The sequence below is a fragment of the Agrobacterium bohemicum genome (assembly GCF_001562555.1).
GTDB classification, from domain to species: Bacteria; Pseudomonadota; Alphaproteobacteria; order Rhizobiales; family Rhizobiaceae; genus Agrobacterium; species Agrobacterium bohemicum.
In genome coordinates this window covers 1-56,828 of sequence record NZ_KQ961030.1, presented here as the reverse complement: position 1 = coordinate 56,828, position 56,828 = coordinate 1, and the positions used below count along the sequence as shown (strand labels likewise).

The 56,828-nt window shown below is 55.4% G+C and carries 53 protein-coding genes and 4 pseudogenes (1 of these 57 running past the window's edge); 27 read left to right on the top strand and 30 right to left on the bottom strand.

What is annotated here, in order from left to right; all coding sequences use genetic code 11:
• Both ATO67_RS13820 and ATO67_RS13815 read left to right on the top strand, forming a co-directional pair.
• Window positions 1-671, top strand: partial view of an SDR family oxidoreductase gene (locus tag ATO67_RS13820; protein ID WP_067650049.1) — the 3' portion only. Its footprint begins 229 nt before the window's first position; the window shows 671 of its 900 coding nt (coding positions 230-900); the start codon falls outside the window, past its left edge; it ends in the stop codon at window positions 669-671.
• Window positions 672-752: 81 nt separating this feature from the next.
• Window positions 753-1,244: an ester cyclase gene (locus ATO67_RS13815; protein ID WP_067650046.1), complete on the top strand. Its 492-nt coding sequence runs from the start codon at window positions 753-755 to the stop codon at window positions 1,242-1,244.
• Window positions 1,245-1,291: 47 nt separating this feature from the next.
• Here ATO67_RS13815 and ATO67_RS13810 read toward each other — a convergent pair whose 3' ends face one another.
• A complete protein-coding gene (locus tag ATO67_RS13810; RefSeq protein WP_067650043.1) occupies window positions 1,292-2,206 on the bottom strand; it encodes a LysR family transcriptional regulator in 915 nt (304 codons plus the stop codon).
• An 88-nt stretch (window positions 2,207-2,294) separates the two neighbouring features.
• On the opposite strand from ATO67_RS13810, the gene ATO67_RS13805 reads away from it, so the two are divergent.
• On the top strand, window positions 2,295-2,738 hold the full coding sequence (locus tag ATO67_RS13805) for an ester cyclase (protein WP_067650040.1): 444 nt from the start codon (window positions 2,295-2,297) through the stop codon (window positions 2,736-2,738).
• A 9-nt stretch (window positions 2,739-2,747) separates the two neighbouring features.
• On the top strand, window positions 2,748-3,668 hold the full coding sequence (locus tag ATO67_RS13800; protein ID WP_067650037.1) for an NADP-dependent oxidoreductase: 921 nt from the start codon (window positions 2,748-2,750) through the stop codon (window positions 3,666-3,668).
• Between the two features lie 719 nt (window positions 3,669-4,387).
• On the opposite strand, the gene ATO67_RS13790 is transcribed toward ATO67_RS13800, so the two are convergent.
• From ATO67_RS13790 to ATO67_RS13780, 3 genes are all read right to left on the bottom strand, one after another.
• Complete coding sequence (locus tag ATO67_RS13790) at window positions 4,388-4,570, bottom strand: hypothetical protein (RefSeq protein ID WP_067650032.1); 183 nt, start codon at window positions 4,568-4,570, stop codon at window positions 4,388-4,390.
• A gap of 152 nt (window positions 4,571-4,722) precedes the next feature.
• A complete protein-coding gene (locus ATO67_RS23520; protein ID WP_067650029.1) occupies window positions 4,723-5,031 on the bottom strand; it encodes a creatininase family protein in 309 nt (102 codons plus the stop codon).
• A gap of 138 nt (window positions 5,032-5,169) precedes the next feature.
• A complete protein-coding gene (locus tag ATO67_RS13780; RefSeq protein WP_067650027.1) occupies window positions 5,170-6,051 on the bottom strand; it encodes an MBL fold metallo-hydrolase in 882 nt (293 codons plus the stop codon).
• Window positions 6,052-6,247: 196 nt separating this feature from the next.
• Between ATO67_RS13780 and ATO67_RS13775 the strand changes: the two genes are divergently transcribed.
• Both ATO67_RS13775 and ATO67_RS13770 read left to right on the top strand, forming a co-directional pair.
• Window positions 6,248-6,940 (top strand): TetR/AcrR family transcriptional regulator, encoded by a 693-nt coding sequence (locus tag ATO67_RS13775; RefSeq protein ID WP_158667360.1) that lies wholly within the window; start codon window positions 6,248-6,250, stop codon window positions 6,938-6,940.
• A gap of 461 nt (window positions 6,941-7,401) precedes the next feature.
• Window positions 7,402-8,799 (top strand): MFS transporter, encoded by a 1,398-nt coding sequence (locus tag ATO67_RS13770; protein WP_067650021.1) that lies wholly within the window; start codon window positions 7,402-7,404, stop codon window positions 8,797-8,799.
• A 45-nt stretch (window positions 8,800-8,844) separates the two neighbouring features.
• Here the strand turns inward: ATO67_RS13770 and ATO67_RS13765 are convergent, their stop codons facing one another.
• The gene (locus ATO67_RS13765) at window positions 8,845-9,534 is read right to left on the bottom strand and encodes a GntR family transcriptional regulator (RefSeq protein WP_067650018.1); all 690 of its coding nucleotides are present in this window, start codon (window positions 9,532-9,534) and stop codon (window positions 8,845-8,847) included.
• 169 nt (window positions 9,535-9,703) lie between these two features.
• On the opposite strand from ATO67_RS13765, the gene ATO67_RS13760 reads away from it, so the two are divergent.
• The 7 genes and pseudogenes from ATO67_RS13760 to ATO67_RS23785 all read left to right on the top strand — a co-directional run bounded on the left by ATO67_RS13760 (window position 9,704) and on the right by ATO67_RS23785 (window position 16,100).
• Window positions 9,704-10,495 (top strand): enoyl-CoA hydratase/isomerase family protein, encoded by a 792-nt coding sequence (locus ATO67_RS13760; protein WP_082760291.1) that lies wholly within the window; start codon window positions 9,704-9,706, stop codon window positions 10,493-10,495.
• Window positions 10,488-12,056, top strand: a complete 1,569-nt coding sequence (locus ATO67_RS13755) for a CoA-transferase (protein WP_067650015.1) — start codon at window positions 10,488-10,490, stop codon at window positions 12,054-12,056. The genes ATO67_RS13760 and ATO67_RS13755 overlap by 8 nt, the downstream gene beginning before the upstream one ends.
• A 2-nt stretch (window positions 12,057-12,058) precedes the next feature.
• Complete coding sequence (locus ATO67_RS13750; protein ID WP_067650012.1) at window positions 12,059-13,204, top strand: acyl-CoA dehydrogenase family protein; 1,146 nt, start codon at window positions 12,059-12,061, stop codon at window positions 13,202-13,204.
• A gap of 11 nt (window positions 13,205-13,215) precedes the next feature.
• Window positions 13,216-13,962, top strand: coding sequence for an electron transfer flavoprotein subunit beta/FixA family protein (locus ATO67_RS13745; protein ID WP_067650009.1), 747 nt, complete (start codon window positions 13,216-13,218; stop codon window positions 13,960-13,962).
• A gap of 23 nt (window positions 13,963-13,985) precedes the next feature.
• Complete coding sequence (locus ATO67_RS13740) at window positions 13,986-14,915, top strand: electron transfer flavoprotein subunit alpha/FixB family protein (RefSeq protein ID WP_067650005.1); 930 nt, start codon at window positions 13,986-13,988, stop codon at window positions 14,913-14,915.
• 28 nt (window positions 14,916-14,943) lie between these two features.
• Window positions 14,944-15,138 (top strand): annotated as a pseudogene (locus ATO67_RS23870) (electron transfer flavoprotein-ubiquinone oxidoreductase); the annotation flags it as partial.
• 309 nt (window positions 15,139-15,447) lie between these two features.
• Window positions 15,448-16,100: pseudogene (locus ATO67_RS23785) on the top strand (SDR family oxidoreductase).
• 157 nt (window positions 16,101-16,257) lie between these two features.
• Here the strand turns inward: ATO67_RS23785 and ATO67_RS13725 are convergent.
• Window positions 16,258-20,241: a hybrid sensor histidine kinase/response regulator gene (locus ATO67_RS13725; RefSeq protein WP_067649999.1), complete on the bottom strand. Its 3,984-nt coding sequence runs from the start codon at window positions 20,239-20,241 to the stop codon at window positions 16,258-16,260.
• A 422-nt stretch (window positions 20,242-20,663) separates the two neighbouring features.
• On the opposite strand from ATO67_RS13725, the gene ATO67_RS13720 reads away from it, so the two are divergent.
• Window positions 20,664-22,922, top strand: coding sequence for a methyl-accepting chemotaxis protein (locus ATO67_RS13720; RefSeq protein WP_067649996.1), 2,259 nt, complete (start codon window positions 20,664-20,666; stop codon window positions 22,920-22,922).
• 439 nt (window positions 22,923-23,361) lie between these two features.
• Here ATO67_RS13720 and ATO67_RS13715 read toward each other — a convergent pair whose 3' ends face one another.
• The 5 genes from ATO67_RS13715 to ATO67_RS13695 all read right to left on the bottom strand — a co-directional run bounded on the left by ATO67_RS13715 (window position 23,362) and on the right by ATO67_RS13695 (window position 29,887).
• Window positions 23,362-24,075, bottom strand: coding sequence for an ABC transporter substrate-binding protein (locus tag ATO67_RS13715; protein ID WP_245303979.1), 714 nt, complete (start codon window positions 24,073-24,075; stop codon window positions 23,362-23,364).
• Window positions 24,076-24,501: 426 nt separating this feature from the next.
• Complete coding sequence (locus ATO67_RS13710) at window positions 24,502-25,698, bottom strand: MFS transporter (RefSeq protein ID WP_067650670.1); 1,197 nt, start codon at window positions 25,696-25,698, stop codon at window positions 24,502-24,504.
• A 54-nt stretch (window positions 25,699-25,752) separates the two neighbouring features.
• On the bottom strand, window positions 25,753-27,228 hold the full coding sequence (locus ATO67_RS13705) for a lyase family protein (protein ID WP_067650668.1): 1,476 nt from the start codon (window positions 27,226-27,228) through the stop codon (window positions 25,753-25,755).
• 7 nt (window positions 27,229-27,235) lie between these two features.
• Window positions 27,236-28,639 carry a M20/M25/M40 family metallo-hydrolase gene (locus ATO67_RS13700; RefSeq protein WP_067649990.1) on the bottom strand — a complete coding sequence of 468 codons (1,404 nt, stop codon included), beginning with the start codon at window positions 28,637-28,639 and terminating at the stop codon, window positions 27,236-27,238.
• A gap of 33 nt (window positions 28,640-28,672) precedes the next feature.
• Complete coding sequence (locus tag ATO67_RS13695) at window positions 28,673-29,887, bottom strand: trans-sulfuration enzyme family protein (protein WP_067649987.1); 1,215 nt, start codon at window positions 29,885-29,887, stop codon at window positions 28,673-28,675.
• A 106-nt stretch (window positions 29,888-29,993) separates the two neighbouring features.
• Here ATO67_RS13695 and ATO67_RS13690 point away from each other — a divergent pair, with 106 nt between their 5' ends.
• Complete coding sequence (locus tag ATO67_RS13690; protein ID WP_067649984.1) at window positions 29,994-30,869, top strand: LysR substrate-binding domain-containing protein; 876 nt, start codon at window positions 29,994-29,996, stop codon at window positions 30,867-30,869.
• 30 nt (window positions 30,870-30,899) lie between these two features.
• On the opposite strand, the gene ATO67_RS13685 is transcribed toward ATO67_RS13690, so the two are convergent.
• From ATO67_RS13685 to ATO67_RS13675, 3 genes are read right to left on the bottom strand one after another with little or no spacing between them, the layout of a single operon-like run.
• Entirely contained in the window at window positions 30,900-31,676 is a 777-nt protein-coding gene (locus tag ATO67_RS13685; RefSeq protein WP_067649981.1) for an amino acid ABC transporter ATP-binding protein, read from the bottom strand.
• Window positions 31,677-31,679: 3 nt separating this feature from the next.
• Entirely contained in the window at window positions 31,680-32,591 is a 912-nt protein-coding gene (locus ATO67_RS13680; RefSeq protein WP_082760268.1) for an amino acid ABC transporter permease, read from the bottom strand.
• A 3-nt stretch (window positions 32,592-32,594) separates the two neighbouring features.
• Window positions 32,595-33,491, bottom strand: coding sequence for an ABC transporter substrate-binding protein (locus ATO67_RS13675; protein ID WP_067649978.1), 897 nt, complete (start codon window positions 33,489-33,491; stop codon window positions 32,595-32,597).
• 302 nt (window positions 33,492-33,793) lie between these two features.
• On the opposite strand from ATO67_RS13675, the gene ATO67_RS13670 reads away from it, so the two are divergent.
• Window positions 33,794-34,774, top strand: a complete 981-nt coding sequence (locus tag ATO67_RS13670) for an asparaginase (RefSeq protein ID WP_067649975.1) — start codon at window positions 33,794-33,796, stop codon at window positions 34,772-34,774.
• Window positions 34,775-35,051: 277 nt separating this feature from the next.
• On the opposite strand, the gene ATO67_RS13665 is transcribed toward ATO67_RS13670, so the two are convergent.
• The gene (locus tag ATO67_RS13665) at window positions 35,052-35,966 is read right to left on the bottom strand and encodes a LysR family transcriptional regulator (protein WP_067649972.1); all 915 of its coding nucleotides are present in this window, start codon (window positions 35,964-35,966) and stop codon (window positions 35,052-35,054) included.
• 137 nt (window positions 35,967-36,103) lie between these two features.
• On the opposite strand from ATO67_RS13665, the gene ATO67_RS13660 reads away from it, so the two are divergent.
• The 4 genes from ATO67_RS13660 to ATO67_RS13645 all read left to right on the top strand — a co-directional run bounded on the left by ATO67_RS13660 (window position 36,104) and on the right by ATO67_RS13645 (window position 38,959).
• Window positions 36,104-36,583 (top strand): carboxymuconolactone decarboxylase family protein, encoded by a 480-nt coding sequence (locus ATO67_RS13660; protein WP_067649969.1) that lies wholly within the window; start codon window positions 36,104-36,106, stop codon window positions 36,581-36,583.
• 66 nt (window positions 36,584-36,649) lie between these two features.
• Window positions 36,650-37,402, top strand: coding sequence for an SDR family oxidoreductase (locus ATO67_RS13655; RefSeq protein ID WP_067649966.1), 753 nt, complete (start codon window positions 36,650-36,652; stop codon window positions 37,400-37,402).
• Window positions 37,403-37,435: 33 nt separating this feature from the next.
• Complete coding sequence (locus ATO67_RS13650) at window positions 37,436-37,861, top strand: cupin domain-containing protein (protein WP_067649963.1); 426 nt, start codon at window positions 37,436-37,438, stop codon at window positions 37,859-37,861.
• Between the two features lie 72 nt (window positions 37,862-37,933).
• Window positions 37,934-38,959: a mechanosensitive ion channel family protein gene (locus tag ATO67_RS13645; protein ID WP_067649960.1), complete on the top strand. Its 1,026-nt coding sequence runs from the start codon at window positions 37,934-37,936 to the stop codon at window positions 38,957-38,959.
• On the opposite strand, the gene ATO67_RS13640 is transcribed toward ATO67_RS13645, so the two are convergent.
• Complete coding sequence (locus tag ATO67_RS13640) at window positions 38,942-39,430, bottom strand: RrF2 family transcriptional regulator (RefSeq protein ID WP_067649957.1); 489 nt, start codon at window positions 39,428-39,430, stop codon at window positions 38,942-38,944. The two genes, ATO67_RS13645 and ATO67_RS13640, sit on opposite strands and share 18 nt — an antisense overlap.
• Before the next feature lie 414 nt (window positions 39,431-39,844).
• Between ATO67_RS13640 and ATO67_RS23490 the strand changes: the two genes are divergently transcribed.
• Both ATO67_RS23490 and ATO67_RS23485 read left to right on the top strand, forming a co-directional pair.
• Entirely contained in the window at window positions 39,845-40,066 is a 222-nt protein-coding gene (locus tag ATO67_RS23490; protein ID WP_245303994.1) for a hypothetical protein, read from the top strand.
• Complete coding sequence (locus ATO67_RS23485; RefSeq protein WP_245303993.1) at window positions 39,963-40,250, top strand: SDR family NAD(P)-dependent oxidoreductase; 288 nt, start codon at window positions 39,963-39,965, stop codon at window positions 40,248-40,250. Before ATO67_RS23490 ends, ATO67_RS23485 begins: the two co-directional genes overlap by 104 nt.
• 188 nt (window positions 40,251-40,438) lie before the next feature.
• Here ATO67_RS23485 and ATO67_RS13630 read toward each other — a convergent pair whose 3' ends face one another.
• Window positions 40,439-41,587 (bottom strand): HPP family protein, encoded by a 1,149-nt coding sequence (locus ATO67_RS13630; RefSeq protein ID WP_067649951.1) that lies wholly within the window; start codon window positions 41,585-41,587, stop codon window positions 40,439-40,441.
• 295 nt (window positions 41,588-41,882) lie between these two features.
• Here ATO67_RS13630 and ATO67_RS22420 point away from each other — a divergent pair.
• Window positions 41,883-42,902 (top strand): annotated as a pseudogene (locus ATO67_RS22420) (transposase).
• 161 nt (window positions 42,903-43,063) lie between these two features.
• Here the strand turns inward: ATO67_RS22420 and ATO67_RS22415 are convergent.
• Together ATO67_RS22415 and ATO67_RS13615 are read right to left on the bottom strand one after the other, a co-directional pair.
• Window positions 43,064-43,329 (bottom strand): annotated as a pseudogene (locus ATO67_RS22415) (DUF4158 domain-containing protein); the annotation flags it as partial.
• A 277-nt stretch (window positions 43,330-43,606) separates the two neighbouring features.
• Entirely contained in the window at window positions 43,607-44,404 is a 798-nt protein-coding gene (locus tag ATO67_RS13615) for an IclR family transcriptional regulator (protein ID WP_067649942.1), read from the bottom strand.
• A 114-nt stretch (window positions 44,405-44,518) separates the two neighbouring features.
• Here ATO67_RS13615 and ATO67_RS13610 point away from each other — a divergent pair, with 114 nt between their 5' ends.
• Window positions 44,519-46,690 (top strand): malate synthase G, encoded by a 2,172-nt coding sequence (locus tag ATO67_RS13610; protein WP_067649939.1) that lies wholly within the window; start codon window positions 44,519-44,521, stop codon window positions 46,688-46,690.
• 269 nt (window positions 46,691-46,959) lie between these two features.
• On the opposite strand, the gene ATO67_RS13605 is transcribed toward ATO67_RS13610, so the two are convergent.
• The 4 genes from ATO67_RS13605 to ATO67_RS13595 all read right to left on the bottom strand — a co-directional run bounded on the left by ATO67_RS13605 (window position 46,960) and on the right by ATO67_RS13595 (window position 48,410).
• The gene (locus tag ATO67_RS13605; RefSeq protein ID WP_158667359.1) at window positions 46,960-47,130 is read right to left on the bottom strand and encodes a hypothetical protein; all 171 of its coding nucleotides are present in this window, start codon (window positions 47,128-47,130) and stop codon (window positions 46,960-46,962) included.
• Window positions 47,131-47,244: 114 nt separating this feature from the next.
• Entirely contained in the window at window positions 47,245-47,586 is a 342-nt protein-coding gene (locus ATO67_RS23125; RefSeq protein WP_158667358.1) for a helix-turn-helix domain-containing protein, read from the bottom strand.
• Window positions 47,587-47,597: 11 nt separating this feature from the next.
• Entirely contained in the window at window positions 47,598-47,723 is a 126-nt protein-coding gene (locus ATO67_RS23865; RefSeq protein WP_425352217.1) for a hypothetical protein, read from the bottom strand.
• A 483-nt stretch (window positions 47,724-48,206) separates the two neighbouring features.
• Entirely contained in the window at window positions 48,207-48,410 is a 204-nt protein-coding gene (locus ATO67_RS13595; protein WP_067649933.1) for a hypothetical protein, read from the bottom strand.
• 341 nt (window positions 48,411-48,751) lie between these two features.
• Between ATO67_RS13595 and ATO67_RS22395 the strand changes: the two genes are divergently transcribed.
• On the top strand, window positions 48,752-48,997 hold the full coding sequence (locus ATO67_RS22395) for a DUF982 domain-containing protein (RefSeq protein WP_082760263.1): 246 nt from the start codon (window positions 48,752-48,754) through the stop codon (window positions 48,995-48,997).
• Window positions 48,998-49,105: 108 nt separating this feature from the next.
• Here ATO67_RS22395 and ATO67_RS13585 read toward each other — a convergent pair whose 3' ends face one another.
• The 3 genes from ATO67_RS13585 to ATO67_RS13575 form a co-directional block, all read right to left on the bottom strand.
• The gene (locus tag ATO67_RS13585; protein WP_067650663.1) at window positions 49,106-49,585 is read right to left on the bottom strand and encodes an MgtC/SapB family protein; all 480 of its coding nucleotides are present in this window, start codon (window positions 49,583-49,585) and stop codon (window positions 49,106-49,108) included.
• Between the two features lie 234 nt (window positions 49,586-49,819).
• A complete protein-coding gene (locus tag ATO67_RS13580) occupies window positions 49,820-50,425 on the bottom strand; it encodes an exopolysaccharide biosynthesis protein (protein WP_067649927.1) in 606 nt (201 codons plus the stop codon).
• Window positions 50,426-50,494: 69 nt separating this feature from the next.
• Complete coding sequence (locus ATO67_RS13575; RefSeq protein ID WP_067649924.1) at window positions 50,495-51,109, bottom strand: flavodoxin family protein; 615 nt, start codon at window positions 51,107-51,109, stop codon at window positions 50,495-50,497.
• A gap of 467 nt (window positions 51,110-51,576) precedes the next feature.
• On the opposite strand from ATO67_RS13575, the gene ATO67_RS23860 reads away from it, so the two are divergent.
• Window positions 51,577-51,768 carry a DUF2934 domain-containing protein gene (locus ATO67_RS23860; protein WP_067649921.1) on the top strand — a complete coding sequence of 64 codons (192 nt, stop codon included), beginning with the start codon at window positions 51,577-51,579 and terminating at the stop codon, window positions 51,766-51,768.
• A gap of 112 nt (window positions 51,769-51,880) precedes the next feature.
• On the top strand, window positions 51,881-52,132 hold the full coding sequence (locus tag ATO67_RS22390; protein ID WP_082760262.1) for a SemiSWEET transporter: 252 nt from the start codon (window positions 51,881-51,883) through the stop codon (window positions 52,130-52,132).
• 78 nt (window positions 52,133-52,210) lie between these two features.
• Here ATO67_RS22390 and ATO67_RS23855 read toward each other — a convergent pair whose 3' ends face one another.
• The 4 genes from ATO67_RS23855 to ATO67_RS13545 all read right to left on the bottom strand — a co-directional run bounded on the left by ATO67_RS23855 (window position 52,211) and on the right by ATO67_RS13545 (window position 56,541).
• Window positions 52,211-52,456 carry a DUF6894 family protein gene (locus ATO67_RS23855; protein ID WP_425352216.1) on the bottom strand — a complete coding sequence of 82 codons (246 nt, stop codon included), beginning with the start codon at window positions 52,454-52,456 and terminating at the stop codon, window positions 52,211-52,213.
• A 1,241-nt stretch (window positions 52,457-53,697) separates the two neighbouring features.
• Entirely contained in the window at window positions 53,698-54,327 is a 630-nt protein-coding gene (locus ATO67_RS23780; protein ID WP_425352215.1) for a ZinT family metal-binding protein, read from the bottom strand.
• Between the two features lie 1,307 nt (window positions 54,328-55,634).
• Window positions 55,635-55,829, bottom strand: a complete 195-nt coding sequence (locus tag ATO67_RS23775; RefSeq protein WP_342585719.1) for an ATP-binding cassette domain-containing protein — start codon at window positions 55,827-55,829, stop codon at window positions 55,635-55,637.
• Between the two features lie 289 nt (window positions 55,830-56,118).
• Window positions 56,119-56,541, bottom strand: coding sequence for a hypothetical protein (locus tag ATO67_RS13545; RefSeq protein WP_067649909.1), 423 nt, complete (start codon window positions 56,539-56,541; stop codon window positions 56,119-56,121).
• Between the last annotated feature and the right edge of the window lie 287 nt (window positions 56,542-56,828).

The following is a 56,828-nucleotide window of genomic DNA, read 5'->3' as shown; positions in this document are numbered from 1 at the left end:
ATCAGGTCCTTCTGGAGACCGGCCGTCTCGACGTGGTCGTCAACAATGCGGGCATGCTGATGGTCGGTGTTGCCGAAGCCTTTACGCCTGCGCAAATGGCAAGGATTCTAGACACCAACGCGATCTCCTGGCTTCGGGTGAACCGGGCAGCGCTGCCAATCATGCGCCGGCAGAAAGAAGGCGTCCTTGTGTATATTGGCAGCACGACTTCGCGCATCCATGAGCCCTTCATCGGACCCTATATCGCCAGCAAGGCGGCGGGCGAGGCTCTGGCTGAAGCGATGAGCTTCGAAGCCGCACCTTTTGGCATCGAGAGTGTCATCGTTGTGCCCGGCGCCTTTACATCCGGCACGGAACATTTCGCGGGCGCCCATGGGCCGGAGACCCTTGCCGTCGTCAGCCAATACGGTGAGCTTCCGGATCGTCTTCGCGGCCTCGGCACAGCCCTTGAGGTACTGGATGCCGAAAAAAACCTCGGTCTGACTGTCGAATCCGTTGGCAAGGCTGTGAAGGATGTCCTCGATCTTCCGTTCGGAGAAAAGCCGTTCAGGATTTCGATCGACCCACAAGGCAAAGGGACGGACGAGATCGAAGCCTTGATCGGTGCCAGGCAGCTTTCGTTCTTCGAGAGACTCGGGATAGCCGACCTGATGAAGCCCAAGCGTCCATAACATGATCATCGCCAAACGCTCGGAAGTGTTCCCGAACACGCAACCGCGAGCAGATCCTACCTTTGCCAAAGGAACATATCCATGAGCGACATCCTGCAAACCGCCGGCCTGGTCATTGCGTTGGCAGCGCCATCTCCAGCTACACAGGGCAGTTTATCTGTCGAACAGGCGATCGAGATCGTGCGGCCTGTCTATAACGCACTCACCGCGGCGTCACCCGCAGATGTGCGCGTTCATCTTGAAAGCGGAACGACAAAGGATTGGCAGAATTGCGGTTCTACCAATGCATGCGATGACCGCGAAGCAACGATCGCGAGGTGGAGCGCCCGGATCGCCAAGGTACCGGATTTCAGCTTCGAGATCCTGGATGTTGTCACGATGGGGAACAAGGTTGTTGTTCGCAGCGAAGCTCAAGGCACACCTGTCGGCGAGTTTCTCGGCGTCGCCCAGTCGGGTCGCGCCTTCCGGATCATGACCATCGATGTCCACGAAGTCCAAGATGGTAGAGTATATCGGACATATCACGTTGAAGACTGGTCGCGCGCGTCCCGGCAACTCCGCGGCCAGGAATGAGGCGAGCTACGCCCGCGAAAGCCGTCTATCCTCCGGTAGTCGCCAGTCTAGGAGGCGGCCTTTTCAAAGAGTGACCCGATCACCTCACGCAGCCATCGCTGCGCGGGGTGAACGTCGTTGCGCCTATGCCATGCCATGTCGAACGTCGCCGTGCCAAGTTCCAATGGCGGCTTCAGAACGTGAAGCTGTTCGCGATACCCGGATGCTTCGACGACGCCCTTCATCAGCGTTGCTATCAGGTCGGACGACGCGACGAGCGGCGGCGCGGCGTACATTTGCGGGAGCGTTAACGCAAGGCGCCGCCGCAATCCCAGCTTCCCAAGCGCGGCATCGACCATCCCGAACCGCTCGTTTTCGGGGGAAACAAGCAAGTGTGACATCTGAAGAAAAGCGTCGAGCGTCAGCTCTGTGTCGGCGTGCGGATGGTCTTTGCGAACAATGCAGACGAAACCCTCCTCGAACAAACTTGCGCTCAAAATGCGACCGGCCGGGGTGTGGGGAACTCCGACGGTGAGATCTGCCTCCCCGGAATCCAGAAGCGAGATGACGGCGTCGCGGTGATCGAAGTTGCGAATTCGCAGAACGATACCCGGCGCCTCAACTCGCAGGCTGGCAAGCAGTTTTGGCAGGACGACAAACGCTGCGTGCTCGGAAAGCCCAATCGAGAGTGTGACCGTTGACTTCGAGGGGTCGAAGACCTGCGTAAACTCCAGCGTTCGCTGGATTTCCGCCAGCGCATGGCCAAGCGGTTCGGCGAGGTCAAGCGCGCGCGGCGTTGGCTGCAACCCCACTGGGCCACGGATAAACAACTCATCCTGCAAGAGAGCACGCAGACGCGATAGCGCGGCGCTCATGGCCGGCTGCGTCCGCCCGATCCGCACGCCTGCGCGCGTTACACTTCGCTCGGCCATGAGCGCATCAAAGGCAACAAGCAGGTTCAGGTCAATGCCATGTAAATCCATGTCGTGGATGTTATCGCATACCTGATATCGATTTCAACGATGAAATCGTGGAGCGTACTGTTGCTTATCGCCAACCAAGGAGTTCGCTATGAGCAACGGACAGCCATCTTACAGCGGAATAAGCACCGCAGATCTACAGACGCTTCGTACCTTCTACAAGGCGTTTGAGGGAAACCCTGATCTCCTCGACGCAAGCGTCGTTGCGGATTGGCACGACATCCCTCTTGCACCGGGCCAGGCAGCGGGCCGAAATGGATTCAAGCCCATGATCGCCGCCTTTTCGGAGGCGTTTGCTGACATCAAGATCGAGATCGTCGATGTGATCGGCGGGCCGGACAAGGCTGCCGTCCGGGCCGTCATCACTGGTCGTCACGTCGCGGATTGGTTCGGGGTCGCCCCGACCGGCCGCGAATTCTCGCTTCCGATCCATGAGTTCCACGCCTTCGAGAACGGCCGGATCACCCACACTCGGCACATGGAGGACTGGCTGGGCTGGTTTGCCCAGATGGGCGCTTGGCCGGTCAAGAACTAGGAGCTGACAATGCAACAGATCATACTCTCCGATTACGAGCAAACCCCTGCCCTGACAGACGTAGCCATCCCCGAGCCGAATCATGGCGAGGTGCTTGTGCGCGTTAAAGCGGCAGCCTTAAACCCGCTCGACGTCAAGCTTCAACTTGGTCGGGTCCACGCCTACTTCCCCCTGACCTTTCCGTCGCAGATGGGTACGGACCTCGCCGGCACAATCGAAAAGACTGGCTCCCTGACCTCACGCTGGCGGGTCGGCGATCGGGTTATGGCACGGCTCGATCCGACCAAGGGTGGCGCTTTTGCCGACTACGCCATCGTTCCCGAAGATCAGCTTGTGCTTCTTCCGCAAGATCTGAACTTCAACAGCGCAGCGGGATTGCCAACCGCTGCAGGGACTGCTTGGCAGGCTCTCGTAGAGATCGCGGATCTTAAGGCCGGCCAGACCGTCCTTGTGCATGCCGGTACCGGGGGTGTCGGAAGTGTCGCCATCCAGTTCGCCAGAGGGCTTGGCGCCCGCGTCATCGCCAGCGCGTCGGGAGACGGTGTGGAGATCGCGCGCGAACTGGGTGCCGATCAGGTCATCGACTATCGATCCGAGGATTTTGCCACCAAGGTTTCGGACATCGATGTGGTGCTGGATACCATTGGCGGGGAGACACAGCAGCGCTCCTTCGACGTGCTGCGCAGTGGCGGCAAGCTGGTTTCGACGGTCTCTCCGCCTGACCAAGCACTGGCGACGGCCCACAAGGTCGAAGGTACATTCGTGTTCCATACATCGAACGCCGGGCGGCTCTCGGATCTGGTTAAGGCGATGCGCGCAATGGGCCAATCGGTCCTGATCGATGGTGTTTTCCCCATTACCTCGTTCGCAGAAGCCTTCGGGCGCCAAGCCTCTGGCAGGGCGCGTGGCAAGATCATCATAAGTGTGTGATCCTGCTTACGGTAATATCGAGCTAGGCGGTGCTGCCGCCTGGCTCGTCCCCACCTAAAATTCAGCTCTCTCGAACGATGATCCGCGCGCGAGCAGACTATGGACCGCCAATCGCGGAGCGCGCTGGCCTATGCAGGACGGTCGAGTCGAGTGCCGGCCGAAGCCAAGCAAGTGTCAGGCGCTTCTTTGCCACCAGACGTCCGGAGCGTTAGGCTCGGTTTTGGAATCGAGACCAGCAAATTACTAAGTCCGTGCCCTTCCCCGATATCATAAGAATTGCCTGTCCGCTCGGCTCGTCGTCAGATGTATCCGCATGCCGTCAGAGCGCAAGTTGTAAAATCGGATTTTCCAGACAACCACGGGCGACAACCCTATCGAGCGGCACAATAGCCATCCGGGCTGAACGGGAACATAGTTTGACGGTAGACGAGGTTTCTGAATAAGGAAAAGGGATGCACCCAAAGCGCGTTCTTTCAAATGGCACCTTTATGGCTGGTCCGAAATATCTGATCGAGCCCCCAAGAACCGATGCGCAAGCATCAGGCAGACGTAGTCCTTTTTCGGGCGACACGTTCGTGGTGAAACCTAAAAAGCCGTTGGACGTCAGTCTGGAAACGGTTCGAACGTCCGCAGAGTTGGTTGTAGCGTCGTCTGCAAACTGAACGCGGGTCCATCGCATAATTGACTATTTCTTACATCAGCGGGATGGAATGCCCCAATTATCGACGTTTCGCCTTCACAGGCATGCTGCAGGTTTTCTGTTCTTCCAACACCTGGGCGATTTCTCTCGCCGGCCCTATGAAGTAGGCCGTCGTGTAAACAGGCATGCCCACGACCGTCGCGATCCCGGTCGCCACGACCGACAGCCCGGCCATAATGCCGCCATGGCCATTGACCAGCACGATCTTCGAAAAGCCGGCGTTTCGGACAGACGTGCGAATGTCGCCTTGCTGAGTGTAAAGGTGCCACCGAAATCCGCATGGTGGTGCGCAACACCGGTCCAGACCAGGGGTCACCACGCAAGGGAGGTCTGAATTACCAGTTGCCTAGCCGCTCATTCGCACACAGCGGCTGCAAGGACGTGGTCGGTTCCCGTTACAAGATGCGGCCCGTGTTGTTCGGTAGAACCAATCGGAACAACCACAACGGCGTGGTCCTTTGCCAAGGCGCTCAATTCCGGAGCGGTCAGCTTGCTCCAATGAATACCTCTTTGAGGATATTCCATGGCGGCCCCCCTATGAAACGACGCGAAAAAGCAGAACGATCTGCGAGAAATGACGATGATTACGACGAACAGCAGCGTCAGGAAGAGAAACGAGACCGCTCCCCATGACCAGATGATCTCTGGGTGGGCATCTGCCATACGAAAAATTTCGACGGGGCCAAAGCGGGCGTCACTGCCAGGAAACACCACAAAGGCGAGAAATTGTTCGCCAAAGCTCGTATTGCGGTAGAGATTGAGTAACTGGCATAGCTATCGAACCCGTCTGGAAGCGAGACCTCAGGCCTCGCGCCAGCGATATCCCTCGGACGTTTTCGCGATCCTTATGACGGATGTGCCAGCCAGATGAGCACCGAAGAGAACCGTTTGTGGAACGCTCGCCCACTCCAGCAAACGCAGGCGCGATTGCTGCGCTTTTTCAGGTTCAGCATCGAATATGGAGTTAACGTCTGGCCGCAGGACCTGCGCATGGTGGTGTAAGGTGTCGCCGGCAAAAAGCGCTACACCTTCTCCGGTTTCGACCGCAATAGAAGCGTGGAACGGGCTGTGGCCGGGTGTTGGAAGATAACGAATTCCGGGCAGCACCTCGCTTCCGTCAACGGAAACCATTATCGCCTGTCCAGACTCGACGACAGGGTCGACGCTGTCTGCGCGCGCCATAAAGCTGGTCCGGTGGCGGTCAATCTGATTTTCCGGCGCCGAGAAGAACCTGTATTCGTCAGCGCTAAAAATATAACGCGCGTTCGGAAAGGTGGGGCGCCAGATTTGTCCATCCCACACCGTGTTCCACCCCACGTGGTCAACATGGAGGTGAGTTAGCAGAACGACATCGACGTCTTCAGGCCTTACCCCAGCCGCTTGTAACCGCTCGAGAAAAGGCGGGGTCAGACTATCGAAGTACGGCGCATAGGGCCTGGATTTCTTCGCACCTGCTCCGGTGTCGACTAAAATGTTCTGACTACCGTCACTAATCAGCCAGCTATGGATACTAAGGCGGGCATTGCCAGCCGGAGACAAAAGCGTGGGGGGAAAAAGAGCTGGATCGACCGCTTGCTCTCCAAGCTCCGGAAACAATTTCCCGGGAGCGAAGCTTAACAGCTCTTGCTCGCTGATTTTGGTGATCGAATAGTGTCCCATCTTCTGCTGAGTTGCATATTGCATACGGGTTCCTCAAAATGAGTTCATCGGGAAACGGCAGGCGATGGACCGGCCGGTAAGCCTTATCGAACGCGCCGGAACCATATTTCGTCTCATGTCATCATTGCAAAATTAGACTGTACTGTAAAGCCAAATTTTGAAAAAGGGCTAGTGACGGCGAAAGTCCCGCTTTCTCTTGGTTTGCATTAATTCGGTTAAGATGTACTATATTGTACAATACAAGCGAGGAGAGGGTTGCCTGAGCCAAATGGATCGGAAACATCGCAAATCTGAAAATGGATCGACGCCCGCAATCATAAAGGCAGCTCGCCAGCTCTTTCTTAAAAAGGGCTACGATGGCGTCAATCTTGATACGATCGCGAAGAAGGCGAGCGTCTCTCGGCAAACGCTTTACAACATTTTCGGAAGCAAAGAGGCGATTTTCAAAGCCGTTTTAAATGACCATTGGTCGAGTATCGCAGGCCACAGCGACCTTGAAGCTGAAACCTTTCCGCCGAAGGCCTCCGCCGCGGAAGTTTTGCGTATTTTTGCCGATCGGGCACTGGCTTTCGTTGACAACCTCGAACAGGTGGATTTCACCCGATTGGTAATCGCAGAATCCCGCCACGCAGCTTGGATCGGTCACGAATTTTATAAAGTCGGCAAGGGACCGCTTCTCGCTTCTCTGACTAGCGAAATCATGCGTCTCGACGTGCAGGGATTGTTGACCTGTAACAATCCTAGTCTCGCTGCCCACCAGTTCTTCGGCCTTCTCCTCGAGATGACTTTCTGGCCCTATGTCATGTCGATCGGCGCAGCCACACGTGAGCTGCCCGATAGGGAAGAAGCTGTAGACGGTGCTGTTTTGATGTTTACAGCCCGGTATGGCGTTAAGGTGAAGCGAGACATTTGACATTACAATGTATTTTGTTCGTAGACCCCTGGCATCAACGCAAAAGCGGCCGGGCCGCGCCTTTAGCCCCATCCTTCCTTTGGTATGGTTCGCTCTATCGCGTCCTGAATGAGGCGCGGCGAGGTGATGCTTGGTCCAGAGCTGTCGGCTCCGGACAAAGTTGAAGCAATGCAATGCTGCAGCGGCGACCACCCATTTAACTTCGGCATCCCCTGAGCAAAACTTCCACGCTTGGGCGTATTATTAGGCGTCAGGCCAGTCCCGGTGCGGGAAATCCCAAACTACGAACGAGCTCATGCGAGGCAGCCCAAGTCTGGAGCGACAAACGCGTTCATCTCCCTATGAAGAAGCGATCCACTCGCGATGGATCATCGTTGGACACTTGTAAGATACTACAAATACATTATAGTTCTGGGATCCGCCCTCGGGACTCAGGGTGGCACTTCTTTGGGAGGAAAATCATGACAATTACGACGCGAAAGGCGCAGCCGACCGTGGCTGCCAGACTCGAGCGGCTACCGCTCACCGGCTACCAACGTTTCATTTTTCTAATTATCGCAACCGCCTGGCTCTTTGACTCCATGGATCTGGCGGCGATGACTTTCATGCTAGGGTCCATCAAGAGTGACCTCGGATTAACCACAGCGCAGGCCGGCTTTGTTGCAAGCGCAAGCTTTATTGGGATGTTTTTTGGCGCGTCGATCGCTGGTCTTGCAGCGGATCGATTTGGCAGAAAACCCGTCTTTCAGGTCAGCATGATCGTCTGGGGCCTTGGGAGCCTGCTCTGTGGACTGTCGTCAGGTTACAACGACCTCTTTATCTACCGAATTATCCTCGGTGTCGGCATGGGAATGGAGCTTCCGGTCGCTTTGGCAATGGTGTCCGAATTCATACCATCGCAGCAACGCGGCAAATATGCTGCAATTTTGGAGGGATTTCTTCCTGTCGGGTATGTCTTTGCCGGCATCTTGATATATTTCACATTGCCCTTGGTCTCCTGGCGAGGAGTATTCATCATTCTGGCGGTACCAGCGGCTGCGTTGCTGGTCATCCGGCGTTTCGTGCCGGAATCGCCTCGTTGGCTTGAAAGTCACGGGAGGCGAGAGGATGCAAATCGCGTGATTTCGCAAATTGAAGATCAAGTTCGCAAGCGCCTCCAGGGCGCGGAACTCCCCGCTGTTGCTGTCGACGAAATCACGGCCGACGTGGACCTCGTGTCGGGCAGGAACCTGGGAGTTCTGACAACGCTGTCCGAACTCGTGAACAAGACATATGGCAAGCGTTCGTTCATGATATGGACAGTGTGGTTCTTTACGATGGTCGGTTACTACGGGCTCTCATCCTGGCTGGGCGCGCTCCTTCAGGAATCCGGTTACGAGGTTTCGAAATCGATCATCTACACCGTCATCATGTCCGCAGCGGGCATACCAGGCTTCATCTTTGCGGCATGGTTTCTGGAATGGGCCGGGCGCAAGAAAGCGGCTGTCGTGATGCTGTTTGGATGTGCTGCCAGCGCTTACGTATATGGTCAATGTGCCTCACTGAAACTTCCTGTTGAGCAGGTCGTCCTTGCGGGCGCTGCGATGCAGTTTTTCTTCTTCGGCATGTGGTGCATCATCTACGCCTATACACCGGAACTTTATCCGACGAGAACGCGCGCGACCGGAGCGGGGGTCGCGTCCTCGGTCGGTCGGCTCGGCTCTATCATTGGTCCGCTGGGGATAGGCGTTCTTTTGCCTGTGATAGGCCAGGGCGGCATTTTCATTGGAGGAGCCATTTGCTTCGTCGTTGCGGCTCTGACCATCTGGATCATGGGAATTGAGACTAAGGGTCTTTCCCTAGAGCAAATCTCCCAATAGGTCGCGCGGCGGCGGCGTCCAGCCGCCGCCAATTGCTTTGGCGAGTTATCGCTTCAACACGCCCACACTCTTGTAGAAGAGTTTGTGCGTGAACTCTTCCACGACGTTCATGAGGCTTGTCGCGATCGCTAGGGCCTCATCTTCCTTTTCCTCAGCGATCGCGCGAGCGCGCGCTGCGTGAAGTCGGCCGACGACCTCAAGGTTGCGCAGCTCAGGATAGAACTTGAAATAGAACCGCCTCGAAAGCGCTAAGAGCGGCGAAATCGCTTTTTCCGCAAACGGATTTCCAGCCAGCCGAGCAACGGTTCGGTTCACGTCGAAAAGGTGGCGGAGATACGAGTGGACATCGGATATACCAGCCGTTTCCATAGCCTCGGCCATTTCTTTAAGAGCCACCCGCTCTTCATACGAAGCTCTTCGCGTGGCGCGGCGAGTTATGAAGAGCTCGAGTTCCCGGCGAAGCTCAATAACTAGTAGTTGTTGTTGTAGGTCGATTTCCGCCACCATCACGCCGTGCTTGGGTATAATTCGCAGAAGCGAGTCACTTTGGAGCCGCTTAACCGCCTCGCGCACCGGGGTTCTGCCGATCAAGATCAACTCTCCCAAACTTTCCTCGCTCCATTTGCTTCCCGGTGGCAACTCAAGCGTGACAATCAACTCCTCAAGCTTGCGATGAGCAGATTCCGCTTGGGATTCTACCGGATCTTGCGCACCAGGTTCAGATTTTTGCGGCATCTGCCCTCCAAATTATTGGCAGCGGCACCGTCCGGCCCGCGCTAAAACCTACGTAGCACGTTACAAAGCTGTTGACTGTATCCTAGTAGGATACTACAAACATTTTACAAATTGCGTTTCTCCGAGAAACGCGTCTTTCCATGTGATGCAGCGAACAAGGATCAAAGATATGGAAGTCCATCTGTGGAAGGGAAACGAGTCTGTTGAGGTTGGGATCGAAGGAACCGTCGGCACAATCACCCTACAGCGGCCTTTCCGAAGAAACTCAATGGACCAAAATCTGGTCGAAGGAGTTCGTAAGTCATTGCTGTGCTTCGCCGACGATCAAAAGATTTCCGCGCTCGTTCTTCGGGGTGCAGAGCCAGGATTCTGCGCGGGAAGCGATCTGAAATATATCAGCGAGATGGACATTCGCCAGATCAGTCGATTCGAACAGGAATGCGGCGACCTCGGGCGTCTGATCGGCTTCATTGACAAGCCTGTAATCGCTGCGGTGGAGGGCTTCGCCATTGGTGGTGGGTTTACGCTCGCCACATGTTGCGATCTCGTCGTATCGAGTACCGATGCAAAATGGAGCCTTCCAGAAGTTCCGATCGGTTGGCTGACACCGTGGGGTATCAGCTCGATTATTAACCGCGTCGGCTTGGTGGAGGCACGCAGACTTTGCTTTGGCCTAGACTCGCTCGACGGCAACGAAGCACGACGACTGGGCCTGGTTGACTACGTAACCGATCCCGGGAAAACGACCGAGTATGCGACCGCCCTGGCGCGGCGCATCGGCGAGCTTCCTGGACCCGCGGTCAAGGCGACCAAAAGGTTCTTCTCTACCTACGCGATGGAGAAATCCGAGACGATGGACTTCGAGGCCAATCGACTGTTTTGTGAGAATGCAACTTCGAGCGATGCCCAAAAGACATTCGATCGCTTCCGCCAGCCCAAACAGGCTCGACACGATGTCTGAGATTGTCGATCTGGACCGAGCTTTGTCAGTCATCCGTGATGGTGATACTGTAGGCTCTGTCGGTGTTATTGGATGGCTAGTTCCGGATCACTTGCTTGAGGGTATTGCTCACAATTTCCTCACCAAAAACGGCCCCGGCAATCTTACCTTTTATTTCCCGGTTGGCGTCGGTGATGCTCTTGAGATCAAGGGGATGGACCACGTAGCCGTCCCAGGGCTGCTGAAGCGTGTGATTGGCGGGAACTTCATCAATCCGCTCAACCCCCGAACGGGTCGTCGCGCGGAAATGATGCGAATGATCATTGAGAACGAGGTGGAAGCCTACGCATGGCCGATCGGTGCTACGATGCACTGGCTTCGCGAAGTTGCTCGACGCGGCCCCGGATATCTCACTGAAGTGGGCCTCGGTTCTTTTATCGACCCCCGCCAAGAAGGCGGCAAGATGAACTCGCGCACGAAAGACAATCTCGTTCAGCTGCGGGAATTCGACGGAAAGGAATACCTTTTCTATCCGACGTTCCCGTTGAACGTCGCCCTCCTGCGCGCAAGCTTCGCAGATGAGCTCGGCAATCTGTCTCTTTGCAATGAACCGCTCCAATCCGCCACCCTTGCCCTGGCCCTCGCAGTGAAAGCCTCCGGCGGCAAAGTGATTGCTCAAGTGAGCGAGATTGTGCCGGCCGGCCTGATGCCGGCGGCGAACATGAATATTCCTGCGGCCCTTGTCGACTACATCGTCGTTGCACAAGGGCAAATGACAACAGATGTCGACTTCGATGCTCGCTATCTCGGTGGCTCCTTCGATCCTTCGAGCTTCAGCGCTCTATACCCCGCGGGTATCGACAAGGTGATTGCGAGACGAGCAGCACATGAGTTGAAGGAGGGCGAGGTCTCCATTTTCGGTTTTGGCGCGGCGACCAATATCCCTCTAGTTCTCGCTGACGGAGGCAAGTTTAATGACGGCGGCATCCGCCGCTATCGCCATACGACCGAACACGGCGTATTTGGCGGGATCGTGATGAGCGGATGGCAGTTTTCCGCCAATCTTTATCCCGAGGCGCTAATAGATGGCCCTTCTCAGTTCGACTTCATCGACGGCGGCGGCTGTGCGTTTGCCGCCCTGTCGTTTGCGCAACTTGACCAGGTCGGGAATATCAATGTCAGCAAATTCTCCGGCTTTAGCCCCGGATCTGGCGGCTTCATAGATATAGCAACTAACGCAAAACGGCTCGTTTTTGTGGGGACGCTAACCACTTCGGGACTTGATGTCTTGGTTTCTGACGCGGGCATCGAGATTCGCAAAGAAGGACGGATCAAAAAGTTCGTCCAGAAAGTCGACCAAATCACCTATCCGCTCTCCCGAGGCATCTCAGAACGGGGCCAGGAAGCGACCATCATTACAGAGCGGGCCGTATTTAAGCTCTACGGCCAAACGCTCGTCCTCACGGAGATCGCTCCAGGTGCGGACCTCAATCGGGACATCATCGATCAGATCGATTTCGCGTTCGACGTTGCGCATGACTTGCGTCCGATGGACGCCGAACTCTTTCAATTGGGAGGCTAACTATGTCACTACTTGACTTAACCGATGACGAACGACTGCTCAAAGAGGCGGTCGAGGATTTCGCCGAGACCGCTCTCCGCGAACAGATTCGCGACTTCGTTCGCAAGCACGAATTTCCAACAAATCTCGTAAAGCAGTTCTTCTCGCTGGGTTTTATGGGTACCGCCTATGACCCGGCATATGATGGGTCAGGTCTCGGCGCAAAAGGAGCAGCTATCGTCGCCGAAGCCCTTGCACGCGTAGAACCGGGCTTCGCCGCAATTTTCCTTTGCAACAGCGCGCCAATGACGGTGATATCGCGGTTTGGATCGCACGAGCAAAAGCAGAAATGGCTGGCTCCGCTCTGCCGTGGTGAAATGATTGCTTCCTTTGGTGTCACAGAACCGAGCGGCGGGTCGGACGTCGCGAGCATTAAATTGAAAGCCACCGAAGATGGCGATCACTTCATCCTCAACGGCTCTAAGATTTTCTCCACCAATGCTGGAACCCCCCTGCATGGCCTCTCGACCGTCGTCGCCGTCACAGATCCCGAGCGCGGTCCGAAAGGGCTATCGACCTTCATCGTCCCGGTGGGAACGCCAGGTTTTTCGGTCGGCAAGCCGGGCGCAAAAATTGGCTGGAGGATTGCCGACTCGGTCGAACTCTTCTTTGACAACTGCCGAGTTTCAAAAGACCAGATTGTCGGGAACAGAGGCGACGGCCTAAAGCAGATCTTAACAACACTCAGCATCGGTCGCATCCTTGTTGCCGCCACAGGTCTGGGACTGTCCCGAAAGGCGATGGATCTCGCGAAGAACTACGGAGCTGAGCGACGGGTCGGTGGGAAACCGATCTTTGAGAACCAGGGCCTAACTTTTCCGATTGCAGACGTTTTGACCAAAATACACGCTGGGGAGCTGATGGTTCGGCATTCGGCGTCACTCTCTGATGACAATCAGCAATTTCGAACCGAGACGTCCATGACCAAGCTCTTCTGCTCCGAGCTTGCATCGGAAGCAGCAGATGTCGCGCTTCAGGTGCACGGCGGATACGGCATTTTCGAGGAATTCGAAGTCTCCGGTTTGCTTGGCGAGGCGAAGGTACTTCAGATAGTCGAGGGTACCAGCGAGATTCAGCGTCTAATAATCGCTCGTGAACTTGCCGAGTAGGAGAAAAGACGGTGCGTATACTTGTCCCAATCAAGCGGGTGATTGATTACAATGTGAAGATCCGCGTCAAGCCTGACGGCACGGGAGTTGAACTCGCCAACGTCAAGATGTCGATGAACCCGTTCGATGAGATCTCGGTGGAAGAGGCGCTTCGCCTTAAGGAGGCCGGAAAGGCAGAGGAAGTGGTTGTCGTGTCGATCGGCCCGGTTAAGGCCGAAGAGACGCTGCGCACCGCGCTCGCCATGGGTGCCGACCGCGCCATCCTCATCGAGACCGACGATGCTCTCGAGCCACTCACCATTGCCAAGATCCTAAAGGGCGTCGCCGATGTCGAACAGCCGGGTCTCGTGATTGTCGGCAAGCAGGCGATCGATGACGACAGCAACCAGACAGGCCAGATGCTGGCGGCCCTGCTTGGCGCCGCCCAGGCGACCTTCGCCTCGAAGATCGAGATCGGCGACGGCAAGGCAACCGTGACCCGCGAAGTCGATGGCGGCCTGCAGACGATCGACGTCAAGCTTCCAGCTGTTGTTACCACCGATCTACGTCTCAACGAGCCGCGCTATGCGTCGCTTCCGAACATCATGAAGGCAAAGAAGAAGCCGCTCGACAAGAAGACGCTTGCCGACTTCGGCGTCTCCAGCACCCCGCGCCTCAAGGTAATGAACACCGAGGAGCCATCCGGCCGCAAGGCCGGCGTAAAGGTCGCCTCGGTCGCCGAGCTTGTCGACAACCTCAAGATCTCTGGCGTCCTCTAAGGTTCGAAAAAGGAATAACGATCATGGCCATTCTTCTTCTGGCTGACCACGACAACGCAACCCTTTCCGACCAGACCGCCAAGGCACTGACGGCTGCTGCGAGAATCGGCGGCGATGTGCATGTGCTGGTCGCAGGCAAGGGTGCCAAGGCAGCCGCCGATGCGGCTGCCAAGCTATCAGGCGTCTCCAAGGTCCTGCTTGCCGAAAGCGACGACCTCGCCCACAATCTGGCCGAGCCGCTGGCCGACCTGATCGTCTCCCTGGCAGGCAGTTACGACACGATCATTGCCGCCGCAACCTCGACCGGCAAGGATGTCCTACCGCGCGTCGGAGCCCTGCTCGACATCGCGCAGATCTCGGAAGTCACAGAAGTCGTCTCGCCCGATACCTTTAAGCGTCCGATCTATGCCGGCAACGCCATCCAGACGGTTCAGTCCGTAGACATCAAGAAGGTGATCACTGTCAGAACCGCCTCCTTTGCTGCAGCAACGGTGGGTGGGTCAGCATCGGTCGAAACCATTTCGGCAGCAGCAAGCTCCGGTCTCTCGACCTTCGTTAAAGACGAACTTTCGGCCTCCGACCGTCCGGAACTGACGTCTGCGAAGATCATCATCTCCGGCGGCAGGGCGCTCGGCTCAGCGCAGAAATTCCAGGAGCTTATCCTGCCGATTGCCGACAAGCTCGGCGCCGCCGTCGGCGCCTCGCGCGCTGCAGTCGATGCCGGCTATGCGCCGAACGACTGGCAGGTCGGACAGACAGGCAAGGTCGTCGCCCCCAATCTTTACATCGCCTGTGGCATTTCCGGTGCCATCCAGCATCTCGCCGGCATGAAGGATTCCAAGGTCATCGTCGCCATAAACAAGGACGAGGAGGCCCCGATCTTCCAGATCGCCGACTACGGCCTCGTCGCCGACCTCTTCGAAGCACTGCCGGAAATCAAAAAGACGCTTTGACGGAGGGCGCCGTTCCCAACGGGAGAGCATGGAGCTCAACGTCGCGAGCGTCGGCGGCGGACCGGTTTGTCGGCGGCGTTTTGGCTGAAGCAGGTCAATCCGGACCTGTCGGTGATGGTGCTGGAGAAGGGTGCCAGGTCGGCGCCCATATCCTCTCTCAGGCACCGTCGTCAATCCCGTGGGTATCGAACGGCTTCTGCCGGACTGGCGTTTGGAAAGCGATCCCGGTCAAGACCGAAATGCTGTTCCCGATCGAAATGAAAATCATTCTAGCGGAACACGGAGCACCCGTCATGATGTACCGCCCTGAACCCGAAACAGAAGACAAGATTGGACAATAAGCGACGCCCTACCCCGCCATATCCAGAACAGCAACAAGAGCCACCGGGCAAGACAGCCAAGATGGAACCTGTCCCGGACCACGGCGAACAGTCCTATAAGGGGAACGGTAGGCTAACAGGAAAAGTCGCCCTTATAACTGGATCTGACTCCGGGATCGGCAAGGCTGTGGCAATTGCATTCGCTCGGGAAGGTGCCGACATCGTCCTATCTTAACGAGGACGACGACGCTCGCGATACCGCGAGATTGGTCGAGGAAGCCGGACGCAAAGCGATTGTCGTTCCGGGTGACATCAAATCCGAGGACCATTGCAAGGGCCTTGTCCAAGGCACCGTCGACAAACTCGGTGGTATCGACATCCTAGTGAACAACGCCGCATTTCAGCGAACCTACGGCGACATTGCCGACATCACAGCAGAGGAATGGGACGAAACCTTCCGCACCAACATTTACGCGCCGTTCTTCCTGTCGAAGGCTGCTGCCCCTCACATGAAGCCTGGCAGCTCGATTATCAATACTACTTCAATCCAGTCGCGGCAGCCGTCCCCGCTTATTGCATACGCGTCCACCAAAGGAGCGATCTCAAACTTCACCGCGGGTCTGGCCGAAATGCTGGTGGGCAAAGGCACTCGCGTGAATGCGGTCGCGCCGGGGCCGATCTGGACGCTGCTAATGCCCTCCACGATGCCGGCCGACAAGGCTGTGAAATTCGGCGAGCAGACGCTTTGAAGCGTGCCGGACAGCCCGCAGAACTCGCCGGAGCTTACGTGCTGCTGGCATCGGATCTCGGAAGCTATATGACAGGAGCGGTTATTCCGGTAACCGGCGGCGAGATCATGATTTGATGGATTCTTGGCCGCTAGCCCTATCCCTCTAGCGGCCAGGACATTCGGTAATCGGAGATGGCAGTTAAGCCTTGTGAAAAATCGAGAGATCAGTCGTCACACTCTACGTCCGACAAACGAATCATCTTTGCCAGTTAAAAGGTTGTCAAAGACAGAGTCACCGTTCTGGATCTTTCGAGAGTGCAGAAAGCACGTCTTCTTCTTGGTAAGGCTTTAATAGCACCTTGGTTTTCCCGGTGCCTTTCAATGTCGGAACGTTGGGATCACCGGTGGCAAAAATCACGGTGAGGTCGGGAAACTGCTCTCTGGCACCCTTTGCCAAATCGATTCCAGAAATTCCGGGAAGCCCAACGTCTGTGAAGAGCACGTCGAAACTGCCGGTCTTCAAGATATCCAAAGCCTGGTTGCCGTTACCGGCTTCCGTGATCTTATGTCCCATGTCTTCCAGCATGTCGGCCGTGTTTAAACGTATTAGGACGTCGTCTTCCACCAGCAGGATGTTCAGAATGGTCTGCGGTATCTCTTCTTTCAACGCTTGGCGTGTCGCCGAGAGTGACTGTTCTCGTTGAGCCTGGTTAGCAAGCACGTGTCGGATTTTACGAGCCATGGCTTCTTTGGTGTATGGCTTCGACAGCAACTGCACCCCCGCATCAAGCCGCCCACCGTGCACGATAGAGTTCTCGGTGTATCCGGATGTGAACAGCACCGATAGCGAAGGGTTTTTCTCCCGTGCTATCCGCGCAAGTTCCGGGCTCTTCAGTGAACCGGGCATGACGACGTCGGTAAATAGCAAGTCGACATGGACGCCGCTTTGAAGCACAACCAGAGCGCTCTCGGCGTCTTTCGCAGTAATTATGTTATAACCGAGATCACGGAGCAATTCGACAGCCGTTGCGCGAACAGCCTCATCGTCCTCCGCAACCAGAATCGTTTCGTTTCCGCCTTCTATCTTGCCAACGTCCATATCGACGATCAGGTCTTCGTCCGACAATGCCTGCGGAAAATAGAGCTTGATGCTCGTGCCCTCGCCGACCTCGCTGTAAATCTTGATATGGCCGCCAGACTGCTTCACAAAGCCGAACACCATAGACAGTCCAAGACCTGTCCCCTTGCCCTCAGGCTTGGTCGAGAAGAACGGTTCAAATACCTTGGCAACGATGTCAGCAGCCATACCTGATCCGGTATCGCTGACGGCAAGCATCACATACGCGCCCGGTTGGACCTCCGGATTTCCCTTTGCATAGGAGCCATCTAGGATGGTGTTGCTGGCCTCGATGGTCAGCCTGCCCGATCCATTCATCGCATCACGGGCGTTGATCGCTAGATTGAGCAAAGCATTTTCAACCTGCGTCGGATCGACCTGGATGTTCCAAAGGTCGGGAGAAACAGCGGTCTCGATCTCGACGGCCTCTCCCAATGATCGTCTAAGCAATTCATCCATCCCGACAATAAGCCTGCCGATATTGATGACCTTCGGCTCCAGTGGCTGGCGACGACCAAAAGACAGGAGTTGACTGGCAAGCTTTGCGCCGCGGTTGACCCCGTCGAGCGCGTTGGAGATCCGCTTCTCTGCCCGTTCATTGCCAGACACTTCCTTGGAAAGCAGTTGCAGATTCCCGGAAACGACCTGTAGTAGATTATTGAAATCATGAGCCACCCCGCCGGTGAGATTGCCGATAGACTCCATCTTCTGCGCCTGCTGAAGGGCGACTTCGGTCGTCCGTAGTTGCTGGGCTGACTCGAGTTCCGCCGTGACATCGCGACCGACGGCATGAATGACATTGTCGTCCGGAACTGCGGTCCAGGAGATCGTCCGGTAGACACCGCCCTCGCCGCGGTAGCGATTAACGAATTTCAGCGTGCGAATGCCTTGGGCAAGCTTTACGACTTCATCAAGCGTAGCTTGGCGGTCCAGGGGATGGACGTAATCCATGAACGACTGTCCGAGGACCTCACGCTCCGCATGACCCACAATGGCGAGCATTGCGGGATTTGCAGCAATAATCTTGGCGTCCATGCCAGCAACCAGCATGATCTCGGTGGAAAGACGCCACATGCGGTCGCGGTCGGCGGTGCGTTCCTCCACCTGCTGCTCCAGATGGGTTGTAAGCTTGTCGAGCGCCTCGCGCGTTGCTCGAAGGTCATTGATGTCAGTATTCGTGCCGACCCAGCGGACGATTTGGTCCTTGTCGTCTCGCATTGGGACGGCTCGGGCCAGATGCCAGCGATAGACACCATCATGGCGGCGGAGGCGAAATTCTGCTTCGTAAACGAAGCCGGTAGTCAGAGCCTCCAACCACTGCATACCTGCAGAATCGATGTCGTCGGGATGAACGATGCTCGTCCAGGCTCGACCATCAAGCTCGCCCTCCGCAGCGCCGGAATAAGCATATGTGCGCTCATTGAACCAATCGAGCAAGCCATCGGGCGTTGCAGTCCAGACATGGTTCAGCATCGCCTGTGCAAACGCCTTGAACCTCGCTTCGCTGGCGCGCAAAGCCAGAACGGCCCTATCCCGCTCGGTCACGTCCTGCACGACACCGACGAGCCGGACCGGCTTGCCGTCGGCGTCGTACTCGAACTCCGCCTTGCGGGCGATGATCCGTTCTTCGCCATTATCCGCTCGTTTGATGCGATATTGCACATCGAGCGACGCGGTCTGCGCATTTCGGGTCTCAGCGTGGGAGACCTTGTCCTGATCTTCCGGCACGACAAGGCCTTCAACGGTTTTTGCCGAGACGTTTTCCATGTGTTCGACACCGAACAGGCGACAGAACTCAGGAGACACGTCAAGAACGTCATCGTTGACGGAAATCGAAAATATGCCGACCCCACCTGCCTCCTGGGCGCGACGCAACCTTTGTTCGGTTCGTTTCAGTTTCTCGGTTGCGCGGTGTTCTTCCGTCCGGTCGCGGAGAACTTTGACAAACCCCACAAGATTGCCCGCATCATCAAGGAGCGGAGACATTTCCCCGCTTGCCCAGAACACTTCACCGGATCGTCGGATATGCCAACGCTCATCGTTGGCCGAGCCATTCTTGATCGAGAGCCCCATTTCCGTCGCGATGCGATCGATTTCGCGATCGGCTGGTGTGAAAATTCTCCCAGCGTCACGGCCAAGGATTTCCTCCTCCGTCCAGCCAAAAATCGTTGCAGCGCCCGTGTTCCAGCGCGTCACCTTACCGTCCGTATCAAAGGCGATGATGGCGTAATCTACGGCGCTGTCGAGAATCTGGCGATTTCGAGCGTTGCTGAGCTTCAGCGCAGCTTCGGCAACAACCCTTTCCGTGACGTCGGTTCCTTGGGCAAATATCCCGGTGATATTTCCCCGACGATCGCGGATCGGTTGATAGACGAGATCTACATATCTCTCTTCCGGGGCAGATGATTGCTCACGCTGAAGATTGACCCGTAAAGCCTTGCCCGTGAAAGTTTCGCCGGTTGTATACACATTGTCCAGCAGATCCAGAAAACCTTGACCCGCAACTTCCGGCAGGGCATCGCGAACGGACCGTCCCACAATATTCCGATGTCCAACTAATTGTAGATAGGACGGATTGATGATGTCGAAGACATGATCGCGGCCCTGCAGGATTGCCATGAACCCTGGGGCCTGATCGAACAGCAGGCGCAGTCGATCGTGTTCCCCGCTCAGCCATCGCTCCGACAAAACCTTATCGGTGGTCTCGACGACAACCGCGAGAACTGCAACTGGGTTCCCCTCCGCGTCCAGGACCGGTGAATAGTCCAGGTCGACCCAGACCTCATCCGGCTCACCTTCACGATACAGAATGAGCGGTTGATCCTTGTAGGACAAGGTCTCGCCCGCCAGACAGGTTTTGAGAACGGTGCTGTTCAAATTTACGGCTTCCGGCCATGCTTCCAGCACTCTCATACCTAGAAGAGCCGGATCACGACTGCCTGCAAAGGCGGCATAGGCGTCATTGTAGATGAGGATGCCCTCTGATCCCCAAAGGGTCGTCATCGCAAGTGGCGACTTTAAGACAAGCATCACCGTCGAGCGAACGATCTCGGGCCAGGTGGCCATGTCGCCAAGCGATGTCTGCGACCAATCAAACGTTGCTATGCGCTGACCCGCTAGACCAGATTGAGCAATCACAGCTGAAAATGATGATGTCAATGAATGTCCCTCAATCTGGCCGGCACCATAACCACTACCTAATATGCCATTGCTTTACTGTTTCTTGGAAACGAGGGAAAGTGAACTTGCCTCAAAATTTTGCAATTGCCGATGGCGATTTGGACCAGGATCGGACTTCAGTGAATTCAGCAATCGTACAGATTTAAACATTTTTATCTTCAGATACACCAACCTGTTCATTAGGCAGTCGGCGATTTAATAAGTTCGATTCGAACCGTGCTTTTCTTGATGAGGTACGAACCTCGCCTCAGATCTTCGGCAAGCAGTCATTACTTGGAGATGATAGCGAAACGAAGCTGAACCAAGAATTTTATTCTCTAATAAAGCAATTTTTATGAAAAATTTAGTCTTTTTGCAGATTGTCCCCGCAGACAAATCTCATATTGCCGGGGGGCATTCCAATGACTGCAGAAACTGTACGAAAACCGCTTTGGATCAAGATCACGGGTTACGGCTTTGCCGCTGTCCTTTTTGCAAGCGCCGCTATTGGAGGCTTAGCCTGGTACCGCCAAGCTGACATGAACGATAAAGCACTGCAGAGCAAGGCAGATAGTGATCTCAACGTCATACAGACCGATATGGCCGCCATTCAACGTTCCGCTTCGGCGCTTGCGCTGGCATTCGCAGGTGAGCCTGACATTGCTGGATACATTGGCACGAACGATCGACAACGTCTTCTTGAGAAGTTTTCTACTAACATCAAATCGGTGGCGCAAATCGGTGGGCTGCAAAACATTACCATTGCAGACGCTAAAGGCAACGTAATCGCACGGGCCCACGCGCCAGACAAATTCGGCGACAACTACTTGGCTCGCCGTAAAACTGTCGCATCAACTGTCTCAACTGGAAAGGTTGCCGCCGGAATCGAGCCAGGGCGAACTGGCATCGGCATTTACGCGGTTGCGCCCGTCCTCGTGAACGGCAACGTCGTCGGTGTCGTTGACGTTGGTACGGAGTTGTCGAATGCTTATTTTACGCCCTTGGCTGAGAGGCTGGGTGCAGAGATTTCCGTGAATGTGCTCTCCGAAGGAAAGCTGGTGAACCAGTCATCGACGGAGAACGGCAAGGCACTTTTGCCTCCAGAACAGATCCAGGCCGCCTTTGACGGCAAACCCGTCTTTGAAACAACTGTGCTCGAAGGCCGCGACATGCTTATCAAAGCAGTCCCCTTCAGTTCGTTTACCGGAGAAACGATCGGCGTCTTCGAAATCGGTACCGACGCCACGGCGATTACCGCTGAAGCCCGTACCGCCTTGTGGACCATGCTCGGCGTCACCGTCCTCACTTCGATCATCGCCCTCACCGCCTTTTTGCTATTCGCAAGGTCACTCGGGAATGCCATCGGCCGCCTGACCGGCACGATGTCACGGTTGGCCGCTGGAGACCTATCTGCCAAAATTGAAGGCGAGGACCGTCCGGACGAGACTGGCGCCATGGCGCGCGCCGTACAGGTGTTCAAGGACAATGCCCTTAAGACTAAGGAACTGGAGCGCCAGGCTGACGAGCAGCGCAATATGACCGAGGAGCAGCGTCGCCAGAACGCTGAGGAACAGCGCGTCCGTGCTGAAGCCATGGCCGAAGCGACCAACGGCCTTGCAACCGGCCTCAAGCATCTCTCATCCGGCGACCTGACATTCCAGCTCACCCGTCCATTCGCTGCCGATTTCGAAAGCCTCCGCGCCGACTTCAATGCCACTGTTGAGCAGCTGCGCGGCACGCTTGGCTCGGTTTCTGAGGCAGCCAGCTCGATCGACAGCGGTTCGCGCGAGGTCAGTAACAGCGCAGACGATCTGTCAAAGCGCACCGAACAGCAGGCCGCTGCACTGGAAGAGACCGCCGCGGCGCTGGATCAGATTACCGTCAATGTCGGCAATTCGTCGAAGCGTGCCGAAGAGGCCCGTACCGTCGCCATCCAGGCGAACGAAAGCGCCCGCCAGTCCGGTGCTGTGGTTGCCAATGCTGTGCATGCGATGGGCCGTATCGAAGAATCTTCGGGCCAGATCTCCAACATAATCGGCGTCATCGACGACATCGCGTTCCAAACCAACCTGCTGGCGCTCAATGCCGGTGTCGAGGCGGCTCGCGCCGGTGAAGCCGGCAAGGGTTTTGCAGTGGTCGCGCAGGAAGTGCGCGAACTGGCACAACGTTCGGCCAAGGCTGCCAAGGAAATCAAGGACCTAATCGGGAAGTCCTCAGGAGAAGTCAGCGCCGGCGTCAAGCTCGTCAAGGACACTGGCGAAGCGCTTCGCTCCATCGAAGCTCATATCGTCACGATCAACCAGCACATGGACTCGATCGCTACCTCGTCACGCGAACAGTCGGTAGGCCTGGCCGAGGTCAACACCGCCGTCAACCAGATGGACCAGGTGACCCAACAGAATGCTGCTATGGTGGAAGAAGCCAACGCAGCCGGCGCCACTCTTGCAGCCGAAGCCGGCCGCCTGCGCGAACTGATCAGCCAGTTCCAGCTCGGCCAAGGCAGCGTATCCAATGCCACCACTCAAGCCTCCGCGCTGCACAATACGGCATCTGTGATGGTAGCCTCCCACCGCTCGACGCCCGCCGCGTCACCGGTCCGCGGGATGGTTGGCAAGATTGCCAAGGCCTTTGCCGGCCGCGGCAATGCAGCAGCAGCAACTGACAGCTGGGAAGAGTTCTGATTAGGCTCAGCATGACACGATAACCAATCAAGCGAGGGCTTCAGGCCCTCGCTTGCGCCTAATCCTCTGCGGAGCGCCCGCTCTTTTGCAGGGAGCTGAGCACTACTACTCGGCAGTCAGCCCACTTTTGCGGATGATGTAGCCGTTGAAAAAATAATGTCGGCGTCTTCTGACAATGCTGGAGCCCTTATTGGAGTGGCCAAGCTCAAGGCAAAAGATGAAGTTACATTTCTTTAGTCCTTGGCTGCTCGTGCTCTCTCAGGAGGCGTTCTGCTATATCGCCAACGGTCGCTTTAAGCGATTAAAACACCCCATGATGCTTACTCTGGGAGACACTATTTTTCGCAGGCACCCTCGCTTTTGTCCGAGCAGTCCCTTTGCATCGTCGCCATGGGGGCGGCGTCCACCGTTTTTAGGTCGAGATGCTCCATCAAGCAGCTCACCGAATGCTGAACGGGAAATACTTAGCATTGATCGTATCGTAGGTGTCACCCGCTCGAATGCTTTTGAGCGCGGCATTAAATTTCTCGAGCAGTTGCGTATCGGAAGTCCTCACCGCGATACCGGCTCCATCGCCAAGAAATTCGGTGTTCAAAATATCGGGTCCTTTGAACTCGCAGCAGCTACCAGCTTTGGTGTTAGCCAGCCAATCGTAGACTGCCAGTTTGTCCTCCAGGATGATATCGACGCTATCGTCGACCAAGGCCTTGTAAAGGTCCGGCGACGCATGAAAAACCGTTGTAGGTACACCGCCATAGAACTTTTTGGCGTAAGCCTCTTGGGAGGTTACAGCTGTCACCCCGAGACGGAGGTGCTTTAGATCATTCACCTGGGTTCCGGAGATGGCGGTTCCTTTGCGCACGATAAAAACCGATGGGCTGTTGTAATACTTTTCTGAAAGCGCGACCTGTTTGCGCCTTTCAGCGCTCATCGACATTGATGAGGCGATAGCGTCATAGTTATTTGCGATTAGTTCAGGAATTATACTAGTCCACTCTTGGATAACGAATTCACATTTCAACTTTGCGGTCTCACAAAGCGCTTTGGCTATGTCCACGTCAAAGCCTTGGAGCTGCTTATTGGAATCGATAGAATTGAAAGGCGGAAAGGCACCCTCGATCTTGGCTCTGCAGCCTTGAGCGCTGGAAGGCACCGGGAACCCTCCTCCTCTCCGTATACCGGGTTTAAATAATCCAGCGGAGGGACAACGGCACCGGGGCCGGTATTGCCATAGTTCGTGCTGGATTTTGCTTTCAGATAATCCACGCTGAACAATGTCGTATGATCGACCACACCGGTTTCAAACTTCGCCCCGAGTTGGGTGTCGACATTGAAGCTGGATACCCAGTCATCAGATGTCGCCCTCATCAAGGTGTGACCATCGGGCTGGTATGCGAAGGCCGGATTGACGCGCACCAGGAACATGTCCTGGTCAGATTTGCCGTACGAAAGTTCTGACGGACGGAGAAAAAACCTGCAATGGACGATGCGAAGGCTGCCGCCGAAAAGGCCGCTCGGAACTCTCTCTATAGCGGCTCGCGTTCATGAAAAGAACGGCGCCTTCGATCGATAGGCGCCGTTACTTTGTGGGTGAAAAATGCCGTGTTGTCGGAATTAACATCGCTACAGCAGGGGCTGCGAGACAAATAATGCCGCTGGAAACCAGAACTGCATCCCGCCCGAATGTATCTGCAAGCGGGGTCATGAGTGCCAGCCCTGCCGGTGCGAGTCCGTAGGAAAATAGAAAATCCAGCGACGAGACGCGGGCTAGCCGATCTTGCGGAATTTCCGTCTGAACCGAAGTAAACCATGGCACGTTGAATATTTCGATACCGACCCCGGCCAAAAAGAATGCAAAAATCGGAACAATCATTGACTCCGCGGCAAGAAGACTAAACGGAACAACTCCGTATAGCGAAAGTCCGGCGAGTGCGGTCCACCCCCTGTTGACAGGTTTCCATTTCGTGGCAAGCAGCGCACCAAAGAGAGCACCAATCATGAATGCTGTTGCCGTTTCTGTCATCAGCATCGCGCCGCCAGAGACCTGCTGACTGATCGCTGGAACGAGAACGGCAGTCACCGAATAGCCTGTCGCGATGACGATCGTAAGTGTCGCGAGCCCAGCTACGAACCACGGATGCCTTTTCGCTTCTTCAACAGCGACGAGAAACTCGGAGAGAATGTTACGTCTCGAACTGCTGGCTCTGGACGAAACCCTACCGCGTGGGGGAACCACAGCGCTGACGAGCCAGAGAGCAGCGATGGTGGTGAAGGCAGCACCTGTACCGAACGCCAGGGTGATAAAGCTGACTGCCGCCGGGCCGACCAAACTCGTCACCCGGACAGATATGCTCATAGCCGCATTTGCCGCTTGCAGATGGTCTACTGTCACGATTTCGGGGATCATCGCTTGATAGGCAGGCCGACAAGCGCCTTGGCCCAAACCAACGACGGCTGCCCCCACCAAAAGCAAGATCGAAGCTGCCGGGCTGTAATCGGATAGACCCGAGACGATAATGGGAATACTGACAGCACCGACGAGACCCGACACCAAAACGATACGCCGCGGACCATGTCTATCCGACAAAATACCAGCAAGAGGAACGGCGATCAGAAAACCGACTGTGCGGGCAGCCAGCGAGAGGCCTAACTCCGTCGAGCTCATCGTGCTTTCCATCGCAACGAGGCCACGCACGAATGGCAACGCCCACGTGGCCAGTCCAGAGGCTGTATTTCCAATCCATAGCCGAAGAAAAGGTAAGGATAACGTTTTCATAGGCCGCGCATCCATGTCAGACATTGCGCTTTCCGTGGTGAATGAGGCTTCGCATCATGGTGCCGGTCGCGATCCACGGAGGTCATCGAGAATGCTCTCGCTCTTTTCTAGTTCAGCGTAGATGGACACGTCGCCGAATAGACGGCCTGCGTCTCGCGCATTCATCAGCCCGCATTCGACGGCCGCTTCTGAGATAGGCATGCCGTGGGTTTCAGCGTGTTTTGCAACGGCGGATGCTGCAGGATATCCGAATATTTCAGCGAGCGCCGTCGAGAGCGCAAGGGATGAGGACGCGTCTGCCGCGCCACGTGCGGGGTTGATCTCGATGCCAGCCACGCAACCGGAGACGAAAAGCGGTATGCTTCGTCGCATCAGCCGAACGGACTCGCTCAAGCTCTCGAGAATAATGGATTCCCAGACGTTGAGATCGAGTTCACCCTCTGCTGCGCGGGTTATGGTGGCATCATTGCCGATCACCCGGAAGGCGACCTGCATGATCATCTCAGGCATCACCGGGTTAACCTTGCCGGGCATGATGGACGAACCGGGCTGCACCGATGGTAAGGTGATTTCGCCAAAACCAGCGCGAGGGCCCGACGACATGAGCCGTAAATCGGCTGCAAACTTGGACAGGGTCACCGCAATCGCCTTCAATCCTGAAGAAACGCGTATCCAGAAGTCCGCATTCTGAAGGGCATCGAACAGGTTGGCTTCCAGGTGATAGCGTTTACCGGAGAGTGCCTGTAGCTCTTCGAACACGAACTCCCGATATTGCTTGGAGGCCCCAAACCCCGTGCCAACTGCCGTCGCGCTGAGCGGTAATCCCAAACATGCATTTTCAAGAACCAGCAGCTCTTCTGCCTGGCGCTGCAATGCCGCACGATAGCCGGAAAACTGCTGCGAGAATGTTATCGGCAGCGCGTCTTGTAGACAGGTGCGGGCAAGTTTGACTGCACCTGCAAATTCCAGTTCTTTTTGCGATATGGCGTTTACGAGTTCGTCCAGCATATGCTTTAGCGCGTGCAGCTCTCCGCCAATCGCCATTTTCATGGCAGACGGTATGACGTCGTTCGTCGATTGGCTCATGTTGACATGCGTATTGGGATGCACAGGGTCCGGCGCTAACTTGCCGGTCAGGACTTCACTGGCCCGGTTTGCAACAACCTCATTCACATTCATGTTGGCTGCAGTGCCGCCTCCGCCATGGTAGATATCGACGGGAAAATCTTGGCCGCGCATGTCGGCCAGACAACTCATCACGGCAGCTTCTATGGCGTCGGCCAGCCGCGGCTCCAACTTACCCGCACGTTGATTGGCGCGTGCTGCCGCCTGCTTGATCACAAGGATTGCCGGCACAAATCCCTCGATGTCGGCAATGGTGCGGCCCGAAATCGAGAAGTTTTCGACGGCACGCGCGGTCTGAATTCCGTAGACGATATTATCCGGCATCAGCCGAGTGCCGAGTGCATCTTTCTCAAGGCGAGACGGCAGGGATGGCGTTACTGTTGTTTCTGGCTGGGCTGATGTCATCTGTGTCTTACGCCTTGCCATCGCTCTGTAATTGTATCTCCTCGAAAATCCGAATCCAGCTTCGGGCACCCTGGCGAAGACGCTCGCTATCGTAGCGCTCGTCAGGTGCATGGATGGCATCACTCGGGAGGATAAAACCGATCACCACACATTCCGTCTCAAGGGCCTCGCTCAATTGTTCGACCAGTGGTATCGCCCCTCCCGTTCCTCGGAGAACAGCAGGCGTCTTCCATTCTTTCTCCAACCCGCGCGCTGCTGCCTTCAGATAGGGGCTTTCCTGCGACAACACGACAGCGGAACTACCACCGTGACCTTCAAACTCTACAAGGCACCCTTCCGGTAGTCTGCTTTCGATATGGTTGCGAAAGCGCTTGCGGATCGTTTCCGGCGACTGTCCTGCGACAAGCCGGAATGACAGGCGCGCGGTTGCGGATCCGGGCAGGACGGAACGCTCACCCGGCCCTTGATTGCCTCCGGTGATACCATTGATATCGACCGTCGGACGGCCCCACATGACCTCAAGAGGTGAGTAACCGTCCTCCATGAGACCACCTGCGAGATCAACATCTCCCAACAGACCCGGCTCCTGCGCCAGCCGTCGCCATTGCAGCCGAACGGCGTCCGGGATCTCTTCCACTCCGTCATAGAAGCCATCAATGGCAACGCGCCCATGATCGTCGTGCAGCCCGGCCAGAATGGCTGCCATTATCCGGATAGGGTTGGCAGCAACCGCCCCATAATGCCCTGAATGCAGATCAAGGTTTGGAGCCGATATCGTCACACGCTCATGCACCAGTCCCTTGAGCTGCGTAGTAATAGCTGGCTGCGATGCCGACCACATCTCCGCATCACAAATGAAGGCGACGTCGCAGGCCAGTTCATCTCGGTGCGCCTGAATGAATTCGGGCAGGCTTTGAGACCCGCATTCCTCCTCACCCTCGAGCATCACGATAACGTCTGCGGGAAACTCCCCGAAGGTGTGTTTCCATGCCCTCAAAGCTTCGATGAACGTCCAGAGCTGGCTCTTGCTGTCGGATGTCCCTCGCCCGTAAAAACGATGAAGACCGTCCTCTTCGATGATGCGCGGCTCGAAAGGAAGATGTTTCCAATGGTTTAGATCACCAATCGGCTGCACGTCGTAATGTCCGTAGAACAGCAGCCGTGGACGCTTCTCGTTGGGATTACCGACGGACTTTGCCAAAACAACAGGATGGCCTTTCGTCTGCACGACATCCGCCGTCAAACCGATGGAAGACAGTTCCCGCTTAAGCCATTCGGCGGCACGAGCGATACCCTCATCACCCGACGGATCTCCGGAGATTGAAGGTATTGAGACAAGTTCAAGCAGCTTGCGTAGCGTGTTGTCAAAATTGCCGTCGATATCGCGCAACACATCGTCTGTATTTGGCACGCCTTGTCCTTCCCATTTCTGTGAAAATTCGCTTCAGCCTTTGTGGACTGCTGCAAGGGATGCATCCTGTGCTGATGTTTGGCTGCGAGTATCGAGGTCCGCGAGCAGCCGCTCGACGTCGGCCCACAGCTCTTCCTCATCCTCAAGGCCTATACTGAGCCGGAGAATGACATCTGGGCCGTACCAGGCTGTCGCGCTGCGAAAGCCATCAATAGACATGGGAGCAGCAAGGCTTCGCGTTCCACCCCAGGACGCGCCGATGGCGAAAACCTTCAATGTATCGAGCGCCGCAGAAATGTGAGCAGAGGCTTCTTGCGTGAAAACGATGCTGAACACGCCACTGGAACCGAGAAAGTCTCGTTTCCAGAGCGCATGACCCGGAAATGTTTCAAGGGCAGGATGCAGAACTTGCTGCACCAAGGGATGACGTTCGATCTTACGCGCGAAATCAAGGCCTACTCGTTCCGAGTGCCGCAGTCGCACACCAAGAGTTTCGAAACCGCGCAACACCAAAGAGGCATCATCGGGCGAAACGCCGATCCCCATTCTTCCAATCAGTGAGCGGATGGGTTTCAGCAGCGCTTCATCCTTGATGGTGATCGATCCCATCAAGACGTCGGAGTGACCCGACACGAATTTCGTCAGCGCCTCCGTCACAATGTCAGCGCCATGCTCGAGTGGCTTGAAATTGAGCGGGGTCGCCCAGGTGTTATCAACGCCAACCAGAGCGCCATATCCATGGGCAATCGACGCAATCTTGGGAAGGTCGAGGATTTCCATCGTGGTCGAACCCGGACTTTCGCACCAGACGATCTTCGTCGATGTTCGCATTTTAGCTGCCACGTCTTCAGGCGATTGCGGATCGAAAAACTCGATGTCGACACCAAGGCGTCGCAAATCCGTTTCGGCCAGATCCCGCATGGGCGGATAGGCTGTGTCAGCGATCAGAATGTGATCTCCCGCCGCGAGAAAAGGCATAACTGCCAGAGCATTTGCGGATTGTCCCGAAGGCGTGAGAAAACTCCAGAAGCCGTTTTCCAGGCTTGTCAATTTGGCTTCAAGTGTGCGCGTTGTTGGTGTGCCGTACAGCCCGTAGGAATATCCTTCATGCCCACGCTCTCCGCGTGAAGCATAGGCAGCTGCGTCCTTGAATACGATCGTGGAAGCACGGTGCACCCCCACGCCGAGTGGATCAAACCCCTTCGTCGGTACCTCGGGCGTAAGAACACATTGTGTAAGATCATTCATGAGTAGGACTTTCTGAAGGCTCCAAAACGCAAGAAAACCAATTACAAATATTGGACTTTGCGCTATTTCTATTCTCTGGAGTTATGGCCGTGAAACGGGGTTTTGAATGAATCTGAGGCAGGTCGAGATATTTCGGGTGGTCATGACAAACGGCACAACTGCTCGCGCCGCAGAAGTTCTCCATGTCTCCCAACCTGCGGTCAGCAAGATGATCCAGGAACTGGAGCGATCCCTTGGCTTCGATCTCTTCCAGCGGATCAAAGGACGCCTGCATCCAACTCAGGAAGGCCAGCTTTTCTTCCGCGAGGTCGAGCAAGCGTTTCTGGGGTTGACCCATCTGCGTGGTGCGGCGGCACGCATACGTGACTATGGCTCTGGCGAGATCAGGATCGCGTGCTTGTCCGCGCTTTCGACCAACGTCTTGCCGCGAGCACTGCAGGCATTCATGAAAAGCAACCCGAACGTCGCGGTCACATTTCAGGCACGCATGTCTTCGAACGTGCGCGATCTTGTTGCGTCGGGCCAGTTCGACCTTGGTATCGTTGCAGACGAAATTGATCGCACTGGCGTCGAGATCGAGGAATTTGCCGAATTTCGCGTGGCTGTCGCCTTGCCGAAAGGTCACCCTCTTGAAGCTCTGAAAGTCATTCGTCCCGCCGATCTGGCGGGGCAACCCTTTATTGCTCTTGCTCCCGAAGATACAACCAGACGTGAGGCAGAGATCGCCTTTCACCGTGCTGGGGTGACTATTCGCCCAGTGATGGAGACGCCCTATTCCACGACGATCTGCGCCATGGTGGCTGCGGGCGTCGGGATTGGACTGGTGAACCCCCTGACGGCTGAACCATATGAAGGGCAAGGATTGACCTTGAGGCCTTTCGAACCTGCGCTGCATTTCCGCACGCTTCTGATCACCCCGCCAAATCGCCTTCCATCCAGAATTCTCGAAGACTTCATTCGAGATCTGCGCGGTGCGATCTGATGCTTTCTCGATGGTCTTCGCCATGATGGATCACAAGACCTTGGAGAGAAACGCCGCCGTGCGCGGGTTCTGCGGGTTTGCCAGCATTTCGCGTGGATTCCCCTCCTCGACAATCTGCCCTTGATCCATAAAGACGAGGTGATTTCCCACCTCTCGAGCAAAGCCGATCTCGTGTGTAACGACGACCATCGTGATCCCGCTCTTTGCAAGATCTTTGATGACATCCAGAACCTCACCCACGAGTTCGGGATCGAGCGCGGATGTGGGCTCGTCGAACAGCATCACCTCCGGCTCCATGGCAAGCGCCCGCGCGATCGCGACGCGTTGCTGCTGGCCACCAGAGAGTTGCGCCGGATAACGGCTTCCAAACCCGTCAAGACCAACACGCTTGAGAAGATCATGTGCTTTGGTACGGGACCGCTCCTTTGACCATCCTTTGACGTGCGACGGTCCTTCCATGACGTTCTCCAGCGCCGTCATATGCGGGAACAACTGGAAACGCTGGAAGACCATGCCAGTCAGCCGCCGCTGCGCAGCAATCCTTCGCGCTGATAAGGTGTGGAACCGACCATCTCGTTCTGTGAAACCCTGAAGTTCGCCTTTCAGGAAAACCCGACCGGCCGAGATGCTCTCAAGCTGATTGATGCAGCGTAGCATCGTGGACTTGCCCGACCCGGATGGTCCGATAGCAACGCACACCTCGCCCTTTTTCACATTTAGACCCACGCCTCTAAGCGCGTGAACAGGACCATAGAATTTGTGGATGTTTTGCATTTCCACGCAGAACTCAGAAACATTGGCGTTCATGACTTACTCCGCCCGCGCTGGATGAACGGAAACGCCCTTACCGAAATGGCGCTCAAGGAAATACTGGCCCACCATGAGAACGCTGGTAATGGCGAGATACCAGGTACCAGCAACCAACAAGAGCGGGACCGGCAGATAAAGCCTGTTCGATATGGCATTGGTTGCGAACGTCAGGTCCAGGGTGAACGGTATCGCCAAAACCAGAGATGTCATTTTCAGCATTCCGATAGTCTCGTTTCCGGTCGGTGGAATGATCACACGCATCGCCTGTGGCATGAGGATGCGCCACCAGATTTTCGCCGGCCGCATTCCCAGGGCTTGGGCCGCCTCGGCCTGTCCGCGATCGATAGAGCTGAACCCAGCCCGGAAAATTTCCGTCAAATAGGCCGATTCATTGAAACCGAGACCGAGAATTGCAGCCACAGCAGGCGTAACGATGTATTTCGTTTCTACGCTGATGATCTCCGGTCCGAACGGAATAGCCAGGCTGAGATTTGGGAACAGCACCGCAAACAGACCCCAAAAAAGCAATTGAGTGTAGATTGGCGTTCCCCGGAAAAACCACACCCAGGAATAAGAAAGGCCGCGTAGCACAGGATTGTCGCTGTCACGCATGACCACCAGCAAGCCTGCGACGGAAATGGCAACTGTCATGGCGACAATGGTCAGAAGAAGCGTCCACCCAACGCCACGAATGACCTGCGGGGAAAAGAGGTAAGTGAGGTAGACATCCCAATGGAAGTTGGGATTGACCGAAACGGCCTGGCCAACCTGAAATACGATGATAGCCAGAACAACAACCGCCAGCCAGCGGCCAGGATGTCTTTGCGGAACTACGACGTTGCGCGTGATTCCGGGCTTTTCAAGGGAGACCGGCTTGACGCCGGCCCCCAGGTCTTTGTGGATAACGGTCATGGTTCAGATCTTGACTTCTGGGTTGACTAAAGCCTTGTCGACGATCACAGAGCCAACACCCCAAGTGTCAAGCAAGGCTTTATACGTGCCGTCGGCGATGAGGGAATTGATCGTGTCGGCAATCAACTCCGTGAGGGCCATGTCCGTTTTTGCAACCGCTATTCCGTTCGGACCGTGCTTGCTCAAAGCGCCAGCGGTGGGCTTCCGCAATTCGAAAGCGCTTTTGGATTGTTTGGCTGCGTAGCCAATCCCCGCCTCGCCTGACACTGTGGCATCTGCGCCACCGGCTGCCACGCGTGTGAGCGCTTCAGGTTGCTTTGAAAATGGAAGTATTTCGATCTCGGCCTTCCCAGCCGTCTTGCAGAGTTCGTTTTCCGAAATGACAGCCTTTTCGTGATAGCTTCCTGACTGGATCGCAATCTTGCGGCCACACAAATCGTTCTGATCGAATTTCGCAGGATTGCCCGCCTTCACAGCCCACATGCTTCCGGTGTCAGCATAGCTTACAAAGTTGACGGCCTTCATGCGTTCATTGGTGACAGAGAAAGCTGACACACCGATATCGAACTTCGTACCAAGTGCTGGCAGGATGGCTTCGAATGCAGAGGTCTGAAAATCGATTTTCACACCCAGCTTTTTACCAATCGCATTGGCGATATCGACGTCGATGCCTTCTGGCGTTTGACCATCCTTTTCGCTCAAGAACTCCCATGGCGCGTAGGCTGTGTCGGACCCGATTGTAAGCACACCGGACGACTTGATTTTTTCCGGGAGCCGGGCGGCAAGCGCGTCGTCCGTTTTAATGGAAGACGTATCGAAACTCTGAGCAAGGCTCGGGCCTGCCGAGACAGTTATAGCAAGTGCTGCGATCATCGGCAGATAGGTACGAGATCTGAACATTGACGTTCCCCTTATTGTGTTCCGATGGTTTTAGAGGATGCCTGGGAGGACCGACCTCATGAACCAACGCCGCCAATATGGAAGGGCTTGGCAGCTCCGTCCAACAATAAGATTGAGCCACTCTATTCTTGCAGGTTATCGGTTTAGATTTCGTCTTGGGAAGGCACGGGTTTGCGGAATAGAGCCAGCAACGTACGCAATTCGTTCATTTCCGATATTTTCTCTGACGGTCGTCTGGTGTAATTCCCGAGGCATGACCGAAGTTCGCATGCTCAAATAGGCCTCTCCAGATCGGAACAAGAATGCTACCTAAAATTGCCTTCATCGGAACCGGCGGAACGATCGCTTCCCTTGGAACAGACCAGTTCGACCTCTTGGACTACAACGCAAGCGACGTGCGTATTAACGCTGCCTCCCTCATCGACCGGACAGGAATTCAGGGGAAGATTGCCGAAATAATCCCGGTTAATTTCAGGCAGATCGATAGCACGGCTGTGACCTACGACGACTGGGCGGACCTGGCTCAAACATGCGAGTCTCTCAGCAACGATCCCGATCTGACAGGCATCGTCATTGGACATGGCACAGCCAGTCTTGAGGAAACAGCCTGGGTTTTGTCGCTCGTATTGGCACCGACAATTCCCATAATTCTGACAGGCTCGATGAGGCCACTAACTGGTATATCGACCGATGCAAACGCCAATCTCGCAGCCGCAGTTCGAGTTGCGTCGGCCCCTGATGTTGGTCCAGGGGCGTTCGTCGTTGTGAACGACGAAATCCACTCGCCCCGAACAGTAACAAAGACGCATACACTACGTCTCGGTGCCTTCCAGTCGCCTTGGATGGGCCCGCTTGGCTTCGTGGATGGACCAGACGTGAGGATCTTGCGGCGCGAAGAACGCAAGTACCCGGTATTTCCGCAGTCGCTTCTCCGAGTTCTTCCACGCGTCGATATCACCTATAGCTACGTCGGTGCCGATGGAAGTGCAGCTCAAGCATTCGCAGCAGCTGGCGCAAAAGGGATTATCTCCGCGGGTTTCGGACCGGGAATGGCGACCCCCACTGAGACGCTGGCGCTTGCCACCATCGTCGAAGCAGGTGTGGTGGTGGTTCAGTCTTCCAGAACCGGGTCGGGATTGGTGGTAGACAGCGCACATCACCGAGAGCTTGGAATTATCGGTGGTGGTGACATCAACCCCCAAAGAGCTCGAATCCTGCTAGCGCTTTGTCTTGCACGGGGCGATAGCCGGAAGGAAATCGAACAAATTTTTCGATCGCTTTGATATTTTTAAGAAATTGTTGCACGGAAGCCTGTGCGCATCACACCCTGTGACTGTCAAGCTCTCGAAGGGATACGAACCGGCAACTCTCGGTTCCAGGCGATTTCAAGGAGAATTCCACGCTCTCATCTTCGGCGCATCTTTAGTGCCAGAGCCATCGCGCGGGTGGAGACTCGGCTTCGGCGAATTTCGTACCCCGTCTTGGAAACGTATCGTCACGGCCCGCCGTCAAGCTGATCCCACATCGCGGTTAGTCGGCCTTGACCGGTCTGCCGGGAGGTCAAGCAGCCGCCTCGGCCGTACCCATCAATATGTCCTCACCAACGGCATCGACCAGAAAATCCAGAACAGCGCGGGCACGCAGCGGAAGATTGCGGCGTGAGGCGTAGACAATGGTGATCGGCAACCGCATTGGCGGAAAGGCCGGCATCAATTTGACCAGGCGTCCCGCAGCGATGTCTTCGCCGGCAAGAATGTGTGACAGGATAGCCAATCCACCACCAGCGAGCACTGCGCGATGCACCGCTCCGGTATTGTTGAAAATCATCCTGGGAGCGACCTTGACCCTCTCGATGTCCGCTCCGTTCATGAAACTCCAGGAGCGGCCCTCGCCCCCACGATTGTAGCAGATACAATCATGGTCGGGGATTTCAAGCAGATGGCTGGGCATACCCCGCCTCTGAATATAGCTTGGCGCTGCAACAAGGAAGGCTGTCGTCCAACCGATCCGGCGACAGATCAGACTGCTATCGGACACCTCGCCAAGGCGGACTTCGAGATCGATCCCCTCGCCGACCAGATCCGAAGACTGTTCGCGAAAGACGATATCGACGGACAGACCGGGAAAGCTCGCGAGGAAGGCAGGCAGCCGATCGCTGATGTAAAGCCCGAGCGCCGCCGGCAGACTAATCCTAACTTTGCCGGAAGCCATGACGCCATCAGCCGACGCGGTTTCGCCGAGTTCTTCCACTGCATCGATAACCTTCTGTGCCATCGCAATCATTTGCTCGCCCTCGACAGTCAGGGAGAGGGCGTTGGTCGAGCGGTGGAACAGCCGCGTGCTGTAGTGTTCCTCAAGTGATGAGACCTGCCGCGACACGGCCGGCTGGGTCAGACCGCAATCCAGCGCCGCCGCAGAGAATGACCCTGTTTCGGCCACGCGTAAGAATGTCCTCAGTGCTGAAACGACGTCCATCCTGCTTTCCCTTCTGCCCATACCATTTGGAATAAGCGTTATGCCGAAAGCTTAGTCCGGTTTTGGTTGCCTGTCCAGAAATTAAGGATATTAATTATCCATAAGGATATTTTAGGTCCTTAATAATGGAGAAAACTATGACACAGCGCCTTAACTACGCAGCCCAGTCCCCTGAATTTTTCAAGAAGATATCCGAACTCAGCATGTCGCTGAAAGATAGCGTCATTGAGCAGTCGATCCGCGATCTCGTCAATATTCGCGCCTCGCAGATCAACGGCTGCGCTTTTTGCCTCGACATGCATGTGAAGGAAGCCAAGATTCACGGCGAAAGCGAACTTCGTCTTTATCATGTCTCGATCTGGCGAGAATCCAATCTGTTCGTTCCCCGCGAACGCGCAGCCCTTGCCTGGACGGAAGCCGTTACCGAGCTGCCTGAAGGCGGCATTACGGAAGAGCTCTACGAACGTGTTCGCGGCCAGCTCTCGGAGAAGGAAGTTTCCGACCTCACCTTCTCGATCACGACCATCAATGCCTGGAACCGTATCAGTATCGCCTTCAAGTCCGTGCCCGGCTCGGCCGACAAGCTTTACGGCCTCGACAAGGCAGGCCTCAGCTAAGACCCGCAAGACATCTGCACCGCATGAAATTCACACGATGTCAGTAAGGCTGACGGAGGAACGACCATGAAAATCGTCATCATCGGGGGAACCGGCCTGATCGGTTCGAAGACCACCGAACGCCTTCGGGCAAAGGGCATTGAGGTCATTGCCGCGTCGCCCAATACCGGCGTCAATACGATCACCGGTGAGGGGCTGGCCGAAGCGCTGACGGGCACGGCTGCGGTTCTTGATCTCGCCAATTCCCCGTCCTTCGAGGACAAGGCTGTGATGGAATTCTTCGAGACCTCCGGCCGCAATCTGCTCGCTGCCGAAAAGGCCGCTGGCGTGAAGCACCACATCGCGCTCTCCGTCGTCGGAACGGACAAGCTCCAGGAAAGCGGATATTTCCGCGCCAAGCTGGCTCAGGAAAAGCTGATCCGCGAGGCCGGTATTCCCTACACGATCGTCCACTCAACCCAGTTCATGGAGTTCCTCGGCGGCATCGTGCAGTCCGCCCTGATTGAAGGCAAGGTGCATCTGTCGCCGGCCTTCGTGCAGCCCATCGCTTCCGACGACGTTGCGGATGCGATGGCTGACGTGGCGCTTGCCCCTCCGGCCCACGGTTTAATCGAGATCGCTGGACCGGAGCGTTTCCGACTCAATGAACTGGTCGCCCGCTATCTGGAAGCGACGGGGGACACCCGACAGGTCGTTGCCGATCCTGAGGCCAAATACTTCGGTGCCCGCCTGGAAGACCTGACGCTGGTTTCCGACAACAATCCGCGGCTCGGCAAGATCGGTTTCGAACAGTGGTTCGCCGCCGCCCCTCGCAAGTGAAATCCCACTCCGCAATCACGAAGGAAGAATGTCATGATCAGAAGAACCATTTCCGCGGTGGCGATCGCCATCGTCACGTCAGTAACCGCGATTGCGCATGACGCACCGGGTGGCGGTTCAGCATCGAAGGTCACCCTCGTCTATGAGCACGAGCTGCCGAATGTGCCGGGCAAAAGCCTCAAGGGCGTTCTGGTCGAGTACGGTCCGGGTGGGTATTCCGACGCGCATACGCACCCGGACAGCGCCTTCATCTACGCAACCGTGCTGGAAGGATCGATCCTCAGCCAGGTCAATGACGGTCCGGTCACGGAATACAAGGCTGGAGAACAATTCTCTGAACTACCGGGCGACCGCCACGGCGTCAGCAAGAACGGCAGCGACACGAAGCGCGCCAAGCTTCTCGCCGTCTTCGTGGTCGATACCAATCAAAAGGAACTGACCTACCCGATCAAGAAGTAGAGATCTCAACAAGGACCGGATTCCGTCGCCGCATCCGGTCCCTTTTGTCCTTCAAGTCTGGAGTGACCTGCCATGGCCGTTGACCTGTCCGCACTGGCATTCGCAATCGTCGATATCGTGGGCGTGATCGGCATCCTTGTCTGGCATGTTCAGGGCAAGGATCGACCGACGGCGCGCCTCATCGTCCAGATCCTGTTTTTTGCAGCAATGACCGCGACGTTCCTGTCGCAGGGCATCGTCCCGTTTCGCGTGACAACAGGTGAGCTTGAAGGCCTGACCGCCTATCTCGGAAAATCCGCGCGCGTTCTCTGGTGGGTCCACCTCGCCTGGGCAACGATCGGCTTCGTACGCCTCTACATTGCGCTCGACCGCCGGCCGCAGGAGGCGAGACTGATCCAGGATCTGATCGTCGCCGGCGTTTATCTAGGTGGTGCGCTTTCCATTATCGGCTTCGTGTTCGGCGCACCGATTGGAACGCTCGTTGCTACCTCCGGCGTGGTTGCCATTATCCTCGGCCTTGCCCTCCAGAACACCTTGGGCGACCTGTTCTCTGGCGTGGCCCTCACACTTGGCCGCCCGTTTACGATCGGCGACTGGATACAGCTAGGCGACGGCACAGAGGGACGCGTCATCCAGAACAACTGGCGCTCGACACAGATCCTGACGCCGGCACATAATGTTGTTGTTCTCCCCAACAGCGCACTCGCCAAACTCAGTCTCACCAACCTGACGCGACCAGATGAATCGCACCTCGTCGTATTGGCCATCCGCATTGCAACCGACCGACAGCCATCCGCCATTGAAGCAATTTTGGTGTCTGCACTGGAGGATTGCCGGTTCATTGTTCAGGAGCCCAAGCCCGTCGTGGCGTTCAAGGGCATTGATGCGATCGCAATCGATGTCGAATTGCTGTTCCGCGTGACCAGCCCTGCCAACCGAGTGCCAGCGCGCAACGAGATCATCGACGTCGTCAGCCAACAATGCGCGACCCAAGGTCTTGGCTTTGCAATGCCGGCGCAAGCCTATCTCGTCGTGCCCAGCCTGGGCGACAAGATGGAGAAATCTGGATCGGTCGGCGGCCTACCCTGCGCGCTTTAGCACCCAGTCGAAGGTTCCGGCCCAGATGCCCGGGTCGATCTCCTGCTTCAGCATTTTCCCGAGGTCTGCAAACGTAGCCTTCCGAAGCGCCGTCCGCCACGCTTCGTCAGCTTCCCACATGATCCGTGCAATCGCACACGAACCGCTGTCACAGAAGCCCTTGGGTCGGCACGGGTTGTTGGCGCGGATGTTCTGACAGACGAAGGTCCGACCGCTCCCCTCCACTGCTTCGACGACATCAAGAAATGTCAGCTCTGCCGGTGCCCTTGCCAGGCGATAGCCGCCCGAAGGGCCAAGCGTCGTATGAACAAGGCCTGCCTGTGACAGGCTCTGAAGTGCCTTTGAAAGATATTCCTTCGGAAGCCCATGCAGCTCTGCCAGCGCCTTGGTCGACAGATATCGCCCGTCAGGCAGGCCCGCGAGAATCGCGCAACAGTGGAGTGCCCATTCGACTTGGCTTTTGAGTATCATGCGATGGGGACCCAGATTGTAATTAAGGATATATTATATCCCTATTTTGTATCCCTGTAAATGCAGACCGTTGTTGAATAGAATATTCGTCCTGTCCTGCGCAATGTCCACCAAACGGCGACCAATCGAATACGTCGCGATTGCCAAGTCGCTTGGCTATGGGCCTGATAGCGCGGTTGCTGCCAGCTTCCGCCGCGTCCTTGGGCAAACGCCCGCGCGTTACCGCAGCATGTATCGCGACAAGACGCGGAGTAAGGTAAGGACATCACACGCTACACCGTCGCATTGCTGATGAGACCGTTGGGCCTTCAGGGCATCCTTCGTGGCAAGCCCGTCAATACCTCTGCATCAGACAAGGCTGACCACGGCCAGGTGGACGTGCTTGCGAACAATGCCGGTGTTGCGGTGTTCGAGATGGCCGCTGACGTGACCGAAGACGCTTTTCATAAGCAGTTCAATATCAACGTGCTCGGCTACTTCCTGGCTATCCCGGGAAACTCACAAGCATTTTGGCGAAAGCGGCGGCAGCACCATCAACATCAGCACGATCCTCAGCGCCGACCCCTACCTCGCCTCCAGCATTTATGCCGCGACCAAAGATGCCGTCGATACGATGACATTCGCGCTCGCCCCTGAACTCGAACCGCGGGGCATCCAAGTGAACTCCATCCTGCCGGGTCACACGAACACGCCCGCCACCGATGGCAATTTTGCGGGTGAATTCGGCGAGAAGCTGATTGCAGGTTTGCCGCTCGGCCGCTTCGGCGAGCCGGAAGATATCGCGGCTGTTGCCTTCGCATCCGACGAAACGAATTCTTGAAGACGCAGGAAGGTGCAATCCAACGGAAAAACTGCGCGGTATTCCCGTGAAGTTTTCCCTTTTCATGTAAGAAATTGGCTTGTTCAGCACCCAACCTGCAACCGGGTCAATCATCGCGAAATTCTACATCCTTGCGCTAACCGCGGCAAAGAATCCCGTTGCTATACAGGCTGGCTTTGTCTTTAGGCTTATTTTCCTGCCCTATCTATTAGCATACCCACCATCACATCCGATTGCGAAATAATCCCTACGAGTTTGTTCTTGCCGCTAACGACCGGCAGATAGTGCAAGCCCTGTTCTGCCAGAATGATGATCGCGTCTTCGACTGGCGTGTCGGATGACACAGTTTTAACCGGAGATGTCATGATGTCTTCAACCGTGCCGTTAGGAGCGCTGCGTCCTGAGAATATCAGCCGAACTCGTTGAAGAAGGCCGATGGTCGGGCGACCGCTTGCCCAGCTTGCTTTGTCGAGCAAATCGGTCTGCGTCACGATGCCGACGACCTCCGCGTTATCATTTGTCACGGGTAAAGCCTTAAAATGGTGGTTGCGCATCAATTCATGGGCCGTTTTCAACGGATGATCCGGTGCGACGGCGACAACGTCGCGGGACATGATGCTGGCGCAATCCAGATCCGTGGCTCGACGGCGGTAGGAGCGCAGTTCAGTACGGCGCAGTATCGTTTCAAGATCGTCGCGATCGATATCCAACACCTGATCGAAATCCTTCAGAACATCATCCAGATCGGCCGACGAGAAACCGATCCGCTGGATTGGCGCCGGGTCTTTCGTGCCGTGGTTGGTCGGCTGAATGCGCATCGCGTGCGGATAGCGACGGCCAGACAAATTGTTGAAGATGACCGCCACGGTGAGAAGCACTATGGAATTGCCCGTCACCGGCCAGAGCACGAAGCCATAGCCAAGATCGTGAATGGCCGATCCGCCAAGAACTGCCGTCAAAGCCACCGCACCGCTTGGTGGATGCAGGCAGCGTAGAGCCATCATGGCCGCTATGGCGATGCTAATGGCGAGCCCCGCGGCCACGAAGGGATCCATCACCAGCTTTGCAATTGTAACACCGACAACGGCGGAGACGATATTGCCGCAGAGAATGGACCATGGCTGTGCGAGCGGGCTGGAGGGAACCGCGAACAGCAGGACGGCGGACGCCCCCATTGGGGCGATCAAAGCAGGCAGAGCCGCAGTGTCGCTGATCGCCAGATGTCCCAGAAAACCGGTCAGGAGAATGCCAATCAATGCACCCATCGCGGAACGAAGCCGCTCCTTATAGCTGACCGGCATCGCCTCTGGCAGGATCACGTGCAACAGATGTCTCATTCTGCAAGTTCTCGATTCTCATCAGGAATTCGCGTTCTAACAGAAAACAATCCGCTGTCTGCATGTCACGTGCACCTGCCTGGGTGTCTGCCCCACAGACGGCGCTCTTTGATCCACTCAAGCTTGCAGTGATGTCTCCGATGAGGCGCATATGACGTGAATGCGGAGCAAACGATTGTTCTCGGCCGCCATCGGGAAAGGCAACACTGCCAGCGCCTTGAGATCCCGTCAGGGGTGAGTAGCGGCCCACACCGTGGCAGAGTGAGGTCGTTAGAAAACTCTCTGGAGGCCAATCATGCCGAAGACAGCATATCAAACTCAAGCACAGACCGATACACCTATCGATCTTGGAGCAATTTTCGTCTCGTTGGAGTTGAGCAAATCGAAATGGCTCGTGACGGCTCTTTCGCCCGGAAGTGAAAAGATGTCACGTCATACGGTTACTGGAGGTGACATCTCGTGTCTATTCTCGTGTTTTGCTGTCCTCCGCCAGAAATGTCAGCTGCGAAAGGGCAAGCTTTATCCGCTGGATTCAGGAGGTCGGGCTTGATACCTTCTGGTTGGGGCGGGTGCTCAGCAAAGTAGACTGGATAGAGAGCCATATTGTCGAGGCTGCATCCATAGCCATGCCTCGCCGTCATCGTCGGGCCAAAACTGATCGCATCGATGGCGAAATCTTGATCCGCGCATTGATGGCATGGAAACGTGGCGAGCCTCGCGCCTGCTCGATGGTCAAACTGCTCACACCGAATGAGGAAGATATCCGCCGGATCGGGCGGGAGCGGAAAACGCTGATTGCTGAACGTGTTTTCCACGTCAACCGCATCAAAGGACCTCTGTTCACCCAAGGTGTGCGAGATTACGAGCCTGTAAATCGAGATCGCCGCCAGCGTCTGGACGAGCTTCGAACTGGAGACGGTAGGGTTCTGTGCAGACACCTCAAAGCCGAAATTTGCAGACGACTCGATCGTCTTGAATTGTTGTTGGCGCAAATCAAGGCGGTGGAGGCAGAGCGAGATGCTTTGATTGTACGAGAGACACCGGAAACGCCGGCAAGAGCGACTGCGCTTTGGGAGATCAGGGGAATTGGTCGAATCGGCGACTGCGGGCGACAATGGTCGAGCTCGCGTGGCTCTGGTTGCGGCACCAACCGAAATCGGTATTGACGTTATGGTTCAAGGAGCGCGTTGCGCGTAACGCCGGCCGCCTTAAAACGCCACTGATCGTGGCACTGGCCCGTAAATTGCGAGTTGCGCTCTGGAAGTACGTGAGCTCCGGCGTCGTAATCGAAGGTGCCATCATGAAAGCAGCGTGACGCACAAGCCACCACTAAACAGAATTTCTAATCCTCGGGACCTGATCAGTCCTGACGGATCCAGGTGAACGGACCGGGCATCCTTCTGGCTTTAAACGCCGACCTTGAGTTTGGCCCCGTTCTTCTGAGCCCGTGTCCTCGACATCCATGAACCATAAAGCGCGCCGGGTTTCTTCACCACGTGCGTAGAGCGCAAATGCTTCCGGGGCGACGCCGATTTGATCAGCAACAAATCTCAGCATGGCGCGAGGCGGAGTGTCTTGGCCCCCAGCACTCGACCCGGGTATCGCATCAGACATAGCTGAATGGCAAAGCCGAGCCGGTTGTGATTACGTCTTCGCAGTTCGATCTCGAGGCGATCCGCCAATGACAACGAATAGTGTCGGATCAGGCTGTCCTCGTCGACTGATATGTCGATAAGCTTGATCTTTGAGAAGCTTTCGCTTTGCGTTGCCTGACTCCATCCATCCCCAATCTCCACTGAGCCTTGTCGAGTCGGGCGAAACAGAGAAATCAAAATTTGAGCATGTCGATGGCAATCCACAGAGATCGAACGCGCCAAATCCGAGCTATGGCATTGTTCATGCTTCGTTCGGCCTTAGCGTAAGGTTTCGGACTGCTCTTGTTCTGACCCCAAGTACATTACTCATAGAAAGAGCGCGGCGTAGATCACTAATTAAATGCTACTTCGCCCTGGCTAGCCATTAAGGCACGCGACCTCCAACAACGCGTGTAATCTCGTGTGCTGTTGCTACCACCCGATCACCGAATTGCTGTAGGCGTTCTGCTGAAAGCCGCTGTGTGATACCTGAAACAGAAATGGCGCAAAGCGCCTCGCCTTGGTCATTATAGACTACCGCTGCGGCACACCGCACACCGCTATCGAATTCCTGATTGTCGATTGCATACCCTCTGGCTCGGATCTCGGCGAGTTCGTCCCGAAGGGCAACCGAACGGGTTATCGACTGAGGGGTCTGCTTTCTAAACCCACGCAACTCAATGAGTTGATCGATATCTGCAGTTGGCAAAGTCGCAAGAATGGCTTTGCCCATTGCAGATGCTGTCATTGGCACATGACCTCCAACACGAGAAATGGCGCGCATGATTTGACGGCTAGCAACCTGAGCAAGAACTACAATTTCACCATCATACGCAACGCCCAAGTTGACGGTCTCCCTTGTGTCGTCACGCAGGCGTCTTAGTAAGGGCATGGATGGAGCGACAAAACTGCTGCGGTCCAGAAATGCAAGGCCGATGCTCAGCAAGGGCAGGCCAATGTGCCAGCGTCCGTCTCTAATGTCCGTTTGAATGTAGCGGCCGCGTTCAAGAGTTGTAAGTAAGCGATGCGTGGTAGATGGTGAGAGGCCAGCACTCTTGGCGATGTCGCTGAGACGGCAACCACCCGCCGAACGCCCAATGATTTCCAGAAGTGCCATTGCTCGTTCAACTGACTGGACACTGCCGGAGCTCTGAACCTTTTCTACTTTCTTCTCTTCCGCCATTTCCTAACGTCCCTTTTCCGCATCGTGGAAATTCTGATTTCTCACCTCGTACCCGGCCACGCAATTGCTTACTCCAATCTGATTGATATGACGCATCGGGGTTAGTTGGACGAGATGACAAATTACATTGCAATTGGCTCATTGAGGGTCGAAAAAACGCTGCACGATTTCGTTGCTAATGAAGTTGCGCCGGGGACAGGTGTCGATATCAACAAATTCTGGTCCGGCTACCAAGCCATATTGACCACCCTGGAGCCCGAAAACAAACGCCTTTTGGCAGAAAGAGACGAATTTCAAAAAAAAATTGATGCCTGGATTAAGGACCGCGGTACCGAGCGCTTCGACGTCTTAGAACAACGACGTTTTCTAGAGGAGATCGGCTACATCGTTCCGCAACAGGGAGACTTTAGCATCGAGACGGCAAATATCGATGCTGAAATTGCTTCGCTTGCAGGACCACAGCTCGTCGTTCCTGTCATGAACGCGCGCTTTGCACTGAATGCTGCCAATGCGCGCTGGGGAAGCCTTTACGACGCGCTTTATGGGACCGATGCGATTGATCGCAGCGGCGAACTTGCTCCAGGTAGCGCCTATAATGAACTTCGAGGCAAAGCCGTGATCGCGAAGGCCGCCTCTTTCTTAGATATCGCCATACCGCTGCGAATGGGCTCACACGCGAATGCGACTCGCTACATGTTGAATGGCACGGACACGACCGGGCTCTTGGTCGGGCTGGCCGATGGCAGCGTCACTGAATTGGCAGATCCATCGCAACTAGTCGGCTTTACCGAAGGCAACAATTATTCAATCCTATTTCGCAATAATGGGCTCCATATAGAACTTCTGATCGACCGAAACCATCCACTCGGCAAGACGCACGCTGCAGGCGTTAGAGATGTGTTGATGGAATCTGCTCTTACGACCATCCAGGACTGTGAGGATTCTGTTGCTGCGGTAGATGCTGAAGACAAGGTCGTCGTTTATCGCAACTGGCTGCGGCTGATGCAGGGCAGCCTCACAGATACGTTCGAGAAGAACGGCCAGGAGATGACCCGTCGTCTTGGCTCGGACAAGCGATTCAAGGCGGTTGATGGCAGCGACATCATCTTACCCGGCAGAAGCCTGATGCTTGTCCGCAATGTCGGACACCTGATGACCACGGATGCAGTGACGCACGCAGACGGGTCAGTAACTCCCGAAGGCTTTCTGGATGCCATGATAACAACCTTTGCGGCTATGCATGACCTCGGCACCGGCCGCAACAGCCGTACTGGTAGCATCTACGTCGTGAAGCCAAAGATGCATGGACCTGCGGAGGCGATGCTTACGAACCGACTGTTCGACAGCGTCGAAAAGGTTCTCGGACTGCCGCACAACACCGTCAAGATTGGCGTCATGGATGAAGAAAGACGTACTAGCGTCAACCTGCAGGAGACCATCCGTTCCGTCAAAGGCCGCATCGCCTTTATCAATACCGGCTTCCTAGACCGCACCGGTGACGAAATCCATACCAGTATGCAGGCGGGCCCGGTCGCACCAAAAAACGAGATCAAATCCACGGTCTGGCTTCCCGCATATGAAAACAACAATGTCGATGTGGGCTTGAGGGTGGGAATGGGAGGAAAGGCGCAGATCGGTAAGGGCATGTGGTCAAAGCCAGATGCTATGCAAGAGATGCTGGACGTCAAGATCGGTCATCCGAAGAGTGGAGCAAGCACCGCCTGGGTCCCCTCGCCTACTGCGGCAGTTTTACACGCCACGCACTATCATCAGGTCAAGGTCACTGCTTTGCAGGATACGCTCCGTCATAGGCAGCCGGCAAGCCTTAATGATCTACTAACCCCACCTTTGCTGGAAGACCGCAACCTTCCCGAAGAGGATGTCCGCCGGGAACTCGATAACAACGCACAAAGCATACTCGGTTATGTGGTGAGATGGATCGATCAGGGCATCGGATGCTCCAAGGTTCCCGATCTCGACAATATCGCGTTGATGGAGGATAGGGCTACGCTACGGATCTCTTCGCAGCATATTGCCAACTGGCTGGAGCATGGCCTGTGCAGCGAACAGCAGGTCGAGGATACTTTCCGACGAATGGCAGCTGTAGTAGATGAACAAAATGCCAGCGATCCCAACTATTCCCCGATGACACGCGACCTCGGCAACAATATTGCGTTCCAAGCTGCCCGTGATCTTGTGTTCAGAGGCACCCATCAGCCCAATGGCTATACTGAACCTGTCCTGCATCGTAGGCGGCGTGAAGCGAAAGCCCGATTAGATATCTGAGGAAGAGAAATCGATGCCGACGATCACGGGAATTGGGCAAGTGAAAAGCTGGGCCATTCGGGCCTTGTAGCTCAATTCAAGTTCCGCCCGAGATGGACTTGGCCACCGTTTGTGATCCAGCATATAGAAATTTCCCCTCGACGTGCCTCGATTCAATCACGACGAGTTGGGAAACGCTGTCATCGCCTTGATTGGAATCGAACCACTGCCATCTCATTTGCGCGAATGATCTTCCGCATTTGATTAACATTGTTGGGGCGTAAGGCAGTTTATGAAACTTTTAGAATAGCGACGACGCAGCCCTGTCGCTTGAACACTGACATGACAGAAGGTCCTTGATCGACTGCTTCGGACCAATCGCGGATATTGATACCACCCAGAACAGTCACGTTCCCAAGCGCTCCGCCCCAGAATGTTTTCCACACGACTGCAGTTGCCACGGCCTGTCCCAGTTGCCATCCAACGCCATCAATGATGCACAGGAAAGACATGAAACCTGGGATGATCGCGACCCAGTAGCAGACGTTAAAGGTTACGGGCAGGTCAATGAAGAGCTAACCGCCTGCACCCGTCGGCGCGTCCGGCTCCATATTTTCAGGATACTGCACGGTCTCCGGGCTGGGAACTTCGGGCTTCGGCGACAAGGCAAGCCGGACACCGGGGCCACCTGCGGCCGATGTCTGATTGTCATCAATAAATTTCACGCCCGCTTGCTCGAGTGACGTTACAATCTTGCCGACCGTGTCGGCTTGGCCACCAAGATCACCCTCGGCAGCTTCCAGTCTTATTATTGTCGGCTCGGTAATGCCACATGCGGCAGCCATGTCAGACTGGGACCAGTCTAATAACGCTCTAGCAGCCTTGATTTGTGGAATTGATACATTTTGTATTGCCATCGAACATTCCCTTATTGGTATCGAGATTGCGCTGCGAAACAAGAAGGTACTGACATAGTTGCTGCTTCGGTAAACGCAGCGGGGTCAGCAAATTCGTAGTCCAAATGGCACACATCACAACGCGGCGCGAGCCGCAAGTAGCCCTCGAATAGATGGCCTTTTTCGCACCGGGGACATAGGCCCCTTACGCCCAAGGACGCAGGCGATGCAACAGGCGGGATAATGTCGCCTTCGTTGGTCAATGATTACTCCTGTCGACCGTATCTCGATTGGTGACGATATTTCGTCGTGCAAATCAGAGTGACAGGCGATGTCCGGGAACCGCTGGTTATTACAGATGCCTGCGGGTAAGTTTTTCCGCACAACCGCATATCCTTGATTAACTGCGAAAATCACCCTCGTTCGTTCCGCGCTCGTCGTAATTCACGTCCCATTCCTTCTTGATCGGCCTCTGCCCGGGTGGATTTTTATGGGAGGTGGCGTCGTCAGAACCCGTGATGACACGTGGTTTGGCGCTGTCGACCCCATTATTGTTGCTCCGCTTCAATCCGCGTGCAAACTGGCCTTTAGCATCCTCGTGATCTCTTCTATCGAGCCTTTGTTGTCCTCGTTCGTGGACATCACATGTCTCCCTTGACCTTACCGGCATCACCCAAGTTCTTTCGGCGAGGATCTCTGAGATTTTCGCCCACAGCGTCCCGGTCAACCTCTGGATCGTCTTTTGCCGGCATATAGCCTGCGGGGCGAGTATCCTGCGGTCCCTCCCAACGGGGAGACTGGTCAGTTGTTCCGGGAGCGCCGGACTTTGGTGTTTCCTGTTTCATAGTATTCTCCTCTCTTATCGAGCGAACCGATATAATCAGAAGTGGTTCCCTGTGATTTTAGAATTTAATGCGTAATAGAGCTGTCTACGTTTTTTAGAGATTGGACCGTCCGCACCATGGGACGACTTCGCCCCGAAAGCTTCGCCGACTATCACAGTCGGGCGCGGCAATTCTACATCAGGTAGACAGGCGCAGAGCAGCGCCACATCGCAGCGGCACTGACCCTCGAACTCATGAACTCATCGCGATTTGAACCACAAAGAGAAATTCGTCAACTATTTAAGGTGGAACTAATTAAGGGCTTCAGCGTTAAAAACGTCGGTTATCGAGGAGGTTGCGATATGTCCGGACCAAGTGCTCGCTGGAGCGCCCCTGTCGAGTTTAATTTCCCATCGAACGGCTCCTATGAGGTGGGCGGCCCATTCGAAGCGCTCGTGCATATGACGGAACAGTGGCCAACTGTCCAAGGCCCAAATTTTGTGAGAGCCCGAAGCGCCTGCCGGGCGGCACTGGCGGGACATAAATCTGTCGATGATGCTCGCACCGCTTTTGAGGCTGCGGTCGCAGAAGCGCGCCATCGTCACTAAAATTTGCTACACCGGCTCTGGAACCAACGAAAACTGGTCGAGCTTACTGCCCCGTAACCAATTTTATTGGCCTGCGTTACGCGAATTTGTTGGCGGTCGCCAAGGTGATTACTCTTGATCCGGCGGTTTAACCGGCAAGTTGACAGGGTTCCCTTCGGACTTAAAGTTGGTCATCACTCTCAAGGTCGCGAAAGTGACAACTGAGAGAACAATTGCTGTGTCATATGATCCCAGCCCCACTGCAGCGCCAATGGCACCTGTCGCCCATATGCTCGCAGCCGTTGCAGTTCCGCGCGTTCCCATTTTGCCGACAAGGATCGCTCCGCCTCCGATAAAGCCGACGCCATTGATCAGGCCTTCGAGCACGCGGGCGGTTGCCTCTGCATTGCCGAGCGTGATTTTTTCTGACGCTTGTATGAAGCCACATGCCGCAATCGCAACCAAAGGGAACGTTCGAAGGCCCGCACTTCGCTCATTCTGTTCGCGGTCCCATCCAATAGGAAGTGCAAGAAGATAAGCCACCAGCAGTGCTACTAAATGAGGAAGGAAGTTAAATTCAATACCAAACGATAAAAGCCATTCGCTCAAGTGATGTCCTCCGGTGCCATCCATGGCCGAGTGTTTCGCTTCCGCCGCTTTTCGATCAAAATGTGAAGGCGTAGTCGTGAAACGGTATATTCAAATCTCGACATATTGGAAGGTAACTACTCTGCAAAACCCTATCACGTGAACACATCCGTTGCAGGCCAACGGTTTGCCGTAAGGCGTTAGATGGAGAAGCGCACGTCCGAGGATATAACCCGTGATCCGGTTACCCCTGACTTACAATTCTGACAGCGTTCTGAACACTGCGTAGCCCGTCCCGGTAGCCAACAGCAGTGCTAGACATGCTAGCAGGCCGTCGCGCGCAGCGAGTGACAACCCAATAAGAGCTACTGCCGCCATCGGTAAAGTGCTCGCAAAGGGAATGAGTTCGAGTGGCGGTACTGTCGCACAAAGGGCGATAGACAATGCCGCCAGCCTCTGAAGAAAAGGTGGTTTCGTTGCCCAGGACATTCGTGGGCGAACTACCTTGTCGATCCATTGCGATGCGGGCTCGATCTTCTCAATTCCACGCTCAAGCTTGCGGCCACTTATCTTTCTTTTCTCCAGCCAATCGGGAAGCCATATATGCGTTCGCCCGAACAGGATCTGGATGGCAATGAAACTTATGACAATGGCGATGACGCTCGGAAGGCCTGGAATTCCCCCAATCGGGCTCATTTCGATGATCGCCGGGATCGTCAGAAAAGGCCCGAAACTGCGTTTTCCAACTGTTTCCCTTATATTATGAATTGATAGTTCAGATTCTCGGGCAAGGGCCTTGATATCTCGGAGAAGCCCGCCGAGGTTTTGCTGTCGTTCATCAGCGTTAGCCTTCGACTTCATATATCGTTTCCAATATCTATGAGCTCAAGGCGGAGCAAAAGTTGTAGGCTGGTGTGCATGACGCCGAACTCACTGCTCACCGGGATATTGATGCTCTTGCAGAAGGTTGGCGAGATGCGCTGTGTTCCGTACCAGCATTTCGACCATCGTCGTTACCGTGTCGGGGGTCTCCTCCAAATCGACGAAGTTGGTCGATCCCATTGCTTCACCCACCCAATAGGCGACGGCGTTTGCCGGGATCGTAAAGCCGACATCATTCAAGGCCTGGAAAACTTCGGCAGACACATGATGGGCGCCGTCCTCATTACCAACCACAGCGACAGCGGCAACCTTTCCATAAGAAACCATACGACCTTCGTCATCGGTTTCCTCCAAAAACGCATCCATGCGCTCCAGCGCCCGCTTTATGACGCTGCCCGGCTGGCCAAGCCAAATAGGTGTACCAATGAGAAGAATATCTGCGCCGAGTATTTTGGTCCTTATTGCAGGCCACGCATCGCCGTCCCCCTCATCAGACGTCACACCGGGCTTGATGTCGTGATCTGCCAGCCAAACCGTCTCTGTCACTGCATCGAAAGACTTGAATTCCTCAGCTATGAGGTCAAGCAGACGTGCGGTCGACGATGTCTCTGTTGATGACGATGATTTGAGCGTGCCGTTGAGGGCAAGAACGTTCAGTGCCATATCTTCCTCCAGAAAAATGTGTGTTCGTCCAGCAATCTCTATCAGGATGATCGACGGTCCAGGATCAGCTGAACAACTGCCATGCCAACCTTGGAGTGGGTTGTTTGGTTCCCCGAAACATGCGGTCCACATCGGTCGTCACGTCAACACTCGGGCGCATTCAGCAGTCTGTCACAATTGGTCAACCGATGGAGATGATGTCGGTAAGCCCACAAGATTTGCAGGCGCTGAATATTGCAGTCGGTTGATCGTGCCGATCATCCTGAGAGAACAACGATCATTCCTCGACCATGACACCAGCAAATCATATGATCTGGACCCTCGTCCTTTGACTGATGCTATCCTCGCTGAGCGCCGCAAAAAACGAAAATCGTATCCGCCAAGCCCCAGGAACATTGTAGATGCTGAACAGTTGAAAGGCCTGCCAGTCCGGCTTGAATATCAACAAATGGACCCGAGCAGTACCAATGAACGAGAAACGGGATATCTGGATCAGCGCACGCGCATATGCACTTTGGGAAGAAAACGGGCGGATAAACGGACACGATAACGAACACTGGCTGCAAGCCGTCCGAGAATACGAGCTTATGATGCAAACCCGCGCATCGCCTGATGGTTCGGAAATATTGGCCATCCGAAAACACGAAGAGACGACTTAGCCGTGGACGACATTCGTCAGAGCAACAATGGGTCAATAGTATCGAAAGTTAGTCATGAGGGGCTGCCTGCTGTCCCCTCACAACAGCAGCATCTGCACGAAGGAAACTTTCATTGGATACCGCTCTTTTGGTCGGATACCTTGCCTCAACGTGTTCGGTCTCAAGCTTTGTTCCACAAGTCTACAAGGTTGTCAGGACCAACGATACCAAGGCGATCTCGACAGGAATGTACTGTCTCACGGTTACAGGATTTGCACTTTGGACCATATTCGGGGTCATGCGCACCGAATGGCCTATCATCCTGACGAATTCGGCTTGTTTTTTCTTGTCGCTGGTCATTCTCGTAAAGAAGTTAAGATCGTAAGCGCTCTCGAACGGGTGCCACAATAGCCGGTGCGATTTGGATATAGGTCAGAGGCTGGATGGGTCGAGCGGGAGAGTGTCACGCGTCTTCAGGAATCACACCTCTGGACACTGAATTCAATGGTATCCTGTCCATTAAAGACCGGTCCGAACGCGCAATCTCGAAGTAGATTCCGTTTAGGTCTAGACCATTAATTATTTTGTCCGCCGCCAGTTCCCGCGCAGTCCTCATGGCCTCTAAACACGCACTTTTGTCATTCGCAAATTCGGCACCATGCTCATCGATCATACCGACGTCTTCATAGTGGACACGAAAAAAATACATAGGCATGGCGTTACCGTTCGAGTGGAGAACCGATCACGTTGGCCGGGCGTCAGTTTGAATATGGTGGGCTTCGAGAAGTACAATCATCTCGTCTGCCTCGTCCTCTGTCAGGGCATCCATAGGCAGCTCATCGACTGTAGCCGGACTTGCCGTGACAGAGTCGATGACAGTCCAAAATTCATCGTGAATGTTTCTTCGTTTTTCGAACCGGCTCATGGCGTAATTTCAGCAAAATGGCTTTGCTGGTCAATACGAGTTCTTGCGAACAATAATTTCCAGTCTCGCAGATATAGAATGCGTGACAGTGGTGGTGAACGGCATTAGCTGAAGAGACTGCGAGGGCCGGTAGTTCGAGCCTCGGTATGACGGCCGTACGATCGTGTGCGTGACGGTAGCAGATCCTCGGTGATCTTTGAGTCCGCTACTAAACCGAAGTGTTCTGCGGACCGTAATGTTAATCGATCGTGAGGAATGATTGCCCTGCCCATCATCCCTCACGGCACGGCATGTTGGCACGGAAAGGACAAGAGATAAGACAGGTATGGAAAATCCAAGACCGAAACTGATCGAACACTTGATGCAAGGAGCAGGCTTTTATTCGTGGTCACTCCAAACGAATATTCTGACGGCCGACAAGGCATATGCGGACATCTAAGAGATCGACGAGAGAGAACTGGGGCAAGGGTTACCGGTCGAGTACATCCTCGCCAGGATCGCCGACGAAGACCGTCCCCGGTTGGCAGCTCGAATTCATGACGTCATTCTTGGCGGGCAGTCATTTGTTTCGTCGTACGGCATCGTTTTTCCGAGCGGCTGCACGAAAGCTCTTCTGAGCATGGGCTCGTGTTAGAGAGACGTAAACGGCGATCCGTCAATCTATACTAGAATCGTTCTTGCCGAGCGGAATTTCGGCAATGCCGTGGAAGCCGTGCAACTCGAGTCCCAGATTTCGGCGGCGATCGATTTAGCAAGAAACGGCAGGCACGAGCTTAGTGAACGCTATCTCGTCTCGGCGCTAAAATCTTTGGCGACCACTGGGCTGTAACTGCCCTTTGCCCATCCGGCATTGTACAATCCTCGCGTTGAAAGCACTTGAACCAGCGAAGGCTGGACGATCAACCGCAAGGATTTTCTGGTTGGACAGATAGAGCGTCGTCAATTGTACAAAGCGCATTGGCCTTTTCAGACGATGTAGCATCCGGCCTGTCTCTGCCGGATGCTGTGGTGGGTAACTTGGCCGATCAATGAGCCTTCATTTCAGTGACGATCTGTTCTGGCTTCAATGACGACGGGTAGTAGGTCGGCCAGTTAGTGACTTCGTTCAGCAGGGCGGCACGGTCTTTGCCCCAATAGAGGTGGTAATGGTCAGCCTTGTTCGGTGCAATTCCGTGATCGCTGAACTGGATGAACTGCGGAGCGCTGGCATCGCCTTCGGTCTTCTTGAAGATGAACCGAACGCCGCGATTGCCCTTTTTGTAGGTCAGAATTTCCTTGCCGTCGTAGGCATAGGTGCCCTTTGACGGCTGGCCTTCCTTGTAGAAGGTCACGGCATCGCCTTCAATCGTGATGCGGTTCACGTCGGTCTTGTATCCGACTTCGTACTCGGCACGGATATCTTCTACGCTTGACGTACCCTTTTCTGCCTTATGCTTCCATACGGGATCGAGAGTGCCATCCTTGAGGTAAGGATAGACCGACTGCCAATCGCCAGCATAGTCAGACAGCGGACGGTCCTTGACCTGGCTGTCTTCGAAATAGCCCTTGTAGATCTGGGGATCGCCGTGGCTGTGGGCGTGAGCGTGACCGTCATGGTCCTGAGCTTCGCCGTCAGCGTGCTCATGGACCTTACCGCTGCCACCAGCGACCGCGATATTGTATGGCTTTCCTTCAACCTTGATGGTGGCAATTTCCTTGAGCTCGGTCTTTGAGATGCGGCGCACCATCCCGGCGTTGGGATCGCTCATGACGATATCGTCACCAGCCATGGCGATACGCGGGCGCGGATCGTTCCAGTGGCCATCCATGGAATATGGCTCGGTGACTTTGGCGCTCTTGGAAATCTTGCCGCCAAGAACATCGATCTGATGCAGAGTGCCGTCCTCAGTCAGTACGTAACCAAAGCGAGCGTTGGCCGGATCGAGTGCAAAGTCGACACGGCGGAAGGGCAATTCGACGTAATGGAAGTGCGGCTCATCCGCGGGGTCAACGACGACGAGACCCTTAGCACCGTAGTTGCCGAGGAATACCTGCATGCTCTTGGCACCCAGCAGGGTGCCGGTTGTCTCGCCGCTCGGCAGATCGGAGGGATAGGTCAGCATCTTGGTCACCGGGCCACCAGCGCTTGCGGTGACTGTCAAAATGCCTTCCTTGCATCCCGCAGCAAAGAAAGCACCGGAGAATGCTTCGCCGTGAATGCCTGTGCAGGTCGCAACCTCTCCTGTGGGTGTGCCGTCTTCCTTCACCGCACGCAAGCCGACGCGTGTCGGAGCCGTATCGCCTTCGACCGGGGCATCGGAAGCAACCGTCGTCACCCAGCCCTTTCCAACAGGCGCCGCAAAACCGTGGTGAGCACGGGCCTGCTTCAGCCGTGTCGATTCAATCTCGCCATCGGTCAGTTCGTGCGCATCGATGATGTCGTTATATCCACCCTTGTCGAAGTTGATGACGATCTTGCCGTCATGGTCGATAACGTGAAACGGGCGTGGGCCGGTCAAGGCTTTTTCTACGGCCGACGGATCGGTAATCTCGATATCGGAATGGTCACCATGGGAGTGAAGGGAAATACCGCTATTGATAAAGTTGACGGCATTATTGTCAGACTGAACGGCGACAACGCTGGCACCGTCATTGACGCTGTAGAGCTTATTCTGGCCGACCGTGTCGAACGTCCAGCGCTTCTCGGGTTTGCTCAGGTCGAATGCCGTGACCTTCGAATCCTTATGGTCGCCGACGAAAATGCGATAGAGCGTTACGCTTTCTTCTTCGTCCTGCGCAAACGCGACCGAGCCAAGCAGGGTCGCGGATAGCGCCAGCGCAGATACGCTTGGGATTAAATATCTCATTCATCTCTCCTTTTAATGATATTACATAACATCGACGTTATGGGTTTTTCCGTCTGATCGGACGGTGTCTTAGCCGCCGTTGATCGCAGATGTCAGGGTTCGGGCGTTGTGACGCATCATCTCAATATAGGTCGGCGCGGATCTATCGGCAGGCGACAAGGCGTCCGAATACAAGAAGCCGCCCAGCTTTCGTCCGCTTTCGAAGCGATCGCCCTCAACAGGCCGATGATAGCCTTCATCAGGGTTGATCTACCTGACCCATTGCCGCCAACGACGGCCACTAGACTTCCTTTGCGCACGACACCGTTCATATGTTGCACGGCAGGATAGCGGTTGTAGCCCAGGATCAGATTATCGAAGATCATGCATGCTTCAGTCACAACGACGCAATAGCTCCATTTGCAGGATGCCGCTCAGTTACGGCTTATGTAATGCTATAACGTTTATTGGCGGGATTTGAGGGGCGCAACCCCTCTTGTTCAAATATTCAGCAAATTCTTATCAATCACTTGCAACTCCTGTGGGCGCGTCGTAGCGTCGGTCTTACTACAGTCCCAGCACATCACTGACTGGAGAGCCTTATTTTTACAATACGTCATTTCAGTCGCCTTTGGCCCACGGGATCGGCGTCACCATGAGCTTTGAAAGCTCGGTGCATGCGGCACGAAGATCGTCGATGCTGAAAGAATGAACTGTGCCGTCAGGGGCTGCGCACGCGATCACCGCGCTGCGCTCGGTCCATGGATCTGCGTGCAGCGAATGGATGCAGTGCGCAAGTGGGTTTCGGACGCGAGCGACTTTTTCAACTGCTTCGAGAAGCTCATGGGCTCGGTCTGGATAAGTCGTCTTGATATATGTCCGCCAATGAGAAATCACGGGCCCCTTCAAAATCTGCTGCGGAAGCCCAGCTCCCTTTAAGTGATCTCTCATCGTGTTTTCGAAAAAACACCAGCAGACAAGTACCTGCCCGATCTCGAACTTGAGGTCGTTCAGTGTGGGGTAAATGCGTTCTGGAGCGCTCATATGCCTTTCTAGCCGACATCCTGAGGTCCGGAAAGTCATCGGCTGAACCAAAAATGATGACAGAACATTCCTATCTAGCAGGACTTTCAGATATGCAGCCGATGTCTGGATTGGGCAGAACGCAGACATTCTATACCGCCGCATTTGAGGGATTTGGGACAGGCTCGTAATCCCGTAGTCATCCGAAATAATACGAAACGTTCGATGTTGGACGATCGTGTCCCAGGACGTGGTGTAGCTGGGTTTCATAGCCATCGGTGTTTTCCGGTAGGGTCGGGTTGCTTATA

Bases quoted from the DNA above. Each gene is read 5' to 3' on its own strand.
- ATO67_RS13815 (WP_067650046.1), top strand. From the start codon at position 753: ATGAGCGACATCCTGCAAACCGCCGGCCTGGTCATTGCGTTGGCAGCG.
- ATO67_RS13810 (WP_067650043.1), bottom strand. From the start codon at position 2,206: ATGGATTTACATGGCATTGACCTGAACCTGCTTGTTGCCTTTGATGCG.
- ATO67_RS13805 (WP_067650040.1), top strand. From the start codon at position 2,295: ATGAGCAACGGACAGCCATCTTACAGCGGAATAAGCACCGCAGATCTA.
- ATO67_RS13800 (WP_067650037.1), top strand. From the start codon at position 2,748: ATGCAACAGATCATACTCTCCGATTACGAGCAAACCCCTGCCCTGACA.
- ATO67_RS23520 (WP_067650029.1), bottom strand. From the start codon at position 5,031: ATGGCAGATGCCCACCCAGAGATCATCTGGTCATGGGGAGCGGTCTCG.
- ATO67_RS13780 (WP_067650027.1), bottom strand. From the start codon at position 6,051: ATGCAATATGCAACTCAGCAGAAGATGGGACACTATTCGATCACCAAA.
- ATO67_RS13775 (WP_158667360.1), top strand. From the start codon at position 6,248: ATGTACTATATTGTACAATACAAGCGAGGAGAGGGTTGCCTGAGCCAA.
- ATO67_RS13770 (WP_067650021.1), top strand. From the start codon at position 7,402: ATGACAATTACGACGCGAAAGGCGCAGCCGACCGTGGCTGCCAGACTC.
- ATO67_RS13765 (WP_067650018.1), bottom strand. From the start codon at position 9,534: ATGCCGCAAAAATCTGAACCTGGTGCGCAAGATCCGGTAGAATCCCAA.
- ATO67_RS13760 (WP_082760291.1), top strand. From the start codon at position 9,704: ATGGAAGTCCATCTGTGGAAGGGAAACGAGTCTGTTGAGGTTGGGATC.
- ATO67_RS13755 (WP_067650015.1), top strand. From the start codon at position 10,488: ATGTCTGAGATTGTCGATCTGGACCGAGCTTTGTCAGTCATCCGTGAT.
- ATO67_RS13750 (WP_067650012.1), top strand. From the start codon at position 12,059: ATGTCACTACTTGACTTAACCGATGACGAACGACTGCTCAAAGAGGCG.
- ATO67_RS13740 (WP_067650005.1), top strand. From the start codon at position 13,986: ATGGCCATTCTTCTTCTGGCTGACCACGACAACGCAACCCTTTCCGAC.
- ATO67_RS13720 (WP_067649996.1), top strand. From the start codon at position 20,664: ATGACTGCAGAAACTGTACGAAAACCGCTTTGGATCAAGATCACGGGT.
- ATO67_RS13710 (WP_067650670.1), bottom strand. From the start codon at position 25,698: ATGAAAACGTTATCCTTACCTTTTCTTCGGCTATGGATTGGAAATACA.
- ATO67_RS13705 (WP_067650668.1), bottom strand. From the start codon at position 27,228: ATGACATCAGCCCAGCCAGAAACAACAGTAACGCCATCCCTGCCGTCT.
- ATO67_RS13695 (WP_067649987.1), bottom strand. From the start codon at position 29,887: ATGAATGATCTTACACAATGTGTTCTTACGCCCGAGGTACCGACGAAG.
- ATO67_RS13690 (WP_067649984.1), top strand. From the start codon at position 29,994: ATGAATCTGAGGCAGGTCGAGATATTTCGGGTGGTCATGACAAACGGC.
- ATO67_RS13685 (WP_067649981.1), bottom strand. From the start codon at position 31,676: ATGAACGCCAATGTTTCTGAGTTCTGCGTGGAAATGCAAAACATCCAC.
- ATO67_RS13680 (WP_082760268.1), bottom strand. From the start codon at position 32,591: ATGACCGTTATCCACAAAGACCTGGGGGCCGGCGTCAAGCCGGTCTCC.
- ATO67_RS13675 (WP_067649978.1), bottom strand. From the start codon at position 33,491: ATGTTCAGATCTCGTACCTATCTGCCGATGATCGCAGCACTTGCTATA.
- ATO67_RS13670 (WP_067649975.1), top strand. From the start codon at position 33,794: ATGCTACCTAAAATTGCCTTCATCGGAACCGGCGGAACGATCGCTTCC.
- ATO67_RS13665 (WP_067649972.1), bottom strand. From the start codon at position 35,966: ATGGACGTCGTTTCAGCACTGAGGACATTCTTACGCGTGGCCGAAACA.
- ATO67_RS13660 (WP_067649969.1), top strand. From the start codon at position 36,104: ATGACACAGCGCCTTAACTACGCAGCCCAGTCCCCTGAATTTTTCAAG.
- ATO67_RS13655 (WP_067649966.1), top strand. From the start codon at position 36,650: ATGAAAATCGTCATCATCGGGGGAACCGGCCTGATCGGTTCGAAGACC.
- ATO67_RS13650 (WP_067649963.1), top strand. From the start codon at position 37,436: ATGATCAGAAGAACCATTTCCGCGGTGGCGATCGCCATCGTCACGTCA.
- ATO67_RS13645 (WP_067649960.1), top strand. From the start codon at position 37,934: ATGGCCGTTGACCTGTCCGCACTGGCATTCGCAATCGTCGATATCGTG.
- ATO67_RS13640 (WP_067649957.1), bottom strand. From the start codon at position 39,430: ATGATACTCAAAAGCCAAGTCGAATGGGCACTCCACTGTTGCGCGATT.
- ATO67_RS23490 (WP_245303994.1), top strand. From the start codon at position 39,845: ATGGCCGCTGACGTGACCGAAGACGCTTTTCATAAGCAGTTCAATATC.
- ATO67_RS13630 (WP_067649951.1), bottom strand. From the start codon at position 41,587: ATGAGACATCTGTTGCACGTGATCCTGCCAGAGGCGATGCCGGTCAGC.
- ATO67_RS13615 (WP_067649942.1), bottom strand. From the start codon at position 44,404: ATGGCGGAAGAGAAGAAAGTAGAAAAGGTTCAGAGCTCCGGCAGTGTC.
- ATO67_RS13610 (WP_067649939.1), top strand. From the start codon at position 44,519: ATGACAAATTACATTGCAATTGGCTCATTGAGGGTCGAAAAAACGCTG.
- ATO67_RS23125 (WP_158667358.1), bottom strand. From the start codon at position 47,586: ATGGCAATACAAAATGTATCAATTCCACAAATCAAGGCTGCTAGAGCG.
- ATO67_RS13595 (WP_067649933.1), bottom strand. From the start codon at position 48,410: ATGAAACAGGAAACACCAAAGTCCGGCGCTCCCGGAACAACTGACCAG.
- ATO67_RS22395 (WP_082760263.1), top strand. From the start codon at position 48,752: ATGTCCGGACCAAGTGCTCGCTGGAGCGCCCCTGTCGAGTTTAATTTC.
- ATO67_RS13580 (WP_067649927.1), bottom strand. From the start codon at position 50,425: ATGAAGTCGAAGGCTAACGCTGATGAACGACAGCAAAACCTCGGCGGG.
- ATO67_RS13575 (WP_067649924.1), bottom strand. From the start codon at position 51,109: ATGGCACTGAACGTTCTTGCCCTCAACGGCACGCTCAAATCATCGTCA.
- ATO67_RS23860 (WP_067649921.1), top strand. From the start codon at position 51,577: ATGAACGAGAAACGGGATATCTGGATCAGCGCACGCGCATATGCACTT.
- ATO67_RS23855 (WP_425352216.1), bottom strand. From the start codon at position 52,456: ATGTATTTTTTTCGTGTCCACTATGAAGACGTCGGTATGATCGATGAG.
- ATO67_RS23775 (WP_342585719.1), bottom strand. From the start codon at position 55,829: ATGAACGGTGTCGTGCGCAAAGGAAGTCTAGTGGCCGTCGTTGGCGGC.
- ATO67_RS13545 (WP_067649909.1), bottom strand. From the start codon at position 56,541: ATGAGCGCTCCAGAACGCATTTACCCCACACTGAACGACCTCAAGTTC.